43 protein-coding genes and 2 pseudogenes (2 of these 45 only partly in view) are annotated in these 57,671 nt (G+C 61.7%); 19 read left to right on the top strand and 26 right to left on the bottom strand.

Going from position 1 to position 57,671, the window contains the following annotated elements; all coding sequences use genetic code 11:
* The 5 genes from GGQ68_RS10095 to GGQ68_RS10115 all read right to left on the bottom strand — a co-directional run.
* Nucleotides 1-1,092, bottom strand: partial view of a translocation/assembly module TamB domain-containing protein gene (locus tag GGQ68_RS10095; RefSeq protein ID WP_183965570.1) — the beginning only. The gene continues 3,300 nt to the left of window position 1, outside the view; 1,092 of the gene's 4,392 nt are visible here — the first part of the coding sequence; it begins with the start codon at nucleotides 1,090-1,092; its stop codon lies beyond the left edge, outside the window.
* Nucleotides 1,092-2,858, bottom strand: coding sequence for an autotransporter assembly complex protein TamA (locus tag GGQ68_RS10100; protein WP_183965572.1), 1,767 nt, complete (start codon nucleotides 2,856-2,858; stop codon nucleotides 1,092-1,094). Before GGQ68_RS10100 ends, GGQ68_RS10095 begins: the two co-directional genes overlap by 1 nt.
* 213 nt (nucleotides 2,859-3,071) lie before the next feature.
* The gene (locus GGQ68_RS10105; RefSeq protein ID WP_183965574.1) at nucleotides 3,072-3,962 is read right to left on the bottom strand and encodes a transglutaminase family protein; all 891 of its coding nucleotides are present in this window, start codon (nucleotides 3,960-3,962) and stop codon (nucleotides 3,072-3,074) included.
* Between the two features lie 28 nt (nucleotides 3,963-3,990).
* Complete coding sequence (locus GGQ68_RS10110; RefSeq protein WP_246429329.1) at nucleotides 3,991-6,351, bottom strand: circularly permuted type 2 ATP-grasp protein; 2,361 nt, start codon at nucleotides 6,349-6,351, stop codon at nucleotides 3,991-3,993.
* Nucleotides 6,352-6,596: 245 nt separating this feature from the next.
* Complete coding sequence (locus tag GGQ68_RS10115; RefSeq protein WP_183965576.1) at nucleotides 6,597-10,022, bottom strand: transglutaminase family protein; 3,426 nt, start codon at nucleotides 10,020-10,022, stop codon at nucleotides 6,597-6,599.
* 232 nt (nucleotides 10,023-10,254) lie between these two features.
* On the opposite strand from GGQ68_RS10115, the gene GGQ68_RS10120 reads away from it, so the two are divergent.
* Together GGQ68_RS10120 and GGQ68_RS10125 are read left to right on the top strand one after the other, a co-directional pair.
* Entirely contained in the window at nucleotides 10,255-11,256 is a 1,002-nt protein-coding gene (locus GGQ68_RS10120) for an extracellular catalytic domain type 1 short-chain-length polyhydroxyalkanoate depolymerase (protein ID WP_183965578.1), read from the top strand.
* 152 nt (nucleotides 11,257-11,408) lie between these two features.
* On the top strand, nucleotides 11,409-11,645 hold the full coding sequence (locus GGQ68_RS10125) for a hypothetical protein (protein WP_183965580.1): 237 nt from the start codon (nucleotides 11,409-11,411) through the stop codon (nucleotides 11,643-11,645).
* Between the two features lie 366 nt (nucleotides 11,646-12,011).
* Here GGQ68_RS10125 and GGQ68_RS10130 read toward each other — a convergent pair whose 3' ends face one another.
* From GGQ68_RS10130 to GGQ68_RS24840, 8 genes are all read right to left on the bottom strand, one after another.
* A complete protein-coding gene (locus tag GGQ68_RS10130; RefSeq protein WP_183965582.1) occupies nucleotides 12,012-13,475 on the bottom strand; it encodes a mannitol dehydrogenase family protein in 1,464 nt (487 codons plus the stop codon).
* 192 nt (nucleotides 13,476-13,667) lie between these two features.
* Nucleotides 13,668-14,690, bottom strand: coding sequence for an ABC transporter ATP-binding protein (locus tag GGQ68_RS10135; protein WP_183965584.1), 1,023 nt, complete (start codon nucleotides 14,688-14,690; stop codon nucleotides 13,668-13,670).
* A 48-nt stretch (nucleotides 14,691-14,738) separates the two neighbouring features.
* A complete protein-coding gene (locus tag GGQ68_RS10140; protein ID WP_183965586.1) occupies nucleotides 14,739-15,569 on the bottom strand; it encodes a carbohydrate ABC transporter permease in 831 nt (276 codons plus the stop codon).
* A 9-nt stretch (nucleotides 15,570-15,578) separates the two neighbouring features.
* The gene (locus GGQ68_RS10145; RefSeq protein WP_183965588.1) at nucleotides 15,579-16,445 is read right to left on the bottom strand and encodes a carbohydrate ABC transporter permease; all 867 of its coding nucleotides are present in this window, start codon (nucleotides 16,443-16,445) and stop codon (nucleotides 15,579-15,581) included.
* Between the two features lie 117 nt (nucleotides 16,446-16,562).
* On the bottom strand, nucleotides 16,563-17,867 hold the full coding sequence (locus GGQ68_RS10150; RefSeq protein WP_183965590.1) for an ABC transporter substrate-binding protein: 1,305 nt from the start codon (nucleotides 17,865-17,867) through the stop codon (nucleotides 16,563-16,565).
* Nucleotides 17,868-18,010: 143 nt separating this feature from the next.
* A complete protein-coding gene (locus GGQ68_RS10155) occupies nucleotides 18,011-19,036 on the bottom strand; it encodes a LacI family DNA-binding transcriptional regulator (RefSeq protein ID WP_183965592.1) in 1,026 nt (341 codons plus the stop codon).
* Nucleotides 19,037-19,173: 137 nt separating this feature from the next.
* Nucleotides 19,174-20,847, bottom strand: coding sequence for a thiamine pyrophosphate-dependent enzyme (locus GGQ68_RS10160; protein WP_183965594.1), 1,674 nt, complete (start codon nucleotides 20,845-20,847; stop codon nucleotides 19,174-19,176).
* Between the two features lie 115 nt (nucleotides 20,848-20,962).
* Nucleotides 20,963-21,160: a cyanase gene (locus GGQ68_RS24840; RefSeq protein WP_183965597.1), complete on the bottom strand. Its 198-nt coding sequence runs from the start codon at nucleotides 21,158-21,160 to the stop codon at nucleotides 20,963-20,965.
* Between the two features lie 391 nt (nucleotides 21,161-21,551).
* On the opposite strand from GGQ68_RS24840, the gene GGQ68_RS10170 reads away from it, so the two are divergent.
* From GGQ68_RS10170 to GGQ68_RS10180, 3 genes are read left to right on the top strand one after another with little or no spacing between them, the layout of a single operon-like run.
* Entirely contained in the window at nucleotides 21,552-22,787 is a 1,236-nt protein-coding gene (locus tag GGQ68_RS10170) for a metallophosphoesterase (RefSeq protein WP_183965599.1), read from the top strand.
* Nucleotides 22,787-26,209, top strand: coding sequence for an ATP-binding protein (locus GGQ68_RS10175; RefSeq protein ID WP_183965601.1), 3,423 nt, complete (start codon nucleotides 22,787-22,789; stop codon nucleotides 26,207-26,209). Before GGQ68_RS10170 ends, GGQ68_RS10175 begins: the two co-directional genes overlap by 1 nt.
* Nucleotides 26,206-26,607, top strand: a complete 402-nt coding sequence (locus GGQ68_RS10180; RefSeq protein WP_183965603.1) for an acyl-CoA thioesterase — start codon at nucleotides 26,206-26,208, stop codon at nucleotides 26,605-26,607. Before GGQ68_RS10175 ends, GGQ68_RS10180 begins: the two co-directional genes overlap by 4 nt.
* Before the next feature lie 74 nt (nucleotides 26,608-26,681).
* Here the strand turns inward: GGQ68_RS10180 and GGQ68_RS10185 are convergent, their stop codons facing one another.
* The 4 genes and pseudogenes from GGQ68_RS10185 to GGQ68_RS10200 form a co-directional block, all read right to left on the bottom strand.
* Nucleotides 26,682-26,957 carry a hypothetical protein gene (locus tag GGQ68_RS10185; RefSeq protein WP_183965605.1) on the bottom strand — a complete coding sequence of 92 codons (276 nt, stop codon included), beginning with the start codon at nucleotides 26,955-26,957 and terminating at the stop codon, nucleotides 26,682-26,684.
* Between the two features lie 474 nt (nucleotides 26,958-27,431).
* Nucleotides 27,432-27,790: pseudogene (locus GGQ68_RS24975) on the bottom strand (DUF7868 domain-containing protein).
* Nucleotides 27,791-28,553: 763 nt separating this feature from the next.
* Nucleotides 28,554-29,588 (bottom strand): ribosome small subunit-dependent GTPase A, encoded by a 1,035-nt coding sequence (gene rsgA, locus GGQ68_RS10195; protein WP_343055917.1) that lies wholly within the window; start codon nucleotides 29,586-29,588, stop codon nucleotides 28,554-28,556.
* 21 nt (nucleotides 29,589-29,609) lie between these two features.
* Nucleotides 29,610-30,038, bottom strand: coding sequence for a hypothetical protein (locus tag GGQ68_RS10200; protein WP_183965609.1), 429 nt, complete (start codon nucleotides 30,036-30,038; stop codon nucleotides 29,610-29,612).
* A 535-nt stretch (nucleotides 30,039-30,573) separates the two neighbouring features.
* Here GGQ68_RS10200 and GGQ68_RS10205 point away from each other — a divergent pair.
* The 7 genes and pseudogenes from GGQ68_RS10205 to GGQ68_RS10235 form a co-directional block, all read left to right on the top strand.
* A pseudogene (locus tag GGQ68_RS10205) lies at nucleotides 30,574-31,242 on the top strand (potassium channel family protein); the annotation flags it as partial.
* Nucleotides 31,243-31,259: 17 nt separating this feature from the next.
* Nucleotides 31,260-32,588, top strand: coding sequence for a TrkH family potassium uptake protein (locus GGQ68_RS10210; protein WP_183965613.1), 1,329 nt, complete (start codon nucleotides 31,260-31,262; stop codon nucleotides 32,586-32,588).
* A 618-nt stretch (nucleotides 32,589-33,206) separates the two neighbouring features.
* The gene (gene ytfQ / locus GGQ68_RS10215; protein WP_183965615.1) at nucleotides 33,207-34,151 is read left to right on the top strand and encodes a galactofuranose ABC transporter, galactofuranose-binding protein YtfQ; all 945 of its coding nucleotides are present in this window, start codon (nucleotides 33,207-33,209) and stop codon (nucleotides 34,149-34,151) included.
* An 81-nt stretch (nucleotides 34,152-34,232) separates the two neighbouring features.
* Nucleotides 34,233-35,735, top strand: coding sequence for a sugar ABC transporter ATP-binding protein (locus tag GGQ68_RS10220; protein WP_183965617.1), 1,503 nt, complete (start codon nucleotides 34,233-34,235; stop codon nucleotides 35,733-35,735).
* Entirely contained in the window at nucleotides 35,732-36,751 is a 1,020-nt protein-coding gene (locus GGQ68_RS10225; protein ID WP_183965619.1) for an ABC transporter permease, read from the top strand. The genes GGQ68_RS10220 and GGQ68_RS10225 overlap by 4 nt, the downstream gene beginning before the upstream one ends.
* A complete protein-coding gene (gene yjfF / locus GGQ68_RS10230; RefSeq protein WP_183965622.1) occupies nucleotides 36,748-37,716 on the top strand; it encodes a galactofuranose ABC transporter, permease protein YjfF in 969 nt (322 codons plus the stop codon). The genes GGQ68_RS10225 and yjfF overlap by 4 nt, the downstream gene beginning before the upstream one ends.
* 1 nt (nucleotide 37,717) lies before the next feature.
* Nucleotides 37,718-38,470, top strand: coding sequence for a FadR/GntR family transcriptional regulator (locus GGQ68_RS10235; protein WP_183965624.1), 753 nt, complete (start codon nucleotides 37,718-37,720; stop codon nucleotides 38,468-38,470).
* Between the two features lie 614 nt (nucleotides 38,471-39,084).
* On the opposite strand, the gene GGQ68_RS10240 is transcribed toward GGQ68_RS10235, so the two are convergent.
* Nucleotides 39,085-40,521: a YfcC family protein gene (locus GGQ68_RS10240; protein ID WP_183965626.1), complete on the bottom strand. Its 1,437-nt coding sequence runs from the start codon at nucleotides 40,519-40,521 to the stop codon at nucleotides 39,085-39,087.
* A 25-nt stretch (nucleotides 40,522-40,546) separates the two neighbouring features.
* On the opposite strand from GGQ68_RS10240, the gene GGQ68_RS10245 reads away from it, so the two are divergent.
* The 3 genes from GGQ68_RS10245 to GGQ68_RS10255 all read left to right on the top strand — a co-directional run bounded on the left by GGQ68_RS10245 (nucleotide 40,547) and on the right by GGQ68_RS10255 (nucleotide 44,075).
* Nucleotides 40,547-41,347 (top strand): GntR family transcriptional regulator, encoded by an 801-nt coding sequence (locus tag GGQ68_RS10245; RefSeq protein ID WP_183965628.1) that lies wholly within the window; start codon nucleotides 40,547-40,549, stop codon nucleotides 41,345-41,347.
* Between the two features lie 761 nt (nucleotides 41,348-42,108).
* Nucleotides 42,109-42,684 (top strand): TRAP transporter small permease subunit, encoded by a 576-nt coding sequence (locus GGQ68_RS10250; RefSeq protein WP_183965630.1) that lies wholly within the window; start codon nucleotides 42,109-42,111, stop codon nucleotides 42,682-42,684.
* A complete protein-coding gene (locus GGQ68_RS10255) occupies nucleotides 42,684-44,075 on the top strand; it encodes a TRAP transporter large permease (RefSeq protein ID WP_183965632.1) in 1,392 nt (463 codons plus the stop codon). Before GGQ68_RS10250 ends, GGQ68_RS10255 begins: the two co-directional genes overlap by 1 nt.
* Nucleotides 44,076-44,165: 90 nt before the next feature.
* Here the strand turns inward: GGQ68_RS10255 and GGQ68_RS10260 are convergent, their stop codons facing one another.
* A complete protein-coding gene (locus GGQ68_RS10260; protein ID WP_183965634.1) occupies nucleotides 44,166-45,260 on the bottom strand; it encodes a TRAP transporter substrate-binding protein in 1,095 nt (364 codons plus the stop codon).
* A 426-nt stretch (nucleotides 45,261-45,686) separates the two neighbouring features.
* On the opposite strand from GGQ68_RS10260, the gene GGQ68_RS10265 reads away from it, so the two are divergent.
* Nucleotides 45,687-45,896 carry a hypothetical protein gene (locus GGQ68_RS10265; protein WP_183965636.1) on the top strand — a complete coding sequence of 70 codons (210 nt, stop codon included), beginning with the start codon at nucleotides 45,687-45,689 and terminating at the stop codon, nucleotides 45,894-45,896.
* A 281-nt stretch (nucleotides 45,897-46,177) separates the two neighbouring features.
* On the opposite strand, the gene GGQ68_RS10270 is transcribed toward GGQ68_RS10265, so the two are convergent.
* The 4 genes from GGQ68_RS10270 to GGQ68_RS10285 form a co-directional block, all read right to left on the bottom strand.
* Nucleotides 46,178-47,077, bottom strand: a complete 900-nt coding sequence (locus GGQ68_RS10270; RefSeq protein ID WP_183965638.1) for a glycosyltransferase family 4 protein — start codon at nucleotides 47,075-47,077, stop codon at nucleotides 46,178-46,180.
* Between the two features lie 114 nt (nucleotides 47,078-47,191).
* Complete coding sequence (locus tag GGQ68_RS10275) at nucleotides 47,192-48,172, bottom strand: glycosyltransferase family 2 protein (RefSeq protein ID WP_183965640.1); 981 nt, start codon at nucleotides 48,170-48,172, stop codon at nucleotides 47,192-47,194.
* 12 nt (nucleotides 48,173-48,184) lie between these two features.
* On the bottom strand, nucleotides 48,185-49,099 hold the full coding sequence (locus GGQ68_RS10280) for a glycosyltransferase family 2 protein (protein ID WP_183965642.1): 915 nt from the start codon (nucleotides 49,097-49,099) through the stop codon (nucleotides 48,185-48,187).
* 1 nt (nucleotide 49,100) lies between these two features.
* Nucleotides 49,101-50,342 carry an oligosaccharide flippase family protein gene (locus tag GGQ68_RS10285; RefSeq protein ID WP_183965644.1) on the bottom strand — a complete coding sequence of 414 codons (1,242 nt, stop codon included), beginning with the start codon at nucleotides 50,340-50,342 and terminating at the stop codon, nucleotides 49,101-49,103.
* Between the two features lie 211 nt (nucleotides 50,343-50,553).
* On the opposite strand from GGQ68_RS10285, the gene GGQ68_RS10290 reads away from it, so the two are divergent.
* Nucleotides 50,554-51,786: a polysaccharide biosynthesis/export family protein gene (locus GGQ68_RS10290; protein ID WP_246429322.1), complete on the top strand. Its 1,233-nt coding sequence runs from the start codon at nucleotides 50,554-50,556 to the stop codon at nucleotides 51,784-51,786.
* 8 nt (nucleotides 51,787-51,794) lie between these two features.
* Here GGQ68_RS10290 and GGQ68_RS10295 read toward each other — a convergent pair whose 3' ends face one another.
* The 3 genes from GGQ68_RS10295 to GGQ68_RS10305 all read right to left on the bottom strand — a co-directional run bounded on the left by GGQ68_RS10295 (nucleotide 51,795) and on the right by GGQ68_RS10305 (nucleotide 56,386).
* Nucleotides 51,795-54,242, bottom strand: coding sequence for a hybrid sensor histidine kinase/response regulator (locus GGQ68_RS10295; RefSeq protein ID WP_183965646.1), 2,448 nt, complete (start codon nucleotides 54,240-54,242; stop codon nucleotides 51,795-51,797).
* A 121-nt stretch (nucleotides 54,243-54,363) separates the two neighbouring features.
* Nucleotides 54,364-54,879, bottom strand: a complete 516-nt coding sequence (locus GGQ68_RS10300; RefSeq protein ID WP_183965648.1) for a putative pterin-binding protein — start codon at nucleotides 54,877-54,879, stop codon at nucleotides 54,364-54,366.
* A 100-nt stretch (nucleotides 54,880-54,979) separates the two neighbouring features.
* A complete protein-coding gene (locus GGQ68_RS10305) occupies nucleotides 54,980-56,386 on the bottom strand; it encodes a WecB/TagA/CpsF family glycosyltransferase (RefSeq protein ID WP_183965650.1) in 1,407 nt (468 codons plus the stop codon).
* A 349-nt stretch (nucleotides 56,387-56,735) separates the two neighbouring features.
* Here GGQ68_RS10305 and GGQ68_RS10310 point away from each other — a divergent pair, with 349 nt between their 5' ends.
* Together GGQ68_RS10310 and GGQ68_RS10315 are read left to right on the top strand one after the other, a co-directional pair.
* Nucleotides 56,736-57,353 carry a response regulator gene (locus tag GGQ68_RS10310; protein ID WP_183965747.1) on the top strand — a complete coding sequence of 206 codons (618 nt, stop codon included), beginning with the start codon at nucleotides 56,736-56,738 and terminating at the stop codon, nucleotides 57,351-57,353.
* A 110-nt stretch (nucleotides 57,354-57,463) separates the two neighbouring features.
* Nucleotides 57,464-57,671, top strand: the 5' end (the start) of a protein-coding gene (locus GGQ68_RS10315; protein WP_183965652.1) for a GumC domain-containing protein. 1,268 nt of this gene lie beyond the right edge of the window; 208 of the gene's 1,476 nt are visible here — the first part of the coding sequence; it begins with the start codon at nucleotides 57,464-57,466; the stop codon falls past the right edge of the window.

Below are 57,671 nucleotides of genomic sequence, written 5' to 3' on the forward strand. Positions count from 1 at the left end.
GTCAAACGTCCCGGTCAAGGTCACGCCTTCGACGCGCGTTTCGTCCCCGCCAAGGGGCAGGACAACCGTCTCGCCCGAGGGCGGCGTGATCGACCCATCCAGATCAAGCCGTTGCGGCCAGCCATCCGCACCGATCAACGCATACCCGGACAAACCCAACGCGTTGGCGCGCAGGGTCATTTCCGACAGTTCGATCTCACCGCTCTGCTGTCGCAGCACTTCTGCGGCCAGCTGCACATCGTCGCCAAGGAATTCTTCGTATTGCGGTGCCACCAGCGCCGCCAGATCACCGCCGATGTCGACGCGGAACCGGTTCGTGCCAGCATCGCCATCGGCCCGCAGGATCACATCGCCGGAGATGCGCTCCTGCCCATCGGTGGACAGGGAAATCGCCGCCGCGAAATCGTCGATCGGGCTGTCGCCTTTTACGGTCAATGCCACAGAGGGCGCGCCCGGCACGCCTAGCGCGTTCACGATCAAACCGTCCGCGGGTTCCGTCACGCTGAGATCCAGCCCCAGCACCCGGTCATTGTTGGAATAGCTGCCGTCCAGCGCGATGGTGCCGCCGCGGTCCAGTCGATCAATCTTCAACTGCGCTTCGCCCTCGCCTCCGGCCAGCGACGCCGACCCGGAAACCTGCAGCGTCGCCTCTATCCCGGCGACGGCCTCGCCCAGTTCCACACGCGCCACATCAAGCTGTTCGAGGATCAACGACACCGGCAGATCTGGCAGGGCAAAGCTGCTGCGCGCCTCGGGCGCGGGCGTCTCTGCCGGCGCATTGGGCAAGCGCGGCACGGACAGCCGCTGCATGGAGATTTCCTGAATGTCTACCGCTCCACGCAGCAGCGCAGACCGGTTCCACTGCAAGCCGACCTCTTCTGCGGTCAGCCAGACCCCTTGCGGATCGGCAATTGTGATCCGCTCCACCGTCGCACGCGACGACAGCGCCCCGGCGAAACCTTCCAGCCGTACTGTCATGTTGTCGTTGGACAGGGCGTCCTCCAACAGACCTTGAATGAATCCACGGTCATCGTCCTGCGCTGCCGCCGCAAGCGGGCAGAGCAAGGTCAGGCAAATCACGAGCCAACGCATCAGAATGCTTGTCCAATTCCTATGTAAAACTGTACGCCGTCCGAGGTATCGCCCGAGACGGGCCCCGCCACGTCAACCCGGATCGGGCCAACGGGGGTGTCGTAGCGCACGCCGAGGCCAGCGCCCGCGTGCCAGTTGCCAGAGCCGTCATAAACGCTTTCTGGTCCGATGTATCCGGTGTCGTAAAAGCCCACGACGCCGATCTTGTCAGTGACGCCCACGCGGAGCTCACCGGACAGGCCGACAAAGCTGCGCCCTCCCAGTTCCACGCCATTGTCGTAGGTCGCGTCAAGCGAGTCATAGGGCTGGCCGCGCACGGTCCCACCACCGCCTGAGTAGAACAGATAATCCGGCGGCGCACTGGAGGCATCAGGGCCGCTCAACGATCCAAATTGCATCCGCACAGCGGCAACCACCTTGTCCTCGTCGCCAAAGCCCTTGTAGGCACGGGCATCCAGCATGAAGCGAAGCCCCGTGTCATCGCCCGATTCAGCGCCAGACAGCAGTGCAAATGGCTCTGCATCGGCCCGGACGTAGAAGCCATCAGTGGGGTTCAGCGTCACATTGCGCTTGTCCCACGTCAGCGCCGTCGGCATGGAAAAGACGTCCAGCGTCCGTGTGGGATCGCCCGGCAGGTACAGGTCGGTGACCTCCGAGCGCGACAGGTTGAAGCCCAGCTCTCCTGTCAGGGTGTCCGAAAACTCCTGACTGACACCAACGCCAAATTCCAGCGTGTCTGAAATGTAATCCGGCTCATCCTCACGGGAGATGCCCGCCGTGGCGAAAAACAGGGTGTCCGCGCCGTAAACTGCTGGCTTTTCGAACCGTGCCGACAGCGAATAGTCAGGTTTGTTGCCTGACGTGCCACCCAGCTGGCTCGCCTGCCCCTCGATACGGAACCGCTCTGCCCCGCCGAGGATGTTGCGGTGCAGCCAAAAGCCGGACACCGCCACCCCTTCGGAGGACGACAGTTCCAAACCCGCGCCGATGCGGCGCGGTTTGCGATCAACCACTTCGATACCGATGTCGAGGTCCTCGCCCGCCGTGGGCTGTTCCTGAAGCACGACAGAGCGGAACGTCCCGGTGCCGCGCAGTCGCTGGGCCGCCTTCTCCACGGCGTCGGGGTCGAAGGTCTCACCGCGCGGAATGCCTGCGATCTGGCGGATGCGCGCGGGCTTTACCGCGCTTTCGGACGTCACGTTCACATCGCCAAAACGATAGCGGCGGCCGGGATCAAGCGTCACGCCAACATCCAGACGCGCGGCGTCGTGGCGGGCCGTGATCTGCTGGTCGGCGATTTTCGCCTCTGCATGGCCAACAGCGCGCCAGCCGGTGACACCGTTCTGTGCCGCCTCGCGCACGACGGTCGCCAAAGCAGGCCTGCCGCGGCGGAATCCTTCGGTTTCAGGACTGGCAGGCGCCAAGGGCGCGACCTGCGCCGCGCCGAACTTGAACCGTTTTCCAGGTTGGACGGTGACGGTCACCGTGCCGATTTGGCTTGGTGTATTGAATGGCGGGATGGTCGCGGCCTCCCGGCCATCAACCTCGATACGCACCACGGGGCCGTAATAGCCTTGGGCATAAAGCGCCTCTACCAGCCGGGTGTAATCGCCCTGAGCAGCGGCCAGCACGTCTTGCGGTGGCGCCTTCTGCTCGTCGTCACGCAGCTCGGCCAGAAGCGACACGGCCTCCAGACTGTCGCGCAGATCGTCAGGCGCCTTGCCCGCGTACTGAAAGTCGATCTTGTCAAACGCAGACGCACCCATGGGCACACAGCACATTACACCAACAGCGCAGGCTATCCCTGCCCGTTTCAGGCCCATATTCATCCCTCACGCTCAGTCTTTGACATGTCCGATTGAAGTCTAGATCACTTTAGTCCATCCGACAGAAACAAAACACCATTTCGGCATAAAAACGCGCATATTTTGTGTATGCGGGCGGCGCAAACGCCACGGCTGCCGCAGATTTCCAGCACGTCACCCCGCTGTTGAAAGCACTTCCGGCACCATATCCACCGAATGCTGCGTCTTGTGTGGGCCCGCACTGCGCAGCGATCCCTTGACCGGGGAGACATCTGCGTAATCGCGGCCGTAAGCCACCACAACGTGATCCAGAGCGACGCGCAGATCATTGGTCGGATCGATCTCTACCCAGCCCAGTTCGCGGCCGCACCACGCCCGCACCCAGGCGTGCATGGCATCCGCGCCTGACAGCCGCGGCTGCCCCGGAGGCGGTTGCGTGCGCAGGAACCCCGACACGTAGCCCGCCGGGATCCCCACGGCCCGCAGCGCGCCGATCATCACATGGCTGATGTCCTGACAAACCCCGCGCCGCTGGGCGAAGGCCTCTGCCGGGTCGGTCGCCACGTCGGTCGCGGTGGCGTCAAAGTCGAACAGCGCGTGCAGGCCGCGCGACACCGCCAGCACGGCCTCCAGCGTAGTTAACGCCGCAGCGGTCACATCCTGACCAAAGGCGGCGATTTCGCCCACCGGCTGAACGCGCTCCGACGGGCCAAGGTAATGATGCGGGCTGTGTGGCCCCAAACTCGCAACGCCGTCGATCTCTCGTTGCAACACCGCAAGCGGAGGTGACAGGTCCAGTCCGCCATCGAAGGGGATGCGCTGCACCCGCCCCTCGAAGCGAAAAAGCACGTTCTTCAAAGGTGCTGAAAACATCAGCGATGTCAGCATATTGCCGAAAAAATCCACCTCATCCCGCCGTTCCGAGGCCTGGGGCGAGCAGATCAGCGCCCCATGCAGGAGCGTCTGCCGGGACGTGTTTATCGGAAACATGCGCAACAGGGTGCGCGCCGCCGTGGCCGGATGCTCAAACCGATACCCTATCTCAAGCGTGATGTCGTAATGCATGGCAGCCCCAGGTTTGCAGTCGGATGACTTAGCTCATGTAGCGCGCGGACAGCATGTCCGACACGGTCATCAATCGGCTCGCCACATCGCGCAACCTGTCAGAACCGACGTCTTCCGGTTTGGCCACCGACAGATCCGTGGACAGGGTCAGCAACGCACGCCCGATCGGACCCATCTGCGTCGTGTCGTAGCGTTGCGGCAGCCGCGACTGATCCTTGCGCAGCCGCTCCACCTGAAAGGCCACGGCGCGAGGATTGTCAGGGTCCAGTGCCAGCAGATCGACCACGGTTTCACGTTGGGTCGCAACGGCGTAACGCCGCCTGTGCGCCATGACGCTGTCACCGATTTCGATGGCGGCATCCAGACCACCGGTGGCCGCATTGGGGTCGGCAAAATTCGCCAGCGTTCCGGCCATCTGGATGCCCCGCTCCACCGAGCGGCCCATGCTCATGAACCGCCAGCCGGCTGCGCGAAACATGTTGTCGTTCACGAGACCGGAGAAGCCCGCAAGTTTGCGCAGCAGCTCGCTCATGGCCCGCGCGGCGGAATCCCCCGCCCCCATGGGACGCTTCGACATGTCGCGCGCCAGCGCCGACAGATCGCTCAGCGCGTGCCAGCCGTCGTCGGAAAAGCGGTCCCGCACGTGGCCAACACAGGCCAACGACGCGGTGAACAACCCCAACAGTTCCGGCGGCACTGCGGCCTCTGACATGCCCTGCCGTGCGATATCCGCCCGCAAAAGCGCCAGAAGCGGGCTGTCCAACGGGCGTACGGCGGCGCGGCGCAAATGATAGGCGCGCATGGTCCGAACCGCGTGTTCCGCCCGTTCCACATAACGGCCAAGCCAGAACAGGTTGTCAGCCGCCCGCGCGGGCAGACGTTCCGGGCGCTGCCGCATGAAAGGTCCGTCGGCGCGCGGCGTGAGACTGTCGGGGGGCACGTCCTCGTCGGAGACCACCCAGACGTCCGCCACCGATCCGCCCGATTGCATGGCCAGCGCGGTGGGATCTTCGGTTCGCCCGATGCGGGCATAGCCGCCGGGCATGACCTCCCACCCATGGGCGGTGCGTACCGCAAAGGCGCGGATCACCATGGGGCGCGGCACCAGTCGTCCGTCGATCATCGCAGGCGTCGTGGACAGCGTCACGGCCTGCTGACCCACAAGCTCCGCGCCCTTTTCCTCCAGCCACTCGCCTACGGCGATCCGGGCATTGTCGCGGAACTTGCCCCCAAGCGCCGTCGATCCGTCCACTTCAAACGGAAGCGCGGTAGACATGGCCGGCGCAATCATCATCTTGCCAAGGTTGTCGCGCACATGGGCCAGTTCCCGTGGTTGACCACACCACCACGTGGCAATGTTTGGCAGCTTCAGCGCTTCGCCGGTCAACTGCCGGCAAATGCGCGGCAAGAACGCCATGAGCGCCCGCGCTTCCAGCACGCCTGACCCCAGCGCGTTGAGCATGTCCACCTGCCCCGCGCGCAGCGCAGAGACCAATCCCGGCATGCCGATGGCCGATGCCTCATCCAGTTCCAACGGATCGGCAAAGCGGGAATCCAGCCGCCGCCAGAGCACGCTGACCGGTTCCAACCCGTTGATCGTGCGCACCATCGGGCCGTCCGGTGTCACCGTCAGATCACCGCATTCCAGCAGCAACAGTCCCAGCGAGCGTGCAATATAGGCATGTTCGAAGTAGGTGTCGGTGTGCTGCCCGGGGGTCAGGATGGCCGCATGCCCTTGATTGGGCCCGCGCAGGTCCTGTAGCGACGCGCGCAATTCGCGGAAAAAGCGCGCCAGCCGAAGCACGTTCCCTTCGACGAACATCTCCGGAAAGACCTTTGCCGTGGCCATCCGGTTTTCCAGCGCAAAACCGGGACCTGACGGCGCCTGTGTGCGGTCGCCCAACACGATCCAGGATCCGTCTGGCGAGCGGCCTATCTCAAACGCCAAGACGTGCAGATGGTGGCCGGAGCGCGGCTGCACGCCCACCAGAGGACGCAACCATTCGGGGTTCTGCGCCACCAGTTGCGCGGGCAAGAGCCCCTGCTCCACCAGTTTGCCCGGCCCGTACAGATCCGCCATCAACCGTTCCAGAAGATCGGCGCGCTGCACCAGTCCATCGGACAGTTCGGCCCATTCGGATTCGGCGATCATCACTGGAATGTGGCTCAGCGGCCAATCCCGCACATCCGAGTCCGACCCGGTATATTGGCGGTAATACACGCCAGCGTCGTGCAAATACTGGTCGCCACGGGCAAAGTCCCCGGCCAGCGCGGTTGCGCCCCGCGTGGCGAGGTGTTCGATCATTGGCCGCCAGACCGGACGGATCGAGCCATCCGCCTGCAACAGCTCATCCGCCACGCCCTCGGGCGGCTGGTATTCCAGAACCATGGCCTGCGCCGCCTTGGCACGCGCCTGTGCCACCGACAAGGCGTCGGCGATCTGGCGCTGCTCTGCCATCTGTTGACGTTCCGCAGTGGCGGCCGCCGACATGTCTGCCGGCGACGCATTTATGGTATCCGAGCGCGCAGCCTCGACCGAGGTCATGGCCCCCGCCTCTGCCCCGCCGCGCTGTGGCGGCTGATTGTCTTTCGTCTCCTCAGCCACCGGTCTCAGCGCTCCTTTTCAGGAGGCAGTCATACGCCGGGGGAACGCCTCAGGTCCAGTGTCATCGGGAACTCCGGATGCGGTGCCTCCGACGCGGGCCAGAATGTGCCCGGTGTATGGCCGTTGCCCTCGAACCGTGCCAGACGGCGCGCGTCCGCCTCGTTGGTGTTCACCGGGAAGGTGTCGTAGTTGCGTCCGCCGGGATGGGCCACATGGTAGGTGCACCCCCCGAGCGAGCGCCCCGACCACGTGTCAAAGATGTCGAACACCAGCGGTGCGTCGACCCCCAGCACCGGATGAAGCGCCTCTGCGGGTTGCCATGCCTTGAACCGCACGCCGCCCACTTTCACACCGCTTTCGCCCGTGTCGGTCAACGGCACCTGCCGCTTGTTGCAGGTGACGATATAGCGGTCCGGGTTCAGCGTGGTCAGCTGCACCTGCATCCGCTCCACCGAGCTGTCGGTGTAGCGCACCGTGCCACCAATCGCGCCGCGTTCGCCCAGCACGTGCCAGGGTTCCAGCGCTTGCCGCACCTCCAGCTTTGCCCCTTCGTAGGAGACTTCGCCTGCGAAGGGAAAGCGGAACTCTTTTTGCGCTTCGAACCATTCGGGGCGGAGCGTGAAACCGTTGTCATCAAGGTCGCGCAGCACGTCCATGAAATCCGCCCAGACAAAGTGCGGCAGCATGAAACGGTCATGCAGCTGCGTGCCCCAGCGCACCGGCTTGCCCTTGATCGGGTTTTTCCACAGCCGCGCAAGGATCGCGCGGACCAGCAGTTGCTGCGCCAGCGACATGCGCGGATCGGGGGGCATCTCGAAGCCGCGAAATTCCAGCAGACCCAACCGGCCCGTCGGCCCATCCGGAGAGAACATCTTGTCGATGCACAGCTCTGCCCGGTGAGTGTTGCCCGTCACGTCGATCAACATGTTGCGCAGCAGCCGATCCACCAACCACGGCGCGGGCTGCGGCATATCCTCGCCCGGATCGGGGATCTGCGACAACGCGATTTCCAATTCATACAGCGTATCGTGCCGCGCCTCGTCGATGCGCGGGGCCTGCGATGTCGGCCCGATGAACATGCCCGAGAACAGGTAGGACAGCGCCGGATGTCGCTGCCAGTACAACACAAGTGACCGCAGAAGATCGGGTCGCCGCAGGAACGGCGAATCGTAGGTGGTGGCCCCGCCCACAACGACGTGGTTGCCGCCGCCGGTGCCCACATGCTTGCCGTCGATCATGAACTTTTCCGCGCCCAGACGACAGGCGCGCGCATCCTCGTAGACGCCTTCGGTGATCGCCACGCAGTCCTGCCAGTTTTGCGCCGGGTGAATGTTCACCTCGATCACACCGGGGTCGGGCGCAACGCGGATCACGTTCAGACGCGGATCATTGGGTGGCGCGTATCCTTCGATGTGGATCGGCAGGCCCAGCTCCTCGGCGGTGGTTTCTGCCGCGGCCAGCAGTTCAAGGTAATCCTCCAACGCGCCCACTGGCGGCATGAACAGGCACAGGCGCCCGTCGCGCGGCTCTATGGCGATGGCCGTGCGCACGTAGCCCAGTGCGGGATCGACCCCCTCCATCATCATGGGGTTCTGTGCGGCGCGGTCGCTGCCGCTTTCCTCAGCTTTCAGCCCGGAGACCGGCTGCTTGTGCTGCTCTGTCACCTCGGGCAGCATGCTGGTTTCTTCGGCAGCGATCTTTTCCAGTTCGTCGAGGATCAGGCGACGTCGCTCGTCGAGCTCCTGATGGAAATCCGGCAGCGCAGCCACGGGCGTGCTGGGATCGGCCTCATAGGTATAGGGATACTGCGAGGCCGGAATATGCGGCAGCGTGCCCAAGGGCAGACGAAAGCCAACCGGGCTGTCGCCGGGGATCAGGAACATGTGACCGCGACGGGTCTTCCAATGCTCCGACACCCACTTCGATGCGCGCGCCTTCCCCTGCCAACGTTGAATGGGAAGGATGTGTCCGGCGGGCTTGGTCAACCCCCGATTGAACACCCGCGCAATCCGGGCGCGGGCCTCCGGATCCTTCAGCTTGGGATCCTCGGGCGTCACGTTGACCGGCAGCCCGGCCTCCCTCAGCACCCACTCGGCGGGGTCTTCGAAAGCGGGCCGCACAAAGTCATCCTCGATGCCAAGCGTCCTGGCAAAGGTCTGCATGAAGCGTTCTGAGTCCTCCGCCTCCGCACCGGTTTGCGTTTCCGGCGCCACCAGATCGGGGTTTTTCCAGATCGGCTCGCCATCACGTCGCCAGAACAGCGAGAACGTCCAGCGCGGCAATGTCTCGCCCGGATACCATTTGCCCTGACCGTAATGCAGGAAGCCACCGGGCGCGAAGCGCGTGCGCAGCTTGCGGATCAGCTGGTCGGCGCGGTCACGCTTGGTCGGCCCCACGGCGGCGGTGTTCCATTCCTCGCTTTCGAAATCGTCGATGCTGACAAAGGTAGGCTCGCCGCCCATGGTCAGGCGCATATCCTCGGCTTCCATGACGGCATCGACCTCACGCCCGAGCTTGTCCAGCGCCTGCCAGCTTTCCTCCGAGAACGGCTTGGTGATGCGCGGATGTTCCGCGACGCGGTGTACCTCCATCTCGAAGTTGAAGTCCGTCTGCGTGTCCGGATCGCCCTGAAAGCCGCCCACGATGGGCGCGGCATTGGCGTAATGCGGCGTCGCAGCCAGTGGGATGTGGCTTTCGCCGGTCATCAGGCCGGAGGTCGGATCAAGCCCGAGCCAGCCCGCGCCGGGCAGATAGACCTCGCACCAGGCATGCAAATCGGTAAAGTCGTGATCCGTGCCGGAGGGGCCGTCCAGCGCCTCCAGATCCGGTTTCAGCTGGATCAGGTAGCCAGACACAAACCGCGTGGCAAATCCCAGATGCCGCAGGATATTGATCAGCAACCACGACGTGTCCCGGCACGAGCCAGAGCCCTTTTCCAGCGTTTCCTCCGGCGTCTGCACGCCGGGCTCCATGCGGATCAGGTAGTCGATTTCCGCCTCAAGCCGCGCGTTCAACGCGACGAGAAAATCCACCGTCCCTGTCTTTTCGCGCGGAATGCTGTCGACCCAGGCCTTTAGCTTCGGCGTCAGATCCACAGCCTTGCGATACTGGTCCAGGTCGTTTTGCAGCTCGGCGGGATACTCGAACGGCCACTGCTGCGCCTCTTCCTCCAGGAAAAAGTCGAAGGGGTTGTAGACCGTCATATCCGCGACGAGGTCCACCTCGATTGAGAACTCTGTCACCGGCTCCGGAAAAACGAACCGTGCCAGCCAGTTGCCATAGATGTCCTGCTGGTGATTGACGAAGTGAGGCTCCGGCCCGACCTTCAGGCTGTGCGAGATCACCCGCGTCCGAGAGTGCGGCGCCGGGCGCAGGCGGATGATCTGCGGTGAGAGCTTGACCGGCCGGTCGTACTTGTAGTGCGTCAGGTGACGAATGCTCGCGGTGATCGCCATGAAGGCCCCCATTGCTGCGTTAACCCTCACAAGACATTTATGTGCCGATGAAGTAAAGCGAACCTATGCACAGCAGCACAATCGGCAGGCATCTGCACAGGGTCCGCCCAAAATCATCGCAAAGCGCGGAACGGCTCAGCGAGGCCAGGCCTCTTCGCGCAGCATGGATTGACCGAGTACCCGTTATGCGAAATCAGTCAATCAATTTAATCATTAATAGATTGTATTCAGCATGACCTTTGCCAGCCTTTCCGTGATCCATGCCAGCCTCCTTTTCGTGGCCAGCCAAGCCTTTGGTCAGACAGCGGAGTTTACCGATTTCTCACCGAACCCCGGCACCCTCGGCGCGCTGCTGCATGTGCCTCCTGACACTTCGCCCGGCCTGCCCTTGGTCGTGGCTCTGCACGGCTGCACGCAACAGGCTGCCGACTTCGATAACGAGACAGGGTTGGCGAACCTCGCGGACGCAACGCCTTTCCTGCTGCTCTTGCCGAACCAGAACCCCGCCAACATGTCCAACCAGTGTTTCCGCTTCTACGATCAGGCTGACAACCGTCCCGGTCAGGGCGAAAGCGCATCCATTCTGGCGATGATCGACGCGGTTCTGGCGCAACACGACGCCGACCCGGCCCGCGTCTATATTCTCGGCCTTTCTGGTGGCGGCGGCATGACGGCTGCGATGATGGCCAACCACCCTGAGCGCTTTGCCGGTGGCGCGATCCTTGCCGGGGTGCCTTACGGCTGCAATCGCCCCGCCAGCGCGTGGGACTGGCTGTGGTCGGTTTACCATTACATGCCCGTCGATGGGCTGGATGCCACCTACGCCTGCGGCATTTATGGGTACGACGCCTCAGACCGAAGCCCTCGGGACTGGGCCAGCTATGTGACCGCCGTCTCTGGCCCGCGAGACACATGGCCGCTGCTCTCCTTGTGGCAAGGCGGCGCTGATGACACCGTCGATCCCCGCAACCTGCAAGAGCTCACCGATCAATGGACTGCGGTGCAAGGGCTCGACCAGACCCCCGACCTGATCCAGAGTATCGGCACCGCGACCCGAAGCGTCTATACGGATAACAGCGGCGCCGCCCGGATCGAGACATGGGCGCTGCCGGGTTTCGACCACGCAGTGCCGATTGATCCCGAAAACGCCTGTGGCACAGCAGGCCCGCACATCGCCGATGCTGACCTGTGTGCCGTGCGCCACATCGCGGCGTTTTGGGGACTGACACCCTGACAAAACGGACCGCGCGCGCCTTGGTATCGGGCCGCAGAGGCCCCCTGACGCCTCGTTCACCTTTGCCCAATTCTGTCGCGGTTCATCGTTCAACGCACCCCCGCAGACTCGTAAAAGTTGACTCAAAGTTAAATCTGAGCAAGCATACTGGTATGACACCAGTCCTAGCAGCCTACATCAAGGCCGAGTTCTCCGGTCAGCCCGAAGCCTTTTTACAAATGGTTGAGGATCGCCTTTTCGCGGAGCGCCGCTCCCGATGGAAAGGCCGGCTGCTTGTGCTGGACTACCGCAAGGACACAGGCCACGTTACCGTGGGCGACACCTATGCCGAAGCGGTCGAAGAAACGCTGCCTTGGGATGAGTTTCGCACCTACGCCGCGCGGTGCTGACCGGAACGTGTCAGACTTGGGCCTCCGCTCGGATTGCAGCCCCCGAAGATCGAAATATGCTTCTACGTGCCGGACTTTAACGTCTTGTTAAGATTCACATGTTCTTAAGGCTTTCGACCGATGGCATCGTCACCCCCGCTTGGTGAGGTTCCGCGCACGAGCCGGGGCAAATTGTCCAAATCGACGTTTCCATCGGTCACGATCACCCATGGTCTTGCCAGCGAGGATGAGAGGGCGCGCTGAAAACACGGTGCTCTCGCATGAACACTGCTGTATTTCGGGGTTGGAGAGACCATCCCAAGAAACAGAAAAAGGCGCGCCCACCGACGGTTGGGCACGCCTTTTATGTCAGAGACTCAAGCGGCTTCAGCTGGCGAGATAGACGTTCAGTGTCGCGCGGGTGCCATCGCGCCAAAGCATGTTCAGCCATTTGGCAAAGCTCTCGGAAAAGCTGCCGTGCAGCGCGAGATCGCCGTAAATCTGGTGCTGCTCCAACCAATGCGCCGGATCTTCCTTGGCTTTCATGGCCGCTTCGGTCAGCGCCTCCCACATCGGATCATTTGGCTCAATCACTGTGCCGTCTTCGCGCTGGCCGCTGCACATGCGGGCCCAGAGCGCCTCGACCAATGACAACCCTTCGATCGATCCCCTTGCCGCGATGGCATCACGCAAAATCGGCAACAAGAACCCGGTGTGCCGGGAAGATCCGTCAAAGGCCACGCGGCGTGTGGTGTCATGGATCATCGGGTTGGCGAAGCGACGTGCGATGAGGTCGGCGTACTCCGTGGGTGCCATGCCGGGCACAGGATGGACATAGGGCACGATGCACTCTGCCTCGACCTTGGCGAAAAATGCGCTGACATCCTCGTCTTGCATACACGATGCGATGGTCGGCAGTGACAGGATTTCAGCCGCGTTGGCCAAGACCTGATGGCCCGCGTTCAAGATGCGGATCTTCATCGCCTCGTAGACGTGCACATCGTCGGTAAAGGTCGCCCCCGCCAGTTCCCATTCCGGACGGCCCGCGCAGAAACTGTCTTCGATCACCCACTGACGAAAGTTCTCATGCGTGACCGGCGCCGCGTCATCAATGCCAAGCTCTTTGGCCAGCGCGACTTCCTTGGCACCGGTGGCAGGCACGATGCAATCGACCATGGAATTCGGGAAGGTGCAGCTTTCCTCGATCCAGGCAGCCAAATTACGGTCGGACAGACGCGCGAGGCCCACGACGGTCTGTCGCAGGATGTCGCCGTTGCCCTGAAGGTTATCACAACTTTGCAGCGTGAAGGGGCCGGTTCCCGCGTCCTTGCGTGCCTTCAATGCACAGACGATCGCCCCGAAGGCCGTGCGCGGTGTATCGGGGTTGGCGGCGTCGTGCAGGATGTCCGCGTGCGCCTCGTCAAAGTCACCATTGGCGGTGACGTAATAGCCGCCCTCCGTGACGGTCAGCGCAACAATGCAGATTTCCTCCCGTGTCATGGCGTCGATGAGCGGGCGGTTGCCTTCGACGATTTCGATATAGTCAATCATCGACCCGGTGACCTCGGCGGACTGTCCTTTGGGGTCCAGTTCGATCAGGGTGGTCAGGCAATCCTGCGCCTTCAGACGGTCTCTCATGGCCGCATCGTAGGGCCGCACTCCCGCGCCAAGAATAGCCCAATCCTGTGCATGCCCCAGCTGCATCAGCTGGTGCAGATACCACGCCTGATGCGCGCGGTGAAAGTTGCCAAGCCCGATGTGCACGATACCGGGCGTCAGCGCCGTCCGGTCGTAGGTGGGACGTTTGATGCCCTCGGGCAGCGAGCCCAATGTTGCGTTCGAGAGTTTCATATCCGTGTCCTTTGCGGGCCGTACGCAGGTGGCCGACCCGTTAGCTCATTCATTTTGCCGCGTGTGCACATGATCGGCGTCAGTGTCCACCGTGGTTGCACGCGCCCTTCACCACAGGTTTCGTGGCAAAGGGAAGCCCGTTTCCGCCTGCGCAAACAGGTCTTATCAGCGCGGTCTAACCCGCCAACCGTGTCAAGCGACGGCCAGCTCATCTTTCATACGCAGGCCATCGGCGCTGAAGCGATGGATCACGTCCGGGCGGGGCGTCAGGTAGATCTTGTCCCCGTGGGTCAAAGACACCTCGCCATCCGCGCGCACCGTTATGGTCTCTGCCAGCCCGGTTTCGTGGATGTGGAAAAACGTGTCCGATCCCAGATGTTCCGCCACGCCGACGACACCGGACCAAAGACCGCTTTCGCTCGAAACATCAATGTGTTCGGGGCGAATGCCAATGGTGTGTGCGTCGTGCTTTGCGGCCTCTGGCCCTTCGATCAGGTTCATCTTAGGCGATCCGATGAAGCTTGCGACAAAGGTGTTGCGCGGCGTGCGGTACAGTTCCAGCGGCGAGCCGACCTGTTCCACATGGCCTGCCCGCAGCACGACGATCTTGTCGGCCATGGTCATGGCTTCGACCTGATCGTGCGTCACGTAGACCATCGTGGTCGCAAGCTTCTTGTGCAGCTCGCTGATCTCCATCCGCATCCCGACGCGCAGTGCTGCGTCAAGGTTGGACAGCGGTTCGTCGAACAGGAATGCGGAGGGTTCGCGTACGATGGCCCGGCCGATGGCCACGCGCTGACGCTGACCACCGGACAGCTGCCCAGGCTTACGGTCAAGATAATCCGTCAGGTTCAGCGCGCCGGCGGCCTTGGCAATGCGGCGGTCTTGCTCCGCCTGGTCCATGCCCGCCATCTTCATCGGAAAGGCGATGTTCTTGCGCACGGACATGTGCGGATACAGTGCGTAGGACTGGAACACCATGGCCAGACCGCGCTTTGCGGGTGGCAGGCCTGTGGCGTCCTTACCGTCGATCACGATGCGTCCGTCGGTGGTGTCCTCCAGCCCTGCGATGAGGCGCAGAAGCGTGGATTTACCGCAGCCCGACGGGCCGACAAAAACGGTGAATTCACCATCTTCGATGGTCAGATCCAGTGGCGGAATGACCTCGGCTTCTCCGAAACGTTTGACGACTTTCTCGAGAACAATGCGTCCCATAAGTCTCTCTCCCAATACGTGCCCTATCGCTTTCGCGGCTAGAGGGCTTTATTTCACCGCGCCGAAGGTCAGGCCACGGACGAGTTGCTTTTGGCTGAACCAGCCAAGAATGAGGATCGGCGCAATGGCCATGGTGGACGCCGCCGACAGTTTGGCGAAGAACAGGCCCTCGGGTGAGGAGTAGCTGGCAATGAAGGCCGTGAGCGGGGCTGCCTCCGCTGCGGTCAGGTTGAGGGTCCAGAACGCCTCGTTCCACGCCAGGATCAGGTTCAGCAACACCGTGGAGGCAATCCCCGGCAGCGCCATCGGCGTCAGCACGTGGATGATCTCTTCCTTCAGTCCAGCCCCATCCATCCGCGCCGCTTCGAGGATCTCGCCAGGAATTTCGCGGAAGTAGGTATACAGCATCCAGACGATGATTGGCAGGTTGATCAGCATCAGCACGATGATCAGGCCGATCTTGCTGTCCAGAATGCCCAGCTTAATGAACAGCAGGTAAATCGGGTACAGCACGCCAACCGCCGGCAGCATCTTGGTCGAGAGCATCCAGAGCAGGATGTCCTTTGTCCGCCGCCCCGGCACGAAAGCCATGGACCACGCGGCAGGCACCGCGATGATCACGCCCAGCAGGGTGGACCCGCCGGCGATGGCAATCGAGTTCCACAGGAACTTGCCGTAGTTGGATCGCTCCATGACCACACCGTAGTTTTCCAGCGTCCAGTCGAAGAAGAAGAAGACCGGCGGATCGGCGATGGCGGTGGCCTCGGTCTTGAACGAGGTCAGGATGGTCCAGAGGATGGGGAAGAAGATCAGCAGACCGATCGCCCAGGCGAGTGCGGTGTTGATCGCTTTGCGTTGTGTCGTAACAGCTCGAGCCATGATCTACCCTCAATTGTCCAGGTTCTTGCCGACGATCCGCATCAGGAATATCGCGACGATGTTGGCGAGGATGATGGCATAGACGCCACCGGCGGAGCCCAGTCCGATGTTCTGACTTTCAAGAACACGCTGGTAGATCAGATAGGTCAGGGTCTTGGTGCCAAACGCGCCGCCCGTGGTGACGAAGATCTCTGCAAAGATGCCCAGAAGGAAAATCGTCTGGATCAGGATGACCACGGAAATCGCCCGCGACAAGTGCGGCAGGATGATGAACCAGAACCGTTTCAGCGCCGGGGCACCGTCCATTTCCGCTGCTTCCAGCTGTTCGCTGTCGAGCGACTGGATCGCGGTCAGCAGGATCAGCGTGGCAAAAGGCAGCCACTGCCATGACACGATCAGGACAAGCGACGGCATGGACGCCTGGCTGAGCCATTGGATCGGCTCGGCCCCGAAGAACTCCCAGAGGTAAGAGAACAGCCCGTAGTTGGCGTCCATGAAGAAGTTCTTCCAGACCAGCGCCGACACGGTCGGCATGACAAAGAAGGGGGCGATGACCAGAATGCGGACAGGCCCCTGCCCCCACATCGGCTGATCGAGCAGCAGCGCCAGCAAAATGCCCAGCACCGTGGTGATGATCAGAACGCCGCCCACAAGGACCAGCGTGGTCTGGATCGACGGCCAGAAAGCCGAGGACGTGACAAAACGAACATAGTTTTCGAAGCCCACCCACCCAAGGTCGCCACCGCGCAGCGGCAGGTATTTCTTGAACGAGAAATACAGCGTCATGGTAAGCGGGACGAGCATCCAGCCGAGCAGCAAGACAACGGCGGGTGCCATCATCAGCCGGGCGGCCGAGCGGGAATGCTGAGTGGCCATCGGGTGCTTTCTCCCTGTTGACGGATCGCAAACGCCCGCCTTCAAAGGTTGGTAATAACGGTGAAAGATAGAAAAAAGCCGAGAGGCGGACGTGCCGCCCCTCGACCGGGAGGAGCCTTAGTAGCCGGCTGCTTCCATAGCGTCGGTGGTGAGGGCCTGAGCCTTTTCCAACGCTTCTTCGACAGACTGCTGCCCCGCATACACGGCAGAGAATTCCTGGCTTACGTCGGTGGCAATGCCTGCGAATTCCGGGATCGCCGCGAACTGGACGCCGACGTAGGGAACGGGGTCCACGGTCGGGTTGTTCGGATCAGCCGACAAGATCGAATCCAGCGTCATCTGAGCGAATGGCACGTCCTTGTAGTTTTCGTTTTCATAAAGCGAGGTCCGCGCGCCCGGAGGAACATTGGCCCAGCCTTCGTTTTCGGCAACGAGTTCGATGTAGTCCTTGGAGGTCGCCCACTCGACAAACGCCTTGGCGGCTTCTTCTTTCTGAGTGCCCGCCGGGATGCCCAGCGCCCATGCCCAGAGCCAGTTGCCGTTTTTGTCGATGCCCTCTTTGTGCGGTGCAAGCGCAAAGCCCACGGAGTCCGCAACAGTGGAATCATCGGGGTTGGTCACAAAGGACGCCGCAACGGTCGCGTCGATCCACATCCCGCACTTGCCCTGCTGGAACAGCGACAGGTTCTCGTTGAAACCGTTGGTCGCGTAGCCCGCCGGGCCGCTTTCGTTCATCATCTCGGTGAAGAACGTCAGAGTTTCGTTCCACGCATCGGTGTCGAACTGGGGCTGCCAGTTTTCGTCGAACCAGCGTGCGCCAAAGGAGTTGGACATTGCCGTGATCAAGGCGCCGCCCTCACCCCAACCGGCCTTGCCCCGCAGGCAGATGCCGTTGATGTCCGCATCGCGGTCGGTCATCGCCGCAGCGGCTTCACGGATGAAGGACCAAGTGGGCGACCCCTCGGGCATTTCCAGACCGGCCTCTTCCATGAGGTCGGTGCGGTACATGATCATGGAGCTTTCGCCGTAGAACGGTGCCGCATAAAGCGTGCCGTCGTGGCTCAGGCCACCTGCCATCGCGGGCAGGATGTCGTCGACGTCGTATTCTTCGGACAGATCGTCGAGCGGGACCAACCAGCCGTTCGCCCCCCAGATCGGGGTTTCGTACATGCCGATGGTCATGACATCAAAAGCGCCGCCCTTGGTGGTGATGTCGGTGGTGACGCGCTGACGCAGCACGTTTTCCTCCAGCGTGACCCATTCGACGTCATGACCGGTCTTTTCGGTGAAATCGTCGGTGAGACCCTGCATGCGGATCATGTCGCCGTTGTTCACGGTGGCGATGGTGAGCGTTTCGGCGTGGACAGCCGTGGTGACCAGCGTAAGCGCGGTCGCCGCACGAAGTGCGTTCTTAAGGTACATCTTGCTCCTCCCTATGGTTCAGATGTGACAAATGAACCCTAGCCGTAAATTAATCGCACCGTCAATAATTTCTTTACGCGCGATAATTTATTAGTTTGCACTCGCAGAAAAACCGTGACGGCAGCAAGGGGAGAAGGCCACTATCAAGCCGAGTCCCGCATCACCAATTTCCCCTCGAACAGATTGACCTCATAGGGAAATTCCTCCCCCTCGATGGCCCGGAACAGGGTGGCAACCGCGTGTTTGGAAACGGTATCGTAATCTTGCGCGATGGTGGTCAACGGCGGGCAAGTGTACCTGGAGAACGGGTGGTCATCCTGCCCCGCCACTCGAATCGCGCAGCCTTCTGCACGCCCGACGCTCATACCCAGCTCGTAACAAGCGGTGATAAAACCGATGGCGAGTCGGTCGTTTGAGCAAAGAACAGTGTTGGTCCGCATCTCCCCCGAGGTCAGCACCTTGTGTCCGCCTTGTCGGCCAATTTCCTCGAAGTGCCAGCCCTCACCGGCTACGCTGAACACCTGTGGCTCAAAGCCCAAAGTCCGCATTGCCTCCAGGTAGCTCTGCCGGCGTTTCCGGGCGTTCGGGTTGGCCGGGGTCTTCATCTCGAAGAAGCACGGCGGCTGCCCGCTGCGACACAGATATTCAACGATCAGCCGGGTGAATTGAGGATTGTCCATTCCGCAAAACGCCAGCCCTGTGTCCGCGATATTGGAATCGAACAGGACCGTAGGGACCTCATCACAAAAGGCCCGCACCGCCGCGACGTCCGATTCACGCCCCAAAGGCGCCAGCAACGCGCCTGCTGGTTTCAAAGCCAGCAAATTGTCGAGAATGTCATTTTCCGTCTGCTGAACGCCATGGGACGAAAAGATCGTCGGACGGTAACCAAGCTCGACGCAGCGCTGTTCGATGTTTCGGGCAAATTCGGCAAAAACCGGGTCTGCGAGATACGGCACAAGAATGCCCACGGTCTTGGTCTGCTTGCGGTTCTGATTTACGGCAAAGATGTTGGGCCGGTACTCATATGTCTCCAACGCGGCTTCGATCTTGGCGCGGGTGGAAGGGCGCACACTGTCGGGGTCGTTGAAATACTTCGAGACCGTGGGTCGGGAAATCCCGCTCACTGACGCGAATTCTTCCATATTCCGGATTTTGACCTGTGACATGAGTGACGCATCCTCCGCGCCGCCTTACTTTGGCGACCTTTTTCTTTTCGAATGTTTCACCGTTACTTGCCGCGCGGAAAAAATCAACTTGCTTCGCGCCACAACCCTCAATTGAAACTCATGGCAGGTTGACGCACTTATGCGCCAGCAGCGGCCGCAGCCTTGCGCATTTGCGACAGGGTCATGCGTGGGCTCAGCGCCTCTTCGGAAATGTTGAGATCCAGCACAGCGCCGGTTTCAGAGGCCAGCGCGCGTTCAAATGCCTCGGGGAAGTCTGCCGTGTTTTCAACACGTTCCCCGTGGAATCCGTAGGCTTTGGCGAGAGCGGAAAAGTCCGGCGACTCCATGGACGTGCCGGACACCCGCCCCGGGTAGTGCCGTTCCTGATGCGCCCGGATCGTGCCATAAATGCCGTTGTTGAGGATCAGCACGATCGGCTGCGCCCCGGCCTGCGCTGCGCTGGCCAATTCCTGCGAAGTCATTTGAAAATCGCCATCCCCGGCAAAACAGACCACAGTACGCTTCGGGTCGGCGACCTTGGCAGCGATGGCGGCAGGCAGTCCGTAGCCCATGGCCCCGGACTGCGGCGCGAGCAGACGCTGCCCCTTGCCATAGCGAAAGAAGTAGCCCGGCCAGATGGCGAAATTTCCCGCGCCATTGGTCAGGATCGCGTCCTTTGGCAGGGTCTTTTGCAGATACCTGGTGACCTCCGCCATATCCACCGGCGACGGCTGTTCTGGCACATCAAAGCCAGCCAGGTAAGCTTCGCGCGCCTGCTTGCACCACCCGGTATCCCGCCGCTCCAGCGGGCCGCCCTCGACCATGGTCATGGCAAAATCCGAGGGGTCTGCATGGATGCCCAGTGTCGGCTGATACACCTTGCCAAGTTCAAGATCGCTGCCGTGCACATGGATCAGCGTCTGCTTGGGCTCCGGCACGTCGAACAGAGTATAACCCTGCGTCGAATTTTCGCCAAAGCGGACATTTATGGCAAGGACCACATCGGCCTCGCGGATCAGCTTGGCCGTCGATGGCCACATGCCAACCCCGGCATGGCCCGCAAAACATGATGAGTGATTGTCGAACTGATCGTGATAGCGGAACACGCCGACAGCGGGGATCTTGTTCTCTTCGGCAAAGGCCTGGAGTGCCGCGCGCCCTTCCGGGCTCCAGTTGCTGCCCCCGAAAAAGATCAGCGGGCGCTTGGCCGCTTCGAGCAGTTCCCGCGCGTCATTTTCCGCTCCCGGGTTGACCGTCGGTGCGGCGATGCGGCTTGGCCCCTTGATCGGTTTCGCATCGGTCGGGGCTGAAAGCATATCCTCCGGCAAGGCAATGACCACCGGACCGGGTCGGCCCGTGGTGGCCACCGTCCAGGCGCGGGCGATGATTTCTGGAATGCGGTCGGTCTGGTCAATCTCCACCGCCCATTTCGCCATCGTCCCGAACACCGCGCGGTAGTCCAGCTCTTGAAACGCCTCGCGACCCTTCATGTCTGTGCCCACCTGCCCGACAAACACCAGCATTGGCGCGGAATCCTGCATGGCGGAGTGAATGCCGATGGAACCATTCGCTGCCCCCGGTCCGCGCGTGACCATGCAGATGCCCGGTTTACCAGTCAGCTTGCCCCAGGCGGCGGCCATGAACCCTGCGCCGCCTTCATTGCGGCAGAGCACGTAGTCGAGCTGCCCCTCGGTGTCGTGCATCGCGTCAAGCACCGCCAGATAGCTTTCCCCCGGAACCCCGAACGCCTTTGTCGCCCCAAGGTTTACAAGACATTCCACCAAGAGGTTACCGCCGTGCCGCTGTGCCATGTTGCTCGATCCCTTTGTTAACGGGCGGAGCATTGCCTGTTGTGAGGGAGAGTGCAACGCGAAGGCAGCTAGCGCTCGCACACGATGTGCCCCTGCCCCGGACGCTCACCAAGTATTACGCTGCATTAATTTGCCGGACATTTCCACGTCGACCCGGTGATCTGGGGGAGTTTTGGACCCGTTCCGCCGACATCTCTAAGGCGGTGGCAGCCATGATTGCGCCGCCGAAGGTCTCATGGCTCCACGCCTTCAACGTCAGGCCGCAAACACCGACGGCGTAAGAAAGTTGGTAGATGCGGGGAACGGCGGGCACCGTCCGGGCAAAGACCTTGGGGGAGGATTTGTCAGCGCACTCACGGGATACGGCCGAGTAGCGCTTGCTCGCCAGCGTCTTGGCCGTATCTGGTGGGAAGGCCCCTCTGATCGTGTTGACTTATGCGGAATGCTCGGTGCTGCGGGTGCGCAACCGTCGTGTCGAAGGACGGTTTGATTTCACCTGAAATTCCGCCCGTGCGGCCCCGCAGTGCTTATTCCCGGTGCCATGCTCGCCAGCCGGGGCCCTGAGAGGCGGCGGTTCGGACCCATGCACAAACTGTGCTTTCCGGAATACTCATTGCCAACCGCATCGGCTTCAGATTTCCCGGCGACCGCGTTGCGCCCCCTTAGTCCTGCCGTCATAGTCCCGCCAAGGCAGGAGTTTCCCAGTGACAAAAATCCTACACACAGCGGATGTGCATCTCGATTCACCGTTGAAATCCCTCGCGCTCAAGGACGAGGGGCTGCGGACACGTGTGATGGCCGCCACGCGCACGGCCTTTACCCGCATCGTGGACACCGCGCTTTCGGAACAGGTGGCCGCGCTGTTGATTGCCGGGGATCTTTTTGACGGTGCGGAACGCAGCGCCCGCACCGCAGCCTTTCTGACCGGCGAATTGGACCGCCTGCGCGCCGCCAACATCCGCGTCTATTACATCAAGGGCAACCACGACGCCGACAATCCGATCACCGGCGAACTCAGCCTGCCTGACAATGTGCATGTGTTCACTGGCCACGGCGGCAAGGATGAGCTGGCGTCCGACTTGTGGATACATGGCGTCAGCTTTTCTGGCCGTCACGCGCCGGACAGCCTGCTCCCGAAATTCGCCCCTCCCGTCGAGGGGGCCGTGAACATTGCCATGCTGCACACCTCGCTGGCGGGATCGGAGGGCCATGACACCTACGCGCCCTGCTCCGTCGCCGAGCTGACAGCTGCGGGCTTCGACTATTGGGCGCTGGGCCATGTGCACAAGCGGCAAGTTCATGCACAGTCCCCTTGGGTCATCATGCCCGGTTGCCCGCAGGGCCGTGACATTGGCGAGGCAGGGCCGCGCTCTGCCTCGTTGCTCACCATCACCGACGGCCAGATCCAGGTTGAAGAGGTCCCCACCTCTGCCGTGGAATTCACCGCGCTGGAGATCGACGTGACCGACTGCGCCAGCGCCGACGCCTTGCGCGATCTGCTCCGCGCCCGCCTGCGCGACACTGCGCAATCGCTGACCTCGGACACAGGCATCCTGCGCCTGACCCTCACCGGTCACACGGATCTGCACTGGCAGATCCTGCGCGACCGAGATGTTTGGCAAGAGACCATCGACAAGACCGCGCAAGACACCGGCGTTCTCTGGCTCGAAAAGCTGTCTTTTGACTTGAAGGCACCGCGAACCTCCGGCCCATCGGTCAGTGCAACCGACACCTTGGCGGATCTGATGGCGCAAATCACCACCGAGCCCGGCTTTGCCGACGCGCTGCATGCCGATATGCGCGCCCTGCTTGAAGATCTGCCGGTGGCACGCCGCGCAGTCCTGCTCCCCGATGAGGACGCAGCCCGCGCCCTCGCCACTGACCTTGCCCGCAACGGCGCTGCCGGAATGCTCGCCCGTATGAAAGGGGCCACCGACTGATGCGCCTGCGCCACCTGTCCCTCGACCTTTTTGGCCATTTCACCGATCAAACCTATGATTTTGGCGCCGGTGGCGATGGAGACTTCCACCTGATCTACGGCCCGAACGAAGCGGGGAAAACCACCACGATGGAGGCCGCGCTGCGTCTGCTTTACGGTTTCCCGGCCAAAAATGACGGCTATGATTTCAAACATGGTCGCCAGAACATGCGCCTGTCCGGCGTGCTGGACATCGACGGCGCGGAGAAGTCTTTTGTCCGCGTGCCGGGGCGCAACAGCCTGCTCGATGCGCGCGGCAACGTGCTGGCGGAACAGGCGATTTCCGGGCACCTTGGAGGGCTGTCGCTGACCGATTACCGAGCGCTGCTCTGTCTCGACGACGAAACAATCGAGACCGGCGGCGAGGACATCGCAAATGCAAAGGGCGACATCGGCCGCTTGTTGTTTTCTGCAGCGGCAGGCATCGCTGACCTCAGCGCCGTGCTGACAGAGGCGCGCAACGAGGCCGACCAGATCTATCGCAAGCGCGCCAGCAGCACCCGCATGGCCTTGTTGAAAAAGGATCTGGCCGAAATCGACCGCCAGATCCGCGACAACGACACCTCCGCCACCATGCTCAAGAAACTGCGCCAGACGCAGCAGCAGGCGCAAACGCGCGAGGACACCGCCCGCTCCGAACGCGACGACCTTCACAAACGCCGCGCCGAGGTTGCCACCCTGCGCCGCGCCTTGCCCCGCATGGCTGAACGCGATGCACTGGCGGCGGAGCTCGACGGCACGGAAGGCTGGCCAGACACGCTTGATCTGGACCCGAACCGGCTGGTGCAGCTCACCACCGACGAGGCAAAGGCGCAGGCCGACCTCATCCGGCTGACCGATGCCATCGCGCAGGCAAGGCAGGCCCGCGACGCCCTGACCATCACACCAGAGGCAGAGACGCTCGTCGCTGACCTCAAGGCTCTGGACGAGTTGCACAGCCGCTATGTGTCCGCCCGTCCGGACTTGCCGAAACGCCGCCGCACCCGTGACGAGGCGCAGGAACGCATGCAGCGTCACGCGCGCGACCTGGGACTGTCCGGTGATACAGACCCCACCGCTTTGGTCTGCTCCCCGCCGCAGATCGCAAGCCTCGAAGCGGCCCGTGATGAGATGCGCGAGGCCGCGCAAACGGTGCAGACAGAGGCCGATGAACTTGCGACACTTGACGACCGGCTGGCGACCGCGCTGCAAGCGCAACGCGACCTCTCCGCGCAAACGCCGGTGGGGACGACACTCGCGGATCTGCTGTTGCGCCACGATGCCGACCGCATCGCCCGCGCCTACGCCACCGCCATGACGCGCCTGCGCAGCACCCGCGAGGCCCGCGACACGGCTTTGGTCGCCCTGACACGCGGGGCGACGGCTTTTGACGCGCTTCCAGTGGCGCCGTTTGATCCGGCAACTGCGGACGCCATTGCCGACCGTCACGCCACGCTCACCGACCAGATCGCGCGCACCACGCAAGAGATCACCGATTCCCAAGAGACCGCCGAGCGACATAGCGTGCAGGCGGCCCAGATCGGCAAGCGCGGCACCGTCAGTGATACGGATGCGACAGAGGCACGCGCCGCCCGTGACGCGCTGTGGCAAACGCATCTGGAGACGCTCGACACGGCCACAGCACAGGCGTTCGAACAGGCAATGACCCGCTTTGACCACCTCTCCGAGACGCGGCTGGCCCACGCCCAGGACGTCGCCCGCCTGCGCGAAATCGCACTCGCCCAGGCAGAGGCAAAGACACGCGCCACCCAGGCGGAGCGGCGTCTCGACACGCTCCGCGCCGAGTGTGAAACCGTCGAAGCGCAGACTGCCAACGCCTGCATCCAGGCGGGCCTGCCACACCTCTCTCCCAGCGCCCTGCGAGACTGGATCACCGCCCATACCGCCGCCGCTGAGGCACAGCGTCAGCTTGACGCCGCGCAGGCAGAGCAAGCGCCCATCCTTGCCCGGGCGCAAAGCCTACTGGACGCGTTGCGCCCGCATTTGCCCCAGCAAGACCCCGACTTCGACGCCGCGCTCGACACGGCCCGCGCCATGGCACGCGACGCCCAGCAAGATGCGCAGCGTCGCGCCACAACGGACGCCACTGTCACCGAGTTGACCCGCGACCGTGACACCCGCCAAGCCCGCCACCAAAGCGCGCAAAACACAAAGGCGCTGGCAGACAGCGCTTGGCAGACACTGGTGCAGGATCTGTTCAAAGGGCACTTGTCACCCGACGCGCTGTTGCCCTCGCTCGACCCTCTGCGCCGCCTGCGCGAGGACGACGCCCAGCGCGCCCAGGCCGTGCATCAGATCCGGGCCATGGAACAGGATCAGGCGCAATTCGCAGACGAAATCGAGCGCCTCGCTGCGCGCTTTGGCGTCGCTCCGGGCGATCCGCTCGACCGCTACGCCGCGCTTCAGGCGCACGCACGGGAGGCCTTGGACAACGCCGCCCAACGCGACCGCCTGACGGATCAGCTCACGCGACACACCGCAGACAAGCAGGCCGCGCAGGACACCCTCGACACCATTGGCCACGAGACACGCAGCCTCGCCGCAGCCTTTCCGGACAGCGCGCCGCGCGACACGCTCGACGCCCTGCGAACATCCGATGCCACCGCCCGCGAAATCATCCGCAAACGCCAGCGTTTGATGGAACTGGATCGCGGGTTGACCTCTGATCTGGGCGCAGCCGACCTCGACACTGTGCGTGACAGATTGGCCGACACATCTGCCACCGCGCTGGAGGCGGAGGAACAGACGCTCACCGCCGACCTTGACCGCGCGGAGACCGCGCTGACCCAGGCCATCGGCGACCGCGCCGCCGCCGCACGCGATCTGCAATCCATCACCGGCGACGCCGAAATCGCCGGCCTCGTCGAACGCCGCACGACGCTTGAACTGCAACTGGAGGAGGCCGCGCTCGATTACCTGCAGCGGGACTTTGGCCTGCGCCTCGCCGAAGAAGCCATTCGCCGATATCGTGACAGCCACCGCAGCGGTATGATGGAAGCCACGGAACGCGCTTTTGCCGAACTGACCAACGGCGCCTACACCCGGCTGGTGCCACAAGTAAATGGCCCGTCAGAGGTGCTGCAAGTGCTCGACGCAAACGGCACCGCCAAGCAAGTGGCGGATTTGTCCAAGGGCACGCGGTTCCAGCTATACCTCGCCCTGCGTGCCGCCGCCTACGAACAGCTTGTTTCGCAGGGGGTGGTGCTGCCGTTTTTCTGTGACGACATATTCGAGACGTTTGACGAGGACCGTACCCGCGCCGCCTGCCGCCTGATGGAACGCATCGGCCGCAGCGGCCAGGCGATTTACCTGACGCACCACCGCCACGTGGTCGACATCGCGCAAGAGGTCTGCACCACTGCGCCGAAGGTGCATCGCATATGACCCTCTTCACACGCGTCCAGAGGATCAGCTTTGGCGATTGCGACCCGGCAGGCATCGTCTATTACCCGAATTATTTCAGGTGGATGGACGAGACATTCCAAGCCTATCTGGCCGAGCGCGCCGATGGGCACAAGGCACTGTGCGAACGACTTCAATCGCGCGGCTTCGGGCTGATGGAGGCGACACTGGCCTTTCGATCCCCCGGCCTGGAGGGGCAAACGATCACCTATGCCCTGACAGAGATCATCTGGTCGTCTCGCAGCTTTGAACTGACCTATCGCGCGACAGACGGTGACCGCCTGCTGCTCGAAGGCCGCGAACGGCGCGGTGTCTTCGTGGACCGCGACGGGCGTCTGGCTGCCGGGGAGGTGGCGGCGCTGCGCGACCTGCTGGTCTGAAACACCGCTCGCAATGGTATTTTCCAGATACGGCTGCTGCACCGCACATTACACGCATTAAGTGTAATCTGGGTTCACATCTCGCGAGGCCTGAAATGGTCCAACGTCGCGTTATTGCCTATTTCATGCATGAGGAGGAGGATGCCGCCACGCAGTCCCTCCTTTCCAATGACACCGCAATGCAAAGCTTTCTCCTCGGGATTATTGACGATGCCGCTCTGACGGCACGGGGCCTGTGGATGGCGCGGATCATTGCAGGCAACCTGCTTGGCGACGGTCATGTTTTTACGCTGGTCACCACCGGGCAACGGGTGCCCGATTTCGCCGTTAACGAAGACGGCGGGCAACATAGATCAGCCGCCTGCCCGCTTGCTTTGGGATGTGCAGGCCAAGACGCGGGACGCGCGCGGGCTCCTGTCGATCCGCCCAAAGTCAGAGTGCCACCAGCGCCATCACGCCGAAACTGAAGGAAAGGCACCACCAACGCCATCAGCATCGGCGCCGCGCAGAAAAGTGCGCACCAACCTGCGTGCCGCCCCCGTACGCGCCGCGCAGGTCGTTGTCCTGCGTCCGGCCAAGGTCGGGCGCGCATGGCATCGGTTCAGTGCCTGCTGCCGCATCGGCGCAACCGGCCACACGACCGCATAGACCGCCGCCAAGGCGACACCCGAGACACCGCCTACGCCACTTGGTCCGCTGTCACAGTGCTCAGCGCGTCGCCCGTGCAAAAGTCAGAAGGCCGAGCCTTGCTGCGCCAAGCGCCAAAACCCCGCAACAGGCTCCAGACACCGCACCAATGTGACGCTGCATCAGCCGCCTTGGTGTTAGACGCTGATCGCACTGACGGTGGCATCGGCCTCCTCGGGGTTATTTTCCGTCGGCACCAGTTTCACGTGGCCCTCGCCTGCGGCCAGTTTCCCCGACATGTGCAGGCGGTCGAATACATTCGTCACTTCAAGCACGTAGGTCATACCATTGCCGGCATGTGCCCCGTCCGGATCGCTGGCCAGTGATGCCCCGAACAGCGACATGGTGCCTGCAAGATGTTCCGGGCGATTTTGGCGCCCCTTCCCGGTGGAAAGGCCACATAGACCTGAAAGACCACTGCGTCCGCCCGGCTGCGCACGTTCTCAAGGTTCAGGAAAATACGATCCGGTGTGCCGGTCCCCTCATGACAACGCATTGCGAAACAATGTTCCGACAAAGGATGCAAGTTCCGTCGGGCATAGTGCTTCAGCAAATGACCGGGGTCGTCAAAGGCGGCTTGCAGTTGAGCGGGCTTGGACTGGTCAGTGCCGAATTGCAGTACTGCGTCACACTGGAAAAATGACCTTGGCGGTGAGCAATTCGCTTCGGGGTTCGCAACGGCCGGTATATCTGTTCATCCCCTCGCGGGACATCCTTGCGTGGCGCCCTTCAGGACAATGAACGGCGCCTACGGCACCCGCGAGTGTTACGGTGCCATGCATTGCGCACCAAGGCGACCCCCGGGCGGTGAGATAGGTTGAACGGGCACTCCCGCAAAGACGAAATGGATACCAGCGCCGAAGTCGCGTTGTGGCGAAACACCGTGTGACTCGTTCTTTGCGAATCCCCTGCCGGTCAGCGGATGCACTGCTTGGCCAGCGGCCGGTAGCCGGTGGCACCGAGACCTGATTGCAGAGTGGCTGACCCTCAGGAGCGTGTTGCCGGAACGAACCGCTTCTTCACATTCGATAGAGCCGAAACGGAAGACGTGTCTCTGAGGACAAAGGGATACAAGGCCGCAACTTATGCAACAGAGTTTCCAGAATGGTCACTTGCGCCCTGCCCGAACACGATCCGCAAACTTGCAGCGAATTGAAACGCTCCGCCCTGCGGGTTGAAGCCGCATATCCCGGATGACCGACCAGCGGTCACTCGGCGCGTTTCACGAACGGCAGGTTTGGATTGTCCAAGCGGACAACTCATTGTCGCTTGTTGCGCCGCGCCTTGGTGGCCTTGTTGCCACGCGGCCCGGACAGTTGCCGTGTGTTGGTCGAATTTTCGCTGGAGAGCTTAGACCAACGGTCGAGACGTGCCTGATCGAGAGTTCCGGCTGCTACCGCGGCCTGAACCGCACAGCCCGGTTCCACGGCATGGGTGCAGTCCCTGAACCGGCAGTCGTGGGCCAATGCGACGATCTCTGCGAACAACACATCAAGCCCGGATGAAACGTCGCTCACTTGCACTGTGCGCATGCCTGGCGTGTCGATGACCCACCCGCCACCGACGATCGCATGAAGCGAGCGCGACGTTGTCGTGTGGCGCCCCTTGTCGTCGGACGCGCGTACAGGGCCGGTCGGCTGGACCTCCTCGGGAGACTTGTCAGAGAGCATGTTCAACAACGTCGATTTGCCCACCCCGGACGATCCGACAAGGGCTATGGTCTGTCCCAAACCGCACCAAGGCGCCAGGATCTGCACCGCTTCCGGCAGCTTTGCATTGACCAAGAGAACATCAAGATCACGCTGAAGCGCTTTTGTTTGGCTTAAGTATGGAGCGGTATCGGCGACCATGTCGATCTTCGTCAAAACGATCACGGGGACAATGCCAGCTTCGTTTGCCATGGCAAGGTACCGCTCCAGACGTGCCGGATTGAAATCATCATTGCAGGACGTCACGATGAAGACCGTATCTACGTTGGCGGCGATCAGCTGCCGGGGCCGGTCCCCCTCGGTTCGCCGCTCCAGCAGAGTATTCCTTTCCAATCGCCGCACCAGAACCATCGTCGCGGGGTCCACCAGAACCCAATCCCCGACGGCGAAAGCCATTGTAGAAACGCCCTCCGGCAGACCGATCCTTTCAGTTCCTGCCCCGGTCTCCACAGTCAACCTGCTGCGATGGACTGTTGCGATGCGCATCTTGGCAAGATCCGCGTCGGCTGGCGCAAGCTGATTGGCGAAATACGAGGACCAGCCAAGTCTGGCCAAGGGTGCCGATGGGTCAGAGGAATGTGTCACGAGGTCTCACATGATATCGTTTCAGGATCTGCGCAGGCTTTTGGGAGAAGTCAGAACTGGCTCGGTTAAGCAGAACAGGTTCAGGGCGTTCTCCAAGTGGTTTTCGCCTCGGTTGCTCTGTTGCCGCATCCGGCACCGGCTGTTTGAAGTTGGCCTGATCCGGGGTCTTCCCGTCAAGCGATGAATGGGGCCGCCGGGTGTTGTAGAAGCCGGGATAGTAGATAGGCTGGCAAAGCCCCGCAGGTAGACCTCCTTGAATTTGATGATCCGCCAGAGGCGTTCGACAACGGCATTGTCCTGCCAAGCTACTTTGGCATCTATTACCGGCAGGTGATGGCATGCAATCACCGAGATGCATGCCAATCTCGCTTTTCCGGCGCACCAGAACCTCGATAAGTTCAGTTGATGTGACTTGGCCGCTTTGATCCAGCAGTCCGCCTCGAGCGCCATCGACACCCGCCCGCACAGCACGCGCCTGCTGAACCAGTCCAACACGGCAGATAGATTAGGGCTCGCGCCATGGGAACTTCGGTGAGGTCCATGGCTCAGACATGGTTGGGCCGGGTGTTGGGCAACTTTCCGGACAGATGGGGGAGGCCTTGCGCCCCGGTGACGGTTTCGAGGTCGCGGGAAGCGATAAAGCGCCTCCCCCCACCCGTTTCACCCCCTGCCCGGCAATGCATCGCGACGCGATGACACGGCAGCCACCGCGCGTTTCGCTTTGAAGAACGGGCCGTGGGTCCGGCGAGGTTGTCTTGCCATAGTCTCCTCCTCGCTCGCAGCATCATGCTGCTGTTGCGCGGGAAACCCACTTGATCTTGGCTGTTCCGTTTTCCGGACTTACCTTTGTTAAGCGGCTCTGCAAGAGGTCGTTTTTGAGACAACTGAAACTATGGAACAAAAGCTATTCACTCGCGTTGCATGACGATGCATAACGGGCAAGGTCATTTTACAATGACCGGGTAATACAAGCAGGTCAGATACCCTCATGGCAAAAAACAGTAGCCGCACATTCGGCGTCATTGGTCTTGGAAACTTTGGCAGCACCGTGGCGAACGAACTGCAGCGTTTCGGAAACCATGTGATCGGTATCGATATCGATGAGGCGAGAGTTGCCCGGCATGCAGAGAACTTGTCGCAAGCCTTGATCGTGGACGCCCGCGATGATCTTGCGCTGCGCGAAGCCGGAATGGCGGATTGCGCCATCGGTCTGGTCGCGATGGGCTCTGACCTGGAAGCGAGCATTCTTGCCGCGATAAACCTCAAATTGATCGGTGTGCCGATCGTCTGGGCAAAGGCAACCACCAAGACGCACCACCGCATCTTGAGCAAGCTTGGCGTGGATCGCATCGTGCATCCCGAGGTCGAAGTGGGCCAGCACATTGCACAGGTTCTTCACAACCCTCTGGTGCGGGATTACGTCAGTCTCGGCAATGGCTACCATGTGGTGAATTTCCGAATTCCCGAGAGCCTCGAGGGGAAATCCTTATCGGATCTGAAGCATAAATCCGGCTTTGATCTGCGCTGTATCGGCGTGATGCGCGGGACCGAATTTCTGGGGCAGGATGGCAGTGATTGCGCGCTGGAGCGTGATGACCTTCTCTTGCTGTTGGGTCAGCGCAAGAACCTGCGCGATTTCGCCGGTAGCCTGTGAATACCCGGCGCCGCTTCATGCGTAAATTACGGTTCAGCAGGTCCATCAACCTGTCCCCTCCCGCTATCCTGGTATTGGCCTATACCGTTTTCATCTTCCTTGGCGCGCTGGTGCTGTGGTTGCCGATCTCGCACACAGGCGACATTGGCTTCAGTGAAGCGATCTTCACGTCGACCTCTGCCGTGACGGTGACAGGATTGGTGCTTGCCGATACGGGATCGGCTTTCACCGGATTTGGCCAGGCAGTCATCGCAATTATGATCCAGCTCGGTGGCCTCGGGTTGATGACAACAGCCGTGCTGGTGCTTGGGGCGCTTGGCATTCAGGTTGGCATGCCCCAGCGCATGATCCTGCGCGAAGAGGTAAACCAGACCTCTTTGTCAAATCTCATGGTTCTGGTGCGGATCATCCTTGTCATCGCAATGGTCTGCCAGACCATAGGTGCCATCCTCCTCGCGTTTGTATTTGTCCCGCAATACGGGTGGAACGGGTTGTGGCAAGCGGTGTTCCATTCGATCTCCGCCTTCAACAACGCGGGTTTTGCGCTTCACCCTGACAGTCTATCGCAATGGGTCGGCAACCCGCTGATCAACATCGTGATCCCGCTGCTGTTCATTTTTGGCGGAATCGGATTCATCGTTCTGGGCGATATCTATCAGAAACGAAACTGGACGCGGCTGACGCTGCATACAAAATTGATGCTGATCGGCACGCTTATCCTCATCCTTTGGGGCAGCATTGCGTTCGGTGTCCTGGAATGGTCCAATCCCGAAACACTCGGCACACTCAGCACTGGCGAAAAGCTTTGGGCCAGCTGGTTTCAGGGCGTGACCCCCCGCACCGCCGGTTTCAACACGATCAACACAGGCGGCATGCACGACAGCTCGACCTTGTTGACAATGACCCTGATGGTCGTGGGTGGCGGCAGCACATCCACCGCAGGCGGGATCAAGGTGACGACTTTGGCCGTTCTTCTGTTGGCAACAGTCGCTTTCTTCCGCAGGCGGACAGTGCTTCATGCCTTTGGTCGGTCCATCGGGCTGGAGGAAGTCATGAAGGTCATGGCGCTGACCACCATTTCCATGTTGCTCGTGCTGACAAGCATTTTCATTGTCTCGATCAGCCATGATGGTAATTTCATGGACCTGGCTTTTGAAGTCACATCAGCCTTTGGCACTGTCGGCTTGTCGCGTGGTGCGACAGCTGAGCTGGACGGGTTTGGTCGCGCAATCATTATATTCGTGATGTTTCTTGGCCGCGTCGGCCCGCTTGCCATCGGGTTTTTCCTTGCGACCCGCAGTGTCCCACGTGTGAAATACCCCTCAGGCCAGATCTATCTGGGATAGAAGGGTGGCCGTTCCCTTAACCCGATAGGGCGCCTCGTGTCCTGGATACGTTCAATACACGCTCGTGTTTGGGAAAGGTGCAAACGGCGCCTATTGGTGTCACCAAAAAAAGCCTTCAATCTCTGTGTGATTGCTAAAGGGCTGAGGCTGTCTTTGGTCGCAGGCACCCGTGCAAATCGCAGCATCGGAAAAATGGGTGCGAAGCTGTCCTGCGGCGCAACCATCCCGAAGCAGCGCGTCTTGCTCTCATGCAATTCGTCCTCGCGCAGCATCGTACGACATGGATGGCTCAAAAGCAGGCTTTCATGCCGTTCGCGCTCCGCTTGATCGCGCGGCGTCTGAGCGGCCTCCGGGACAACCTGTTGAGTGGCCGTCTTTCGTTGCGCGATAGCTGAACCAGCGATCTGTGCACTTCGAAGCAGACAGAGGCATCTTTTTGTGCCCGCCCTTGCCCAGCAAAGGCTCCAAGAAATGCGAGGCTGGCTTCGTTTCAAACCCACATGCTTATGACCCAATGCAGTGTCCGGGTGATTTTTCGAGGCGGCTTACGAGAGTGTTGCTAAAAATCATATTATATGATTTTCTTTTTTATGGCTTCGGCCTCAACGGGAGGAAATCATGAAAGAATATGTTCTCGGCGCAGCCTTTGCTGTGCTCTCTACAGGTGCGCCCGCACAAACGATCGGCTTTTCCCAGATCGGTTCGGAATCGGGTTGGCGTGCCGCGGAAACAACCGTGACCCAGCAGGAGGCGGAAAAGCGCGGTATCGACCTGCGGTTCTCGGACGCTCAGCAGCGCCAAGAGAACCAGATCGCGGCGATCAGGTCCTATGTTGCCCAGGGCGTCGACGCCATCCTGCTTGCTCCGGTCGTGGCGACCGGCTGGGATAGCGTGCTGGAAGAGGCCAAGGAAGCCGAGATCCCGGTCGTCCTGCTCGACCGGCGGGTTGACAGCTCCGAAGACCTTTACCTGACCGCCGTGGGCTCGGACCTCGTGCACGAGGGCGAGGTCGCCGGCCAGTGGCTCGTCGACAACAAGCCCGAAGGCGAATGCCGCGTGGTCGAACTTCAGGGCACCACAGGCTCGTCGCCCGCGATCGACCGAGCCACCGGCTTTCGCACCGGCATCGAGGGCAGCGACGACATCGAGATCGTGCGCAGCCAGACCGGCGACTTTACGCGGTCAGGTGGCAAGGAAGTCATGGAAAGCTTCCTGCAGGCCGAAGGCGGCGGCGACAACATCTGCGCACTCTACGCCCACAACGATGACATGGCGCTCGGTGCGATCCAGGCGATCAAGGAAGCAGGCATAGATCCGGGCGACGATATCCTGATCGTGTCGATCGACGCGGTGCCGGACATTTTCCTCGCCATTGCCGAGGGCGACGCCAACGCAACCGTGGAACTGACGCCGAACATGGCCGGCCCGGCCTTCGACGCGCTCGACGCCTACCTCACCGATGGCGTTGCGCCGACGAAATTCATCCAGACGGAGTCCGCGCTCTACACCCAGGGCGACGATCCGATGGCAGAGTACGAAGCCCGCAAGGATCTTGGCTACTGACAGAGCCAGGTCACAAGCGCCCTGCGCTTTAATGCGGGGCACCCGCGTGGTGCCCCGCAGACGCATGAGGAAAGGCCTCGCATGCTTCTTACCATCGATAACCTGTCAAAGACCTTCCCAGGCACCGTCGCGCTCGACAGCGTCCGTTTCGACCTGAAAGCGGGCGAGGTGCACGCTCTGCTGGGCGAGAATGGTGCCGGCAAATCTACACTTATAAAGTGCCTGACCGGCGTCCACGCCCGCGACAGCGGCGACGTCAGGCTTCACGGTGAACCGGTGTCGCCGGGGTCCACGCTGGAGGCGCAGGAACTCGGGATTGGCACGGTCTATCAGGAAGTTAACCTGCTGCCGAACCTCACGGTGGCCGAGAATCTGACGTTCGGCCGACAGCCGACGCGGTTCGGCATGGTCTCCGTCCGTCGGATGAGGGAGGATGCGAAAGAGATGCTGGCGGGCTTCGGACTCGACCATGTCAACGTCTCGCGCGAGCTTGGCGCCTATTCGGTCGCGGTCCAGCAGCTCATAGCCATCGCCCGCGCCGTCGCACTTTCAGGCAAGGTGCTGATCCTTGACGAACCCACTGCGAGCCTTGACGCCCGCGAGACCGAGATGCTGTTCGAAGTTGTGCGGCGGCTGCGCGAACGCGGGCTGGGAATTGTCTTCATCTCGCATTTCCTCGATCAGGTCTTCGATCTTTCCGACCGCCTGACCGTCCTGCGCAACGGGAAACACATCGTGACGGCAGAAACTGCCGGGATGGACCGCCTGGGCCTGATCCACCACATGCTCGGCCATGAGCTGGATAAAGCAGAGGATCGCAGGACAACCCGATCCATCCGCAATGAACGGTTGCACTTCAAAGGCCTTGGCCGACGCGGCAAGATCGAGCCCTTCGACCTGACAGTGCGCGAGGGCGAAGTCATCGGGCTCGCCGGACTGCTGGGATCCGGCCGTACGGAAACCGCAGACATCCTCTTCGGGCGAACGCCAGCCGACCGCGGAGAGGCCACCGACCCCGATGGCACCATCGACCTGAGCAACCCGCGCGCTGCCATCGCCAGCGGCTTTGGCTACGCGCCCGAGGACCGCAAGACCGACGGCATCATCGCCGACCTTTCGATCCGCGAGAACATCGCGCTGGCCCTGCAAGCCCGACGTGGCTGGGCAAAGCCGATCCCGCGCGGCGAGCAGCGCGCACTGGCCGATGACTACATCCGTCGCCTCGACATCCGAACCTCCGACGCCGAAAAGGCCGTCGGAGATTTGTCCGGGGGGAACCAGCAGAAGGTCGTTCTGGCGCGCTGGCTCGCGATGAACCCGCGGTTCCTGATCCTTGACGAACCCACCCGGGGGATCGACGTCGGCGCCCATGCCGAGATCCTCAAGTTGATCAGCGGGCTGACCGATCGAGGCATGTCGATCCTGATGATCTCGTCCGAGTTCGACGAACTCATCGCCGCGTCTGACCGGGTGATTGTCCTGCGCGACAGACGCCATGTCTCGGAACTCGTCGGAGACGAGATCGAGACCAGCCGCATCATCGCGGCCATCGCCGCCCACGACGCCGAAGGAGCCGCGCTTTGATCCAGAAGCTTCGCCGCCTTGCCCCACAACTGCTGACGCTCGCCGCCGTGGTCGCACTGGTCTCCATCTTCTTCCCGAGCTTTCTCGCCGTGGAAATCGCCGACGGCCGCTTTGTCGGCAGCGCGGTCGATGTCCTGAAACGAGGCGCGCCAGTTGCGGTGCTCGCCGTCGGCATGACCCTGGTGATCGCGACGCGGGGCATCGACCTCAGCGTCGGCGCCGTCATGGCGATCTGTGGCGCCGCCTCGGCCTGGGCGATCTCGAACGATTATGGTCTGGCCGCGGCGCTCGCGGTCGGACTTGGCGCAGGCCTGCTCTGCGGCCTTTGGAACGGAATTCTCGTCTCCATCTTCGCAATTCAGCCAATCGTCGCGACGCTGATCCTCATGGTGGCCGGACGCGGTGCGGCGCAGATGATCACCGAGGGTCGGATCCTGACATTCAGCCACGAGGGGCTGGCCTTTCTCGGAGCGGGCGACATCTTGGGCATTCCCACGCCCATCGTGATCTGGGCCATCACCGGGCTTGCCTTCGGGCTTCTGGTGCGACGTACCGCGCTGGGGCTGCTGATCGAAGCCATCGGCATCAACCGGTCAGCCAGTGCCCTCGCCGGTGTGAACGCGAAGGTCCTTCTGATTGCGGTCTATGTCGCGTCCGGTCTCTGCGCCGCCATCGCAGGCATTATCGTCACCGCCGACATCCGTGGCGCGGACGCCAACAACGCCGGTCTCTGGCTCGAGCTGGACGCGATTCTCGCCGTTGTGATCGGCGGCACTTCGCTGTTGGGAGGGCGGTTCTCCATCGCCGCCTCGCTGCTGGGCGCGCTCATCATCCAGACCATAGACACCGGAATCCTGCTGGCCGGCTTCCCGTCAGAGTTCAACCTCGTCATCAAGGCAGGGATCGTCGTCATTATCCTTGTCCTGCAATCGCCACGCCTGAGCCCGCATCTGTCGCGGATGGGCCGGCGCAAATCCACAGCTTTGGTCGAAGGCACAAGAGAGGCCGCCGAATGAATTCCAGGGTCCTACCGCTTTATGCGACCATTGCCATCTTTCTGGTCGCCTATCTGATCTGCTACCTACAGTTCCCGGCCATGCTGTCGACCCGGGTGATCGGCAACCTGTTGACCGACAACGCCTACCTTGGCCTGGTCGGTGTCGGCATGACAGTCGTCATCCTGTCGGGCGGGATTGACCTGTCAGTCGGATCGGTCATTGCCTTCGCAGGGGTTTTCATCGCGGTAATGCTGCGCGACACAGGCCTGCATCCGCTGGCGGTCTTCGCCCTGCTGCTCGCCGTAACGAGTGCCTTCGGCGCGGCGATGGGTGGGCTGATCCACGGCCTCGCGATGCCCCCGTTCATTGTGACGCTTGCGGGCATGTTTCTCGCCCGGGGCGCCAGCTATATGCTGACCATCGAAAGCGTCCCGATTGACCACGCGTTCTATGACGTCCTGCGCAGCTACTACCGGATGCCGGGCGGCGGGCGGCTGACACTGATTGGCGTGACGATGTTGCTGGCCGTAGTGGTCGGCATCATCCTCGCGCACCGCACGCGCTTCGGCACGGCCGTCTTCGCGATTGGTGGTGGCGCGCAGACCGCCCGGCTTATGGGGGTCGCCGTTGGGCGCACGACCGTTCTGATCTACGCTTTTTCCGGCTTCATGGCAGGGCTTTCTGGCATCGTGTTCTCGATTTATACTGGCTCGGGCTACCCGCTCGCCACCGTTGGAACCGAGCTCACGGCCATCGCCACCGTCGTCATCGGCGGCACGATCCTGACGGGCGGGTCGGGCTATGTCTTCGGGACGCTCGTGGGTGTGCTGACCATGGGACTGATCCAGACTTACATCGTCTTCGACGGTTCGCTGTCCAGCTGGTGGACAAAAATCGTCATCGGGGTCCTTTTGCTTCTCTTCATCTTGCTGCAAAAGGGCCTTCTCATCCTCGGACAGCGACAACGCAGTAAAATGACCTGACATGAAGCAACTCCTCGACACCACGAAACTCGGCACGCGGACTGGCGGGGGAAACCACGGGCGGGTCGTGGAGGGCATCGGCCGGGCCATCGTCAGTGGCGACCTGGCCGAGGGCGAGTTGTTGCCGCGCGACGAGGTTCTGATCGAGCAATTCGGCGTCTCGCGAACCGTGTTGCGTGAGGCCATGAAGACATTGGCGGCGAAAGGCATGGTCGTGGCCAAGGCCCGTGTCGGCACCCGCGTGCGGCCAAGCAGGGAGTGGAACATGTTCGACGCCCAGCTTCTGCACTGGCACATGGACGGCGAGCCCAGTGACGATTTCTACCGGCAGCTGTTTGAAATGCGCCTCGCCTTTGAACCCTTTGCCGCCCGCCTCGCCGCGCAGAAAGCCACGGCGACCGATCTGGAACGCCTCGACGCCTGCGTCGCGGCGATGCGGAGCGCCAAAGATCAAGCCGGGTTTTCGGTTTCCGACATGGATTTCCACCGGGCCGTCTTCGACGCTGCCGGCAACGCCTTCTTTCAATCGGTTGTATCGTTGGTCGGTGCGGCGCTGCTGTCGCTCCTTCGACGCTCGTCCCCGGAGCCACGGCCCGAGCAGCTCAAGCAAATCTGCGACGGGCATCAGTTGATCGCGGACGCGATAGCCGCGCGGGACCCATTGGCCGCTCAGAACGCGATGATCGCGGTGATTGACGTCGGTTGGTCCAGAGTCTTCGGTGACACAGCAGGCCCGCCCCGCCCGCAGCGCTAATCACCGGGCTTTGCGCGTTGGCTAGATCTGGGTCACCGTGAAGTTGGCTCCCATCGATCAAATCCGGGCCGTGGATCGGCTGGCCTGCTGAGTGCAGATGCCGCGTCCACGCCGCGCTCTTGGCAAGATGAACCTGTCGACGCTGATGACCGTCCTGATGCGTCACGGGTCAGTCTCAAGCACACCACGCCATCCGCAGAACGGCATGTTCCTGATCAGCGCGCGAACTTCGTATCCTGTCAGGATTTCAAGCAGTTCCGGGAGTGCCTTGATACCGTCGAGCGCTTCTTGCCAGTAGGTGAGCGCAAAGCGCGCCCGGTACGGACATGGTCGGTGAAAGAGCCGATCAAAGGTGACCTCTGCATCAGGAACGGCTTGCTCCCCATGCTCGCTGAGAAATCTGAAATGACCGCCCGTGGCGATGCGCAGTCAGGCTGGCTTTGGCATATCTTGTAACGCCTGCTTAGTTGTCGTCCCAGCCATGGGCGCGCACAGGCCTACGCAGTTGCTTTTCACTGTGAAAGACACACTGCGCATAAGTTTCCGGGAGACTGGATAATAAAAACGGCGGCCAACAAGCGGCCGCCGAATTTCATTTCCTTTCCGGTTTCGCCTCAACCGGTCCAGTTCACCGCCTGCGCGTACACCAGAAATACAGTAGCAATGCCGATCCATACCCCAAAAAGCGGTAGGAAGAACCGGATCCAGCGGTCCCATGACACGCCTGCCAATGCCAGCGTAGCCATGAAATAGCCGGACGTGGGGAAGAAGATGTTCGAGAGGCCATCGCCCAGCTGGTAGGCCAGCACGGCATTCTGGCGGGTGACCCCGATCAGATCCGAAACCGGCGCCATGATCGGCATGGTCACCAGCGCCTGCCCGCTGCCTGACGGCACCACGAAGTTAAAGCCGAGCTGAGAGACGAACATCCCCACTGCCGAGACCGAGCTTGGAAGGTCGCCGACCAAGTTTCCCAAGCCATGCACCAGCGTGTCCATGACCTGACCTTGTTCCAGCATCACGGCCACAGCCCGGGCGAGGCCGACGATGATCGCGCCCATCAGCACGTCGCGGAAGCCTTCGTTGAAGGCGTCGCAGATTTTGCCCGGGGTCAGCCCGGCAATCAACCCGACGGTCACGCCCATCAGCACGAACAGCCCCGCCATTTCCATCATGAACCAGCCACGGGTCAGCACGCCCCAGATCATCACACCAAAGAACATGAGCGCAGCAAGTCCGGCCCAGGCCTGACGGCTGGTAAAGCGCATTGCCGGCGCATCCAGATCATGCACGTAGGCTTTGCGCTTGGCGGCTTCCTTGGGGTCATTTGCCAGCAGGCTGGTGTCAGGGTTTTTCTGCACCCGCAGAGCATAGCGCATCAGATAGGCAATCCCGGCCACCAGCAGACAAATGAACAAGACAGACCGCAATCCGGCGCCGGAATAAAGCGGCAGCTCAGCGATGGTTTGCCCCAGCCCGGTGTTGATCGGGTTGAGTACCCCGGCAGTAAAGCCCGCTGTGGTCGCCAGAAGCGCGGTGCCGACTGCCGTGATCGAATCGAACCGCAGCGCGATCATCAACGGCAAGATGACCGGCACGTAGACCAGGGCCAGCTCCTGAGTGCCGATCAGCGTCGCCACCACGGCAAAGATCACCATCAGCGCAGGGATCATCATCACGCGACGCGATGCAAAGCGCCGCGTCAGCTTGTCCACCACCACATCGATCATTCCGGTGCGGCGGATCACCATGAACATGCCACCGATGATGAATGTGAAGAACACCACAGTCGACGCATTCACCAACCCCTGAGGGACGGCCAGCATGAACTGTTCCCAGCCTATCGGGCTGGCGTCGACATAACGGAAGGAGTCCGGATCGACGGCACTCCGTCCGTTTGACAAGGTCACACGGTCGTAGAGCCCGGCCGGCACGAAGTGCGTCGCAAGCGCGGCCAATGCCGTAAATACGAATAGGATCACGTAGATATGCGGCATTCGGAGCCCCGCCTCCTGCGCGTCCGCTTCAATCTCCTGTTGCTGTGTTGACATGCGTTCCTCCCTTGGCGCCACATTTATGTGGCCTGATGACATCCCATGTAACATGTTACGTATTATGCTATGCATCGTACAATCAGGGATTCCCAAAAGCATCTGCTTGGATTATTTGAAAGACTTCCTGATTTTTTTGATATTCAAGGGGTTGGGTATGGCAGACGGGACCGGATCAAGGCAGGAACTGCAGGCAGACAAGGCGTTTGCGGCGCTTCTGGTCGCTTTGGGGCAAGGTACGCTCAGGGCCAATGAGTTTATTTCCATGCCCAAACTCGCTGAATTGCTCGAATTTCCCATTGCCGCCACCCGGGAGGCCATCAAGCGGGCAGAGACGCAATCCCTGGTCAGCATTCTGCCCAAGCGCGGCATCGTGGTGATGGACGCCAGCCCGGAACTGACCCGCTCCTGCCTAGACATGCGGGCCTTGCTGGACAAAGAGGGCGCTTGCCGTCTGATCCGTGCAGGTGTGCCGTTGCCGCTCAACAGTCTTCGCGGAGCGCATGAAACGATGCTTCAGCTCGCGCAATCCGATCGCAGCCCGGATCTGCCTGCGCAGGCGCTCAAGACCGATCTCAGCTTGCATGACATGCTGGCGAGCGGGCTGGACAATCCCTTTTTGCGCAGCGTCTATGACGCCAACCGGAACCGTCTTTCAGTAATTCAGACCGCCCGCGCCTTTCTCGTTGACCGCATTGTCAGCGCCATGGAGGAACACCTCGCCATCATAGCGGCCCTGCGCGCGCACGACGTGGATCAAGTGAGCAAGGCAATCGACCACCACTGCCGTCAGACAATGCGCTGGTGGGGAGTCGACGGAGGCTGATAGCTTTGCCTGTCGCAACGATAGAAGCGCGTTTGGGAGATCTCGCACACCACCAAAGTTCAGCCCTCACAGGGGCGCGCAAACAGCGCTTAGCGGTTCTGCGGCAGCGGTGCACAATCCTGACAGGGCTGAATGTCGGCTCAGCGGATGGCGTTCCGTTTGCTGGTGCAGCTCACGATGGGCGTCTCGCTTACGGCCAGCGCGAGCCGGTCAGTCGCACTGGGCGACAGGCAGGCCAAGATGGCGCTCGTTGGATACTTAAACCTTTGCTGCAATCCGCGCTGCCGACACTCAGCAGGGCGCTGGAAGAGTACCGCCGCATACGACCGGACAGTCGCTTAAGCGGGCGCATAGGAGGGGCACAAAAACGCAACAGGTCCAAGGCAAGCAAACCTGTTTTTCCTGAATAGCAAACCAAGCTCCTTGGACCGCAAGCCTGCTTTTGCGAGCTTCACGACATTGATCATCAGTACTCCACCGCGCACGCACTTCCGCAGATCTTCACGTCTCGCTTGGAGGAAAAGGTTGCCTTGCTATCCGTGGCATGTGCCGTGGAGCAAAGCAGCGAGACAAGCAGAAGCGTCGGCACGGACCCTAAAAACCTGTGGTGGGAGCACTGGAACGGCGACACCTGGTTGCTAAAAAGCCGCGTCGTTTTACGCATACTGCCTTGAAAGCGGTCAATTGTGCTTGGACTTATCCGACGCGGAAGGCATAGAACGCAGAGCATCTTGATCGTACTCACAGAAAGAGGACGCAGCATGAAAATCCTCGGGCGAATCGCCTCCGTCATCTGCGCGATCAACGCCGTGGTTGGGACAATCCTGTCTTGGCTGTCGGTGGGGATCGTGCTCGTCTGCTTCACCGTGGTGGTGCAGCGCTATGTCTTTGCCGTCAGCCATGTCTGGATGCAGGATCTCTACATCTGGATGAACGGCGCCATGTTCACCGGTGTAGCTGGCTTTGCCCTGCTGCGCGACAACCACGTGCGGGTCGACATATTCTATCGCCCGGCCACGCCGCGAAAGAAGGCGGTGATCGATCTGGTGGGGGTGCTGCTGTTCCTCATGCCCGCCATGTACGTGGTCTGGATCTACGCCCTGCCCTTCGTCCAACGCTCCTGGCGCTACGGCGAAGGCTCCGCCAATGTCGGCGGCATGCCCGCTCTCTTTGTGCTGAAGACCTTCATCCTGGCCTTCGCGGTGCTGATCGCCCTGCAGGGGCTGGCGATGATCCTGCGCTCGATCCTGATGCTTGCGGGCCGTGAAGACCTGGTGCCCGCCCGCATCCGCTATACCCGCGCCGAAGATCCCACCCATCCCACGGAGGCCGTCTGATGGATCCCGTCCTGATCGGAGAACTTCTTTCCGGCCTCATGTTCGTCGGCATCATCGGCTTCTTGCTGATGGGCTTTCCGGTGGCCTTCACCCTGGCCGGCACCTCGCTGCTCTTCGGCGCGATCGGCATGTATTTCGGCGTCTTCGACCCATCGAACTTCGGCTCCCTCCCGAACCGCTACATCGGCTACATGACCAACGAGGTCCTGGTCGCCGTGCCGCTCTTTGTCTTTATGGGGGTGATGCTGGAACGGTCGCAGATCGCCGAACAGCTCCTGCTGACCATGGGCAAGCTTTTCGGCAACATGCGCGGCGGTCTTGCGATTTCCGTGGTGATCGTGGGCGCGATGCTTGCGGCCTCCACCGGTGTCGTGGGAGCCACGGTGGTCACCATGGGCCTGATCTCCCTTCCGGCGATGATGCGTGCGGGCTACAAGCCGACGCTGGCCACCGGCGCGATCTGCGCCTCCGGCACGCTGGGCCAGATCATCCCGCCGTCGACGGTGCTGATCTTCATGGGCGATATGCTGTCGGGCATCAACGCACAGGTGCAGATGGCCAAGGGGAACTTCGCCCCGACGCCGGTGTCGGTGGGTGATCTCTTTGCCGGGGCGATGTTGCCGGGCTTCCTGTTGGTGCTGCTGTATATCGGTTACATCATCTTCAAGGCGATCGTCGATCCCGAGAGCTGCCCCGCGACTCCTGTCCCTCCGGAGGAAAAGGCCGGGCTGAAGCGTGAGATCTTCACCGCGCTGCTGCCGCCGCTGCTTTTGATCCTGGCGGTTCTGGGCTCGATCCTCGGCGGCATCGCCACGCCGACCGAAGCAGCCTCTGTCGGTGCCGTGGGCGCGACCCTGCTGGCCGCCCTGCGTTGGAGGCTGTCGTGGAAGATTCTGCACGAGACTGCGGTCCAGACCGCCGCAATCACCAGCATGGTCTTCATCATCCTGTTCGGTGCCGCAGTCTTCTCGGTGGTCTTCCGGATGATGGGCGGTGACAATCTGGTGCACGAGTTCCTGACCGCCCTGCCCGGCGGTCCGCTGATGGCAGTCGCTGTCGTGATGGCGATCATGTTCGTGCTCGGCTTCATCCTCGACACCTTCGAGATCATCTTCATCGTGATCCCGATCACCGCGCCGATCCTGCTGGCGATGGACATCAACCCGGTCTGGCTGGGCGTCATGGTGGGGGTGAACCTGCAGACATCCTTCCTGACGCCGCCCTTCGGGTTCGCGCTGTTCTACCTGCGCGGCGTGGCGCCCGACAACGTGCCGACCTCGGCCATCTACCGCGGCATCCTGCCCTTTGTGCTGTTGCAGATCCTGGCCATCGCGCTGCTCTTCGCCTTCCCGGGCGTGGTCACGTGGCTGCCCTCATTGATCGCGGGCTAGCGCCCGGATCGGTGCGCTGTATTTTGCTGGCAAAACAAAAAGGCCCGGACATTGTCCGGGCCTTTTGCAGATCTGGAACAGGCCAGATGTTCAGAGCGTGAAATACTTGGCGCGGGCCTGAATGAAGTTCAGGTCGTTGCCCTCGGTCCGGGTGCGCATCACGTTCAGGGATTCGATGAAATGCTCGGTAACCTTGCGGGTCATCTCATCACCGCTGTCGCGCAGCTCGCCGATGATCTCCATCGAGGCCTGTGCACCGGCTTCCAGGATCTCGTCCGGGAACTGACGCACCTGCACGCCGTGCTCTTCGACAAGGGTCTTCAGGGCGCGCGGGTCGTTGGCAATGAAGTCGGCAGAGACGGTGTCATACTCGGCCTGGCAGACATCGCGCACGATCGCCTGCAGGTCGTCGGGCAAGGCCTGATACTTCGCCTTGTCGACCACCAGCTCGGTGGCGAGACCCGGTTCCACGAAGGAGGGGAAGTAGTAGTTCTTCGCCACCTGGTAGAAGCCGAGGGCCAGGTCATTGTAGGGACCGACGAATTCGGCCGCGTCCAGCGCGCCCGACTGCAGCGCCTGGAAGATCTCGCCAGCGGCCATATTGGTCACGGTGGCGCCCAGCTTTTCCCAGACGCGGCCGCCCAGGCCCGGTGTGCGGAAGCGTACGCCCTTCAGGCTGTCGAGACCGGTGAGCTCCTCGCGGAACCAGCCACCCGCCTGGGTGCCGGTGTTGCCGGACAGGAAGCCCTGCACACCGAACTGGTCATAGACCTCATCCCAGAGCTGCTGGCCGCCCATGTGCTGCACCCAGGCCGCCAGTTCGCCCGCAGTCATGCCGTAGGGCACGCCGGTGAAGTAGGACAGGGCCGTGGACTTGTTCTGCCAGTAGTAGGCAGCGCCATGGCTCATCTCGGCGGTGCCGTCGATCACGGCATCCAGTGACTGTAGCGGCGGCACCATCTCGCCGGCGGCGTAGACCTGCACGGTCAAACGTCCGCCTGAAGCAGCGGTGATCCGGTCGGCCAGGCGCTGTGCGCCGACACCGAGGCCGGGGAAATTCTTCGGCCAGGTGGTGACCATGCGCCAGGTGATACGGTCCTGGGCGACGGCGGGGCTGGCCAGGGCGGCAGCCCCGGCACCGGCGCCCGCCAGGGCGCCACGGCGGATGAAAGAACGACGATCCATGTTTCCTCCCACGGGGGTCTTTTATGTTGGTGCTGTGGGGACCGACGTTTCGGCCCCTCACGTGTCGCATCAATACAGTACATGCAGGGACAGTCTAGGCTCAGGACCCATCGATTTCGCTCGGCAGGCAGGATTCAGCGTTTGAAAACGAGCGCTGTCGTGTCTGATATCTTCGGGCTGAGAGGTCCGCAGATAGCGCCTCTTAATCCGGCTTTTCGAAATCTCATGGCACGCCGCGCGTTGACGACCGGTGCCTGCTGATTAGGATTATTCATTTATATACAAATACTTCCATAAATGCATGCGCCGAAAAACCATGGCCCGCCCAAGACTTTCTACAAGCATTGGGTGCGGTGGAGCGTCTTGGGCATCTTCGCGTAGAATCTGGTCCGGCTGGCGGTCGAGCACGTCGTGAAGAAGACTGGGGTGATTGAAGCGATTTACTTGAAGGCGCGTCGCACGGCGTCCAGTCTGGGCCATCCGGTCAACGTGTTCGGGGCCGCTTGGAAAGTCAGCGATTGCATCGTCGCGCAGGCTGTTCAATCGCCAGCCGAAGGTCGACTGGTTGCTCGGCGACCGAAGCTGCGACGTAAATTTGCTCCAGAAAGCATTGCCAAGAAAAGGCCGTTTCCTTGACAATATTTTCATCGAGAGGCTGTGGCGAACCTTGAACTAAGAGTGCGTCTACCTGCATGCCTTGGAGACAGGATCGGGGATCACGGCGGCCATCCAGAGGCGATCTTCCACCCCCTGCAGCGCCCTCGCAAAGCCCTCGTCGGCCGGCCACCGGTGCTGTTTTATTGGCACAGAATTTCAAACAATCCGATCAGCAGGTGTAGCGAGTAGCTTAATTCACGCCAGATTCTCTTCAAGGGATGGGGAGTAGCTCAAAATGCCCGAAGCGTTCGACCCTTTGCTCAGGCACTCATCTTTCTGGTGTGAGTTAAAACCTTGTCGCAGAGTGCAGACCAAGCCCCAATGTTCGCATCCGCCAGGGACGCCGGCACAGGTCGATCAACCGTTTGCGCGGGGGAGAGTGCGATGGAAGAAAGCGCATCTTGCCATCCCTCACAGCAGTGGTCAGAGACGACGACATTCCCCCGCGCAGACTGATCCCGCAACCCATCGACCGCCGACATGACGACCACGCGGCCGGCGACATTGGCTTCGATCGCGACCAGGCCGTAAGGCTCCCAACGGGACGGCATGAGGATGACATCACACGATCCGTATGCTTCGGCCGGATTGGCCGCAAACCCGGCAAATCGAATTCGGGCGTCACCATCGGCAAGGTGTTCCAGATGCCCCCTCTCCTCCCCTTCGCCAAAAAGAGTGAGCGTCAGATGAGGATCGTCGACAGCCCGGAAGGCTTGGATCAGAATGTCGAACCCTTTTTGCTGGTCGAACCGGCCAACGGCACCGAAATGGCGGATCGGGCCGAGGGGAGCGACAACAGTTGCGAGCCCTCCCAGGTCCGTCATCGGTGTGATGACGTCAAGCATATGCCTGCGGACGAGGTCGTTGCGCGCCATCCAGGCGGCCTGAGCCTCACTGACAGCAACAACGCGATCGAACAGTGCGTAAGCGGTGCGCAGGAGGCGATGAAACCGGCCGCGTGCTGTAACGTTGATCGCTGAGAAGGCTTCGGAATAGCTATGCTCGACATGCACCATCGGCACGCTGGAATACCGTGCGCGCAGGGCGATCAGACCGGGAAGACCGGACCAGCTGACCGAGAGGTGCGATACGATCATGTCGACATCATCGGGCACGCCCGAGGGGCGGTTGCGCGGCACCACCACGACCTGATGTTCCATATGCGTCGTCAGCGCCGGTGTATCCTGAAGGAAGGCAAGGTATCGGGTCACGCCACCAGCGGTGGTGTCGTCTACAAGGTGAGCGATCTTGATCATTGGGAAACTCCTTTGCGGTCAGGCGAGCCGGCGCCCACTGGCGCGCGCGATACGTTGCAGGATGTTCGGGCCGAGAGCGGAGAGCACCAGTGCGGCGCCCGTGGTTGTTCCGGTCTTGATAGGGTCTCGCAAAAGCGCTGCGGGGGACGCGGCCCAAGCGGACCTCAGGCGGGTCAAAGCTTCGGCGCCCTTGCCCGAGCTGATCGCCCGGCGAGCAAGGTATCGGTTCTGAAGCGCGCGTGCGGCGGGGGCGTGGCTATGGAAGAAACCGGGCGAGATCGCGGAAAGCTTGTCGACAAGACGCTCCCAGCTGGCGAACTGCCGGTCGGTTGCTGCCGACAGGGCCCCTGCGACGATCCGATAGCGTGTCAGCAGTCCGGGCACACCTTCGATGGTCCAGTCGGTCGTCAGGCATAGGCGCAACCAGCACTCGATGTCCTCGGACTGGCGGAACCTCTCGTCGAAAAACCAATCCCGCGCAGCTTGTCCCGACGGGCGGAAGGCGATGGCATCCAGGGCGTCCCGACGCATGACCGCACTGGATCCATTGCCTACCGGATTGAACAGGAAAACGTGCTTGGCGGTGATACGCTTGAGGCGCGGCCTTTGGGCCAGCCCGAGCGGCGCCCCATTGGCGTCGATAAGCTCGGACCCGGAAAAGCTGAGCCCCACCTGCGGGTTGGCATCCAGATGCCGGACATGTGTGGCAAGCTTGGTCGGACGCCAGAGGTCGTCGCTGTCACAGAACCCGATGTAGTCACCTTTGGCGTGATAGATCCCGGTGTTCCGTGCCCCGGCGAGCCCTCGGTTCGGTTGCTGGACGAGCCGCACCCGCTTGTCACCGAAACTCCGTACGATCGCAACGGTGCGATCGGATGACCCGTCATCGACGACGACAATTTCGAAGTCGATGAAACTCTGCGCCAAAAGGCTGCGAAGGGTTTCACTGATCGTCTCGGCGACATTATAGGCGGGAACGATGATGGAAGCCTTGGGCATGTTACACTCCGCTCAGTTGGAGAAAAGACTGCGGCGCAAGCGGCGCGGCATGATGGGTGCGGCAAGGGCCGCCAAGAAGGTCAATCCGCCGCGTTTTATGTCCGTAAAGAAGCCGACAGGGCTGGTCGCCACTCCGGCCAGCGCCATCCGCAGGGATTGCAGAGGCGGCGCATCCGTTCGCAAAGCGCGTCTGGCAATATAGCGCAGGTGGATGGCTTCGGACCGACGGTCGACCGGGAAACCCATGCGCGCTGCGGTTGCCAAGGCAGTCTCCCTCCCGATGCGCATCGCGTCGAGGTTGGCCGACAGACCTGTCGGCGAGGTCCGGTAGTGCACCAGAATTTCATCCAGCCCCAAGAACCGGCCTCCGGAGCCGGTCACTCTGATCAGCCATTCCAGATCTTCGTTGTGCACCATGGTCACATCGAACCCGCCGCTTTCAATGAAAGTCCGTCGAGTGACCGCGACATTGGACATCGTGCAGACCGGGTTTTCGCCCAGCAGTGTCTGGACCGACAGAGGACCGTCGCAGACCTGCGAAGTCGACCGCGATCCCTTGCCGTCAAAGAAGGCGACACGGGCATAGACGCCGTCCACATCGGGCCGGGCAAAGGTCTGATGCATCAGCGCCAGCTTTTGCGGGTACCAAAGATCATCAGCGTCGCAAAACGCGATCACCTTTCCACGAGACCGCATCGCGGCATGGTTCCGGGCAGAGCTTGGCCCCTGGCCTGGGTTGCGCATCACCTTGAAGCGCGAATCTTTTGCGGTGCGGGCCACAGCCAGTGCCCATGTCGCATCTGTCGACCCGTCGTCTATTATGAGAGCTTCCCAATCAACGAAGGTCTGCGATGCAATGCTATCGAGCGTGTCATTGAGCGTTTCGGCGGCGTTGAAGCACGGGATGACAATCGAGAAATACGGCATATCAAACGACCTTTGCGGAGGTGTGGGACGGGTAAGCGATACGGAGGATGGGAAGCGCGGCCAACATTTGTCCGACCGTCGCAATGCACAGATAGCCCCAGGCGACCGCGACAAGTCCATGAGGGGCAAGCAGCGCGGTGTTCAGGATCAGTGCGATCGTGATCGCTGCGGTGACGGCAAATTCGCGCTGCGGACGGTTCCTGACCCGCAAGAACTGCGCGGAGGCCGACCAGATGACGCCGGGGATCGCCGCCAGACACAGGATTGAGACCACAGCGGCCAGATGTGCCCAGTCTGCCCCGAACAGGATCGGCACGTAAACCGGTGCGGCAAGGGCTTGCAGCACTACGACAGGCGCGATGACCGTGACCGACAGCGCGAGCGCGCGGCGCAGGGCAGGCAATGGGTCCGATGCGGCACAAAGGTGAGGAAACAGTGCCACCGACAGGGCTTGTGAGAAAGAGTTGGACAGACCGAGCCCGGCATTGAAGGCCATGAAATAGAGGCCGAGTGCCTCGGGGCCCATCAGAAGACCGATGACAATCTTGTCAGCCTGAAGGCGCATGACCTTGACCAGCTCAACGGCAAGCACGGCCCACCCATAGTCCACAAAGGGGCGAAGGGACGCGGCAGAAACAGTCGCATCGTGGCGCCAGCTTTGAAGGCGGCGCATCGCGATCAGCCAGATCGGGGCAGCCAGAAGACGGGGGAGCACAAGCGCAACCGGCCCGGGGGCAATGAAGGCCAGTATCGCGGTCGCGACGTTTGCGCCCACCACCTGACCGCCTGCAATCGCAGCCGTCTGGCGCATCTTTCCGGCCCGCATGGCCAGGGCGCATTGCACCAGTCCCGCCGGCATGAACAGGTATTCGCCTGCGAGGATCGCAATCAACACGAAATAAAGGGCGTTGCCGGTCATGAACCAGACCGCAAAGCCCGCGATCAGCTGGATCGCACACAGCCCGAGACACCAGAGCCAGAAGATCGACTGCGCCCTGCGGCAGGTGGCCGCCAGGTCTTCGTCGCGCGCAGCTATGATCCGCTGGCCGACGCCGTTCTCTGTCAGCGCCTTCAGGATGTCGGCTGCGGCAAGCGCCCCGGCCGCGACACCGATTGCCGCGGCATCCATAGTGCGGGCGACCGCCACGACCACGACCAGCCGGGACGCTTTTGCCGCCATCTCGGACAGGCAGTAGGCGGCAAGACTGTGGGCAAAACTGCCCTTGTGGCTGGTTCGGGACATGACGGTCACTCCTGATGCGCCCGGATTGGGGTGCGGACTTGGGCGCCCTTTTGTTTTAACTCGGGAAAACAACATGCGCCCGCGCCCCACGGGACAGTGCAGCGGCGCAACGGTTCAGGAACATATCCATTCGGATGGAGGGGCAACCCGATCGCAATCATGGACGGATCGACACATCACGGGTTAGTCTCTCAGCCAAGAATAATGCAGAATGCTGGAGCAGATCTTGTCGATGATCGGGATGAAATCAGGGGCCAGCAGCTTGGCCCTCATGGTCCTCGTGGCCTGCTCTGCCCCGCAGAAAGCCGCCAACCTTGAGCCGGTTTCGACGGGCACAGCCTATCAGGCGCAATATCGGGATATCGATGTCAGCCGCACTGCGGCCGCATTTTTAACGTCCCCTTCGATGAATGCTGCAAAGTGCCGGCCCGCGATCGGCGGCGACCGCAATCAGAAGTTCGGGTCCGGTGCGCCGTCGTCTCTGCGCGGCGAATTGCTCTCGCGCGGGGACTTGGTGGCATTCCGGCTACCAGAAGACGAAACGTTCTCAGGCGACTATGTGGTCTCGCGCGACGGCACGATCAAACTGCCGTACATCAATCCGATTTCCGCCGCTGGCCGAAGTCCGTCCCAGGTTGCCGCGTCGATCAAGCAAGCCCTGCTGAACGACGGTCACTATGACGATGTTCCGCTGATCTCTCTTCTCGTGAAGGACTTTGCTCCGGTCCGGGTTGCCGTGTCAGGCGCCGTCTTTGAGGTCAGGCCAACCGACATCGGGGGCATTCAGGGCGATATGGTAGACGGCCGTCGGCAGGCCGCCCTTGGTGCCTCAACCGAGAACCGCAATCTCTCGGCTGCGATCCGGAATGCTGGCGGGGTCCGTCCCGATGCGGATCTGTCCGCCGTCCGGCTGACCCGCGCCGGGCGCAACTACACAATTGATCTGCGCGGTGTGATACGCGGCGAACATTTCGACGATGTCATGCTGATCACCGGCGACGAAGTCCACATCCCGTCACGCCAGTGCTTTCAAGACGATCTGATGAAACCAAGCCCCATCAGCCCGCCCGGCATCTCACTTTACCTCTCGAACCTGACCCAGCCCGCGACCGGAAATGCGCCGTCGGCCATCGGCCAGACAGTGCGCGAAGTGCCCTATGGCACGCGCTTCATGCAGGCCGTGGTGGATGCCAACTGTGTCGGCGGCGCCCGCGCTACCAGCGCGGACCGGTCTGCAGCTCTTTTCTCTCGCAATCCAATCACGCAGGTGTCTGCCGTGATAGAACGCAAGGTTGAAGTCATGCGCGCCCGCGCGGATCGCGATGACTATGACCCCTACCTTCTGCCGGGCGATGCGATCGCCTGCTATGACAGTGGGGTCACCAATATTGCCGAGATCGGCCGTGTTCTGGGCGTCGTCGGGGCCGTTACGCTGATCCCGTGACGCTGGTTTCAATCTCGGCTCAGGTCTGAAATCTGCATCCGTGTCTCCTGCCAGAGAGGCGCAAGTGCGGCCAGCCTCTCCGGTGCGATATCTTCGCCTCGCTTCAACATTGTCTCTATCTCGGCCAGCGCGGCCCGCAGCCCGCTGGCGCCGAAGGTGCCGCAGTTTCCGGCGCAGGCATGAACCTGAGCCTGCAAGGCGTCTCTCGGCAGGTCGTCCGAGACGATGGACTGGATTGTCTCGTCCGTTTCGACCAAGAAACGCGCGAGGATTTCGTCCCGTTCGCCGCTGGGTAGTCCAGCCAGAAGTGTGCTCAGTTGATGTCCGTCAAGTCTCGTATCAGGGGAACCTGAGTGGCTCGGGGCAGACAGCGGTGTCGCGCCTTCCGTGATCACGGCCAAGACCGAGAGCAGCGCCGCGCGGTCCAGCGGTTTACTGACCGTGGTCGTCATCCCGGCGGCACTGAATTCTTCAACCTCTTCGGGCAAGGCATGAGCCGTGACTGCGATGATAGGGCAATCCGCGGATGGGCCACTGCCTGCCCGGATTCTTCGGGTCGCTTCGATGCCATCCATGACCGGCATGGAGATATCCATCAGGATGGCGTCAAAAGCCCGGTTGTTGGCCCATTCGACACCCGCCTGACCATCGACGGCTTCGACAACCCTGTGACCATCGGCCTCCAACATTTGTCGCGCGACGAAGCGGTTCATTTCGTTGTCTTCCACGAGCAGTAGATCCAGCTTGCGACGTGGGGCCACCAACTGGTTGAACTCAAAGAGAGGTTGGACAGAAACCGGACCTGCGGCAGCGATGGGAATCCGCAACCAAAAGAGCGACCCATCCCCGAACTCGCTTTCGGCCCCGATTTCGCCCCCCATGAGGCTGGTCAGGCGCTTGGCGATGCCCAGCCCCAGTCCGGTCCCGCCGGCCTGACGGGCATAGGTGGAATCCAACGTCTCGAAATCGTTGAATATGCGGCTGAGGTCTTCTTCTTTGATCCCGATCCCGGTGTCCGTCACCCGAAACTCCAGGCTTTCGCCATCTGGCAGGCATTCCACCTCGATCTCGACCTCGCCGCCTTTCGTGAACTTGATCGCATTGCCCACGAGGTTCAGCAGGACCTGCCTCAGGCGTCTGGCATCGCCCACAGCCGCGTCATGCTGCTGTCCGAGCCAGTGCCACGACAGGGTGTTTCCGTTAGCTTCCGCCAGGGGTGCGGCCGTTTCGACAACGCCGTCCAGAACCCCGCTGACCCTGAAATTCTGCCGTGTCGCCTCCATCTTGCCGGCTTCGAACTTCGATAGATCGAGCACGTCATCCACAAGTCCAAGCAAAAGCCGCCCGGACCCTTCCATCCTGTCCAACAGGTCCGTCTGGCGTTCATTGAGGCTATGGTCGCGCAGCAATTGCATCGACCCCAGCAGGCCGTTGAGCGGAGTGCGCATCTCGTGGCTCATGATCGCGAGGAACTCAGCCTTTGCACGCTCACCGGCCAGCGCGCGATCGCGGGCGATGGTCAGATTGGTCTCGGCCTCTTTCCTGTCCGAAATGTCCCGCAGGAAGAGCACCAATCGCGTTCCGTTCGGTTCGGCTGCGACTGACAGCTCTGCCGCGAACCGACGGCCATTCCGGTCCACTGCGACTGTCTCGAAATGTCTGGCCATCGCTCCGGGTATATCGTTGCTTCGCAAACAGGAGAGTGGCCCGGAAATCAGGTCGGAGCGGCTTTCTTCGGGAAAGAGATTTGAGACCACCTCTGCCCCGATCGCCTCTCGCGCGGGGCAACCGAACAGTGCCTCTGCTTCGGGGTTGAAGTCCAGAATGGCTCCGGCACGGTTGGTCACGACAATCGCATCCGGCGCGGCCCCGACGATCATGCGCGTCCGCTCGCTCGCGTTGACCACGTCATCGGCGCGGGATTCGGCCAGACGGTGCAGCCGCGACAGCAGGTAGGCAAACAGGATAAGCCCGCCAAAGATCAGTCCAAGCACGACAGCGAGGGCCGCGAGCGTGCCGACCAGACCCGCGCGCCGGGCGTCCGAGGCTTCGGCAAACCCGAACAATCCGGCCAGCGACATAGACCGGACGTCTGCAAGAACCGTTGAGGCTTCGGCCCCGAGCCGAGGCAGCGCCTGTGTCAGTTCCGCATCCGGGGCATCAATCACATCGACCGCGCGGTCCAGAAAGGCGGTAACATTTTCAAGGTGCTGCGTGAACTCCGGGTCGTCGCGCACATCCTGATAGACCATGCCCCTGTCGAGGGTCGAAATCCGACTGTAAAAGATATTGAACCTGCGCCGTATACGGGAAAGGTCACCGGTCTCCCCATCCGCCTGCGCAATTGCCAGCTGGAACCGGGCGAATTCGACATCGGCCTGAGAGAGGCTCCACTGCACGTTGTCCGAGTTGGCGCGCGAGAGCTGATCGATCTCTCGCAGGATGAAAAGGGCCATGCCCGCAACAAGGGCTGCACAAAGGACAAAAGCGGCGACAGCCGATCCTGTCCGGAACCGCGTTCGCCGCTTTTCTCGCGCTCTGTCGGGGGCAAGCCCAAGGGGTGGGGTCATAGGTGTCTCACTCAAGAACTTTAATACGGTCGAGTTGCCAGATGCTTCGCGAATAGATCACTTCGCTCTGGTATGCGTCGTTGTCGTCGTAGGGGTAGATGATCCATAGGGGCCCCTTGTCACGCACCGACATCGGCGCGCCGTTCTGATGATAGGCGATGATCGGGCCGGTTTCGACCCAGTCAGACGACGGGATCTCGACGGCGTAGTCGTTGATGGCCATCGCGCTCAGACTGCTGCCTTCGGCGCCGAGGCGGTCCATGAGATCTGACAGCAGCACTCCGGTGAAGGTCTGAACGCCGTCTGTCCAGATCGTTTCCGTTTCGTAGGTCACCGTATCCATCGAGGTCAGCATGTCGAGGTCGAAAACGGCTGCATCGTCCCGGTTGGTGGTGGCGATCTCGCCTGTGACGGTGAGGACGACCTCGCTCGCAGGATCACCTAGGCCCGCCGCAAAAGCGCCCGGCGCAAGGGCCGCCAGGGCCACGGCGGCCAGGGATGTCTGAAATCTGGGAAAGCGCATCTCATTCTCCTGCGATGTGTTGTTTTATAATTACAGTCTTTTTTCCGGCCCGTCCCGGACCCGGACGGCGAGGTATTCTATCCAATCGGCTAGGAGCGGCTCAGTAAGCGCCCCTGCCCCCAAGAACGGCACGAAAGGTCATGGTGATCAGGATGATGTTCAGAAGAACCGACCGGGACCGGACATAGGCGATGTCCATGTCGATCATTTTGTCGAACCCGATCTCGGCGCGGCCTGAGACCTGCCATATTCCGGTCAGGCCCGGTTTGCAGACCAGCCGTTCGAGCGCCCGCTCCGGATAAGCGGCAACTTCGGACGGGAGAGCAGGCCGAGGACCGACGATGGACATGTCACCGCGCAGGATGTTCCAGATCTGTGGCAGCTCATCGATGGAATACCGGCGCAGGACACGGCCGAGCTTGGTAATCCGGGGGTCGGTCCTTGACTTGAAACAAACGCCTTCGCGGTCCGACGTGGCCAACAGCTCTGCGCGGCGCGCCTCCGCGTCCAGATACATGGACCGGAATTTCAGCATGCTGAAATGCTGACCATCTTTACCGACACGCGTCTGCCGGAAGAACACCGGACCTTTGCTGTCTAAACGGATTGCGGCCGCCACAAACAGCGCAAAGGGCGAAAGCAGCATCAGGGCCGCACCGGCCAGCAAAATGTCCATGACACGTGCAACGGCATCGCTCTTGTCTTGCCGGGCAAAGGCCGCCCGCGCCGCCCGCGTCAGAAAAGCCAGGTTTCCGATCAGGTACCGGCGCGCCATGCGACGGGGCTCCGACGCCAGCCGCCAGACCCATTCACATCGCGCCCCACGCACCCAAGCAGGCGCACGCCGCACGCGACCGGCAAGAAAGTCGAACAGCGCGCCGACTCCGAGGCAGATCCTGGGGTGCAGACGATGCGCATTTCGGGCGATCCAGAGATCCTGCATAGGCACGCCCGCTGCCACCAGTAGGATGTCCGGTCGGGCAAGATTGACGGCACGAATGGTCGCGACCTCGTCCGCCATACCGTCGTAGCCATCGCGGGTGCCCACAACGCGCAGTCCGGGAATATCCAGGCAAAGCCGGTCGGCCGCGTCTTCCGCAACGCCCGGTCGTGCACCGAGCAGAAAGACGCTGAGGCCCTGTGCCGCCGCTCGTTTCAGCAAGGCGGGGGTAAAGTCCGTGCCGTTGAGGTTTTCCGTCAGCGAAGATCCCGTCATGCGTGCGGACAGCTCGACGCCGATCCCGTCGGGAAGAACCTCGTCAGCAGTCATCAGGGCGTCAGCGTAATCGGCGTCGCCCGCCATGACGTTTCCGCAATGCGCATTGAAAAACGCCACACGGCTACGCCGCCCCGGGGTCAGCAGCCGGTCGATCACAACCTGCGTAGGCTGCGAAACAACATAGAGGCCAAAAAGCTCGATCGTGTCATCGGTTGGCGTGGTGGGCGGACGCTGTACAACGGGAAATGTCGGCAGCTGGGTAAAGTCGGTCTGGTTGGCAAAGGTCATGGGGGCATCCGTTGTTGGCGTGGTTCGCCTATTCGAATGGCCCGTTGTGCGGTGCGTTCTCAACATAACGCTCGGACAGGAGAATGGCCCACGCGGATCGCCTGGAACCTCTTGGGACTGACTTGTGGGACTTCCGGTCAGGAGCGATTTCAATCGGGGCACACCACCTATCCGACCGGATAGGAGCTCTAACCCTACTCTGCTTGGAGTTGCTTAGATTTTATGGTTAAGTGCTGGTAGATGCCCTATGACATCATTGCGGGCGACGTATTGTCCTAAGGAGTATAGAATGACTTTCCAAAGACATACCGCCTTGGATGACCGGGCAACCCAGACGGACCAAAACACGATGCGCATTCTCATTGCCGATGATCACGAACTGCTTCGTGATACACTTATGTTATATATTGGGAACGAACCGGGAATGGTCGCCGAAAGTGTCCAGGATCTGGACGCCGCAGAAGCCCGCATGGCGGCAGGCGAAGAATACGACCTGGTTTTGCTGGATTTCACGATGCCGGGGATGGATGGGCTCGACGGTCTGCGCCGGATCATGGGCATGTCAGGCGATCACCGCGTCGCAATCATCTCTGGAACCGCGCAGCGCGACATTGCGGAAGAGGTGCTGGCAGCCGGTGCCGCCGGGTTCCTGCCCAAGACGCTTTCCGCGAAGTCGCTGGTCAATGCGCTTCGCTTCATGGCGCTTGGCGAACAATACGCCCCGCTTGATTTCATGCGGGCGAGCGAGAATGACCAGCAGAAGCATCCACTTGCGAAACAGCTGTCACAGCGCGAATTCGAGGTGCTCGAAGGGCTGACGCAGGGCAAATCCAACAAGGAAATCGCTCGCGACCTCGATATCAGGGAACCGACGGTGAAGCTGCATGTCAAAACGCTCTATCGCAAGATCGGCGCGTCGAACCGGACGCAGGCGGCCATGATCGCCAAGGAAAAGGGGCTGTTCTGACCTATCCGACCGGGTAGGCGCACCCTTCTTCGGCGCCCATCCCCCACCCGCTGGCGCAAGAGACTTCGGCGCAGGGCACAGGGTAAACCTCCGAGCAAGGAGACCCTGCCATGCCCAGAACGATGCCCAAGCTCAAAATTCCCGCGCTGATCCGTCGGCCCGTCCTCAAGATCACGCCAGCGAGATTGCTGCGCGGCGGTCGGTTGAAAGATACCGGGCGCCTGCCCCGCTATCTCGGCCTTGCGGCCATCGGCGCGGTCTGCATCTGGACCCCGATCGGCACCTACCTGTCCACGGCTCCACTCCGCTTTACGTCAG

Source organism: Sagittula marina, from assembly GCF_014196795.1.
GTDB classification, from domain to species: Bacteria; Pseudomonadota; Alphaproteobacteria; order Rhodobacterales; family Rhodobacteraceae; genus Sagittula; species Sagittula marina.

Bases quoted from the DNA above. Each gene is read 5' to 3' on its own strand.
- GGQ68_RS10275 (WP_183965640.1), bottom strand. From the start codon at position 48,172: ATGCCCAAGGCTTCCATCATCGTTCCCGCCTATAATGTCGCCGAGACG.
- GGQ68_RS10150 (WP_183965590.1), bottom strand. From the start codon at position 17,867: ATGTACCTTAAGAACGCACTTCGTGCGGCGACCGCGCTTACGCTGGTC.
- GGQ68_RS10210 (WP_183965613.1), top strand. From the start codon at position 31,260: ATGCGTAAATTACGGTTCAGCAGGTCCATCAACCTGTCCCCTCCCGCT.
- GGQ68_RS10135 (WP_183965584.1), bottom strand. From the start codon at position 14,690: ATGGGACGCATTGTTCTCGAGAAAGTCGTCAAACGTTTCGGAGAAGCC.
- GGQ68_RS10115 (WP_183965576.1), bottom strand. From the start codon at position 10,022: ATGGCGATCACCGCGAGCATTCGTCACCTGACGCACTACAAGTACGAC.
- GGQ68_RS10130 (WP_183965582.1), bottom strand. From the start codon at position 13,475: ATGAAACTCTCGAACGCAACATTGGGCTCGCTGCCCGAGGGCATCAAA.
- GGQ68_RS10305 (WP_183965650.1), bottom strand. From the start codon at position 56,386: ATGACCTTTGCCAACCAGACCGACTTTACCCAGCTGCCGACATTTCCC.
- GGQ68_RS10300 (WP_183965648.1), bottom strand. From the start codon at position 54,879: ATGCGCTTTCCCAGATTTCAGACATCCCTGGCCGCCGTGGCCCTGGCG.
- GGQ68_RS10245 (WP_183965628.1), top strand. From the start codon at position 40,547: ATGTGGCCTGATGACATCCCATGTAACATGTTACGTATTATGCTATGC.
- ytfQ (WP_183965615.1), top strand. From the start codon at position 33,207: ATGAAAGAATATGTTCTCGGCGCAGCCTTTGCTGTGCTCTCTACAGGT.
- yjfF (WP_183965622.1), top strand. From the start codon at position 36,748: ATGAATTCCAGGGTCCTACCGCTTTATGCGACCATTGCCATCTTTCTG.
- GGQ68_RS10145 (WP_183965588.1), bottom strand. From the start codon at position 16,445: ATGGCCACTCAGCATTCCCGCTCGGCCGCCCGGCTGATGATGGCACCC.
- GGQ68_RS10185 (WP_183965605.1), bottom strand. From the start codon at position 26,957: ATGTTGCCCGCCGTCTTCGTTAACGGCGAAATCGGGCACCCGTTGCCC.
- GGQ68_RS10240 (WP_183965626.1), bottom strand. From the start codon at position 40,521: ATGTCAACACAGCAACAGGAGATTGAAGCGGACGCGCAGGAGGCGGGG.
- GGQ68_RS10280 (WP_183965642.1), bottom strand. From the start codon at position 49,099: ATGCCGTATTTCTCGATTGTCATCCCGTGCTTCAACGCCGCCGAAACG.
- GGQ68_RS10310 (WP_183965747.1), top strand. From the start codon at position 56,736: ATGCGCATTCTCATTGCCGATGATCACGAACTGCTTCGTGATACACTT.
- GGQ68_RS10250 (WP_183965630.1), top strand. From the start codon at position 42,109: ATGAAAATCCTCGGGCGAATCGCCTCCGTCATCTGCGCGATCAACGCC.
- GGQ68_RS10160 (WP_183965594.1), bottom strand. From the start codon at position 20,847: ATGGCACAGCGGCACGGCGGTAACCTCTTGGTGGAATGTCTTGTAAAC.
- GGQ68_RS10200 (WP_183965609.1), bottom strand. From the start codon at position 30,038: ATGGCGCTCGAGGCGGACTGCTGGATCAAAGCGGCCAAGTCACATCAA.
- GGQ68_RS10290 (WP_246429322.1), top strand. From the start codon at position 50,554: ATGCTGGAGCAGATCTTGTCGATGATCGGGATGAAATCAGGGGCCAGC.
- GGQ68_RS10295 (WP_183965646.1), bottom strand. From the start codon at position 54,242: ATGGCCCTTTTCATCCTGCGAGAGATCGATCAGCTCTCGCGCGCCAAC.
- GGQ68_RS10270 (WP_183965638.1), bottom strand. From the start codon at position 47,077: ATGGAACATCAGGTCGTGGTGGTGCCGCGCAACCGCCCCTCGGGCGTG.
- GGQ68_RS10155 (WP_183965592.1), bottom strand. From the start codon at position 19,036: ATGTCACAGGTCAAAATCCGGAATATGGAAGAATTCGCGTCAGTGAGC.
- GGQ68_RS10125 (WP_183965580.1), top strand. From the start codon at position 11,409: ATGACACCAGTCCTAGCAGCCTACATCAAGGCCGAGTTCTCCGGTCAG.
- GGQ68_RS10110 (WP_246429329.1), bottom strand. From the start codon at position 6,351: ATGGTTCTGGAATACCAGCCGCCCGAGGGCGTGGCGGATGAGCTGTTG.
- GGQ68_RS10260 (WP_183965634.1), bottom strand. From the start codon at position 45,260: ATGGATCGTCGTTCTTTCATCCGCCGTGGCGCCCTGGCGGGCGCCGGT.
- GGQ68_RS10235 (WP_183965624.1), top strand. From the start codon at position 37,718: ATGAAGCAACTCCTCGACACCACGAAACTCGGCACGCGGACTGGCGGG.
- GGQ68_RS10175 (WP_183965601.1), top strand. From the start codon at position 22,787: ATGCGCCTGCGCCACCTGTCCCTCGACCTTTTTGGCCATTTCACCGAT.
- GGQ68_RS10120 (WP_183965578.1), top strand. From the start codon at position 10,255: ATGACCTTTGCCAGCCTTTCCGTGATCCATGCCAGCCTCCTTTTCGTG.
- GGQ68_RS10105 (WP_183965574.1), bottom strand. From the start codon at position 3,962: ATGCATTACGACATCACGCTTGAGATAGGGTATCGGTTTGAGCATCCG.
- GGQ68_RS10180 (WP_183965603.1), top strand. From the start codon at position 26,206: ATGACCCTCTTCACACGCGTCCAGAGGATCAGCTTTGGCGATTGCGAC.
- GGQ68_RS10100 (WP_183965572.1), bottom strand. From the start codon at position 2,858: ATGGGTGCGTCTGCGTTTGACAAGATCGACTTTCAGTACGCGGGCAAG.
- GGQ68_RS10140 (WP_183965586.1), bottom strand. From the start codon at position 15,569: ATGGCTCGAGCTGTTACGACACAACGCAAAGCGATCAACACCGCACTC.
- GGQ68_RS10220 (WP_183965617.1), top strand. From the start codon at position 34,233: ATGCTTCTTACCATCGATAACCTGTCAAAGACCTTCCCAGGCACCGTC.
- GGQ68_RS10255 (WP_183965632.1), top strand. From the start codon at position 42,684: ATGGATCCCGTCCTGATCGGAGAACTTCTTTCCGGCCTCATGTTCGTC.
- GGQ68_RS10285 (WP_183965644.1), bottom strand. From the start codon at position 50,342: ATGTCCCGAACCAGCCACAAGGGCAGTTTTGCCCACAGTCTTGCCGCC.